A 57,671-nucleotide genomic window follows, 5' to 3' on the forward strand; every position below is an offset into this window, starting at 1 on the left:
GCGCATGACCCCACCCCCGGCCCCTCTCCCGGAGGGAGAGGGGCCGGGGGTGGGGTCATGCGCTCGCTATGACTTAAAAACCTACTTCAAATAATACTTACGCAGCAGCTGCATGGCGGCCGCTGCATCGTCTGCGCACACGCTGCAATTGGTGCCCACGCCATTCATAGGGCCTTCGTATTCCCAGGCGAAAGTTTTGGTGGTGGCGCCGTTGGCGGAGCTCACGCGCAACGTGTTGCCGCTGGGGACTAAATATAGCGTGCGGCGGTCGGGAAACTGCACCTTGAAGCCGGCCTGGCCATTAACCCGACCTAGGCCGGCATAACGCAGTGGCACATCTACCCGGTCTTCACCGTGGGCGTAGTGAATATCGGTGCGCCGGCCAGCATTGGTCCAGAAGCTGAAGTGCTCGTAGCTGGCCGTGCCGGGCTGGCCAGCACCGTAGTTGGCTACCCGGTTTTGGGCGTGGGCCGGGCAGAGGACAAGTGCTCCGAGCCCTAGGGCAGTGGCAAAGGCGTAGTAGTTCATGGAGTGAGGCCGTCCGGTAGGCGCGGGGTGGTAAGGCAAATACTACGCAAGCCAGCGGTGTAAAGCTGCGCTGCACCAACCAGATAACGGTATCAACATGAGCGTGCCGGCAGTGAACTGCGCGCCGATAAGACGTGTTTAAAAGAATCCACACGCCGGGTAGCTGGCGTATGTCATCGCCACCTGTCTTTTCTTTCGCCTCAACCCATGACCAAGCTATTGTCGGCCGCCCTAGGCCTTGGCTTACTCGCTCTTACCGCCTGCGGCTCGCAGCAGCCCGCCCAGGCGCAAACCCAAGCCCCTGCGGCCCCTTCAGCCGCGGTGCTGTCGGCCTCCACGGCGGGCTTTGCCCCCAAGAACACGGCCGGGCTGGCGCAGGCCACCTTTGCCGGGGGCTGCTTTTGGGCGCAAGAGGAAGCCTTTGAGGAGCTCAAGGGCGTAAAGCAGGTAGTAAGCGGCTACGCGGGCGGCACCGTGGCGCACCCCAGCTACGAGCAGGTGGCTGGCCAGCGCACCGGCCACGCCGAAACGGTGAATATTTACTACGACCCCAAGGTCATCAGCTACCAAACGCTGGCCAACGTGTTTTTCACGGCCAGCCACGACCCCACGCAGCTCAACCGCCAGGGCAACGACACGGGGCCCGAGTACCGCTCGGTAGCTTTTTACCGCACGCCCGAGGAGAAGAAGGTAATCGAGCAGACCATTGCCAAGGTGAATGCCTCGAAGCAGTACGATGCTAAAATCGTAACGCAGGTAGTGCCCTTCAAGCAGTTTTGGGATGCCGAAGACTACCACCAGGGCTACTACCGCCTGCACCCCGAAAACCCCTACATCGAAGCCGTATCGGCCCGCAAGGTCGAGCACGTGCGCAAGCTATTCCCGCAAGAGCTGAAGCAGGCGCTCTAGAGCTGCTTCGCTAGCAAAAGGCCCCGCCAACGGTAGTTGGCGGGGCCTTTTTTAATGTCTCGGTTTTTGGTGCTACCTAGGTAGCCTAGGCCAGCTGGGTGCGCCCGGCACTGGTCACTGCCGCCCATTGGCGGGCCGCTTGGGCATCGGCAAAATGCTGGGTATCGAAGGGCAAGTGAGCGGTAGCGCGCTGCATGATGTTGTCGACGCCCATGCGGTTGAGGCCATCCTGCGACACCACTACCGCCATACGCTGCACCCCAAGCTTGGCAAATTCCGGAAACCACACTTCATTTATCCAGTCTTGGTCGGCGGGGCGAATAGTGCGTAGCAGGACATTATTAGCAATATACCCCTTCACGCGGTACTGGCGCGCCAGGCGCAGCACCTCGAGCAGTGAGGTGCGCAATTGTTCAGAATTCACGAAGCCTTGCCACTCAGTTTCGATGGTGGCGCCGGTGGGGTCGTGGTGTAGCAATAGATAAGAAGTGCGATAAACAATAGCCATAAAATCCAACAGGCTTATTTAGTACGTAGTAAATTGAGGATTTAATTGTATGTAAATATACAGTCCAGGTTAAGGCAGCCGAGTGTTAAGCCAGGCATACTACGTCAGTTTATCTTTGAGTACCTCTTTCCTTTTCTACGTGCCGCCGCCCCGGACGTTACCTCGCATTTATGCTGGCTTCCAAATTGCCCGATATCGGGGTTAGTATCTTCTCCCAAATGACGGCGCTGGCCCAGGAAGCCGGGGCCCTGAATCTGGCGCAGGGCTTTCCGGACTACGACCCGCCGCTGGCCCTGCGCGAGGCCCTGGCCCGCCACGCCCTGGCGCCGGGTAGCCACCAGTACGCCCCCATGCCTGGCTTGCCGCGCCTGCGCGAGGCCATAGCGGCGCAGGTAGGGCGGCTGCAGGCCGACGCGCCCGCGCCCGACCCCGCTACCGAAATTACCATTACGGCCGGGGCCACCGAGGCGCTGTATGTAGTGCTAGCCGCCGTGGTGCGCCCCGGCGACGAAGTCATTATTCTGGAGCCGGCCTACGACCTCTACGGGCCGGCTGTGCGGCTGCAGGGCGGCGTGCCGCGCTACGTGCGCCTGCCCGTCCCCGACTTTCGGCCCGACTGGGACGCCGTGCGGGCGGCCCTAGGTCCGCGCACGCGGCTCATTATGATTAATACGCCACACAACCCCAGCGGGGCCGTATTTACGGCCGCCGACTGGGAGGCGCTGGCCAACCTGGTCGACGGCACCGACGTGCTGGTGCTCTCCGACGAGGTGTACGAGCACCTAGTGTTCGACGGCGTGGCGCCGCGCAGTGCCCGCCAGCACCCGGCCCTACGGGAGCGCACCTTCGTGCTGTCGTCGTTTGGTAAAACCTACCACGCCACCGGCTGGAAGGTGGGCTACTGCCTGGCTCCGCCCGCCCTCAGCACCGAGGTGCGGCGGGTGCACCAGTTCGTGACCTTTGCCGTGAGCACGCCCACCCAGCACGCCCTGGCCGATGTACTGGCCGCCGACCCTGCCGATGCGCACGCCCGCGGCTTAGCCGGGTTTTATCAAGCCAAGCGCGATGCTTTTCGGCAGCTGCTAGCGGGCACGGGCTGGCAGCTGCTGCCGGTGCCGGGTGGCTACTTTCAGCTGGCGGGTTACCGGCAGTACTCCCAGGCCGGCGACGTGGCGTTTGCCACCGAGTTGGCGCGCACGTGGGGCGTGGCGGTAGTGCCTGTGTCGGCCTTCTACCACGATGGATACGACCCTGGTTTCGTGCGATTTTGCTTTGCCAAGGAGCTGCCTACGTTGGAAGCCGCTGCTGCCCGCTTGCGCCGATAAGGCGACAGTAACGAATTTTGTAAGTAGAATAGCAAACTATCACCTAAGCATGTGCTAATTGCACTAATTAATTACTATCGCCTTTCCTGAATACTCTTTACTCGTATGACTGACTTTACTGTGTCGCTGGTGCAAACCGACCTACACTGGCACGAGCCAGCGGCCAACCGCGCCGCGCTCACCGACCAACTGGCCGCGGCCCTTGCCGGACCGGGGCTTACCGATTTGATAGTGCTGCCCGAGATGTTTACTACCGGCTTCAGCATGGCCGCGGCGGCCCAGGCCGAGCCGGCTGAAAGTGCCACGTTGGCTTGGCTGCGCGAGCAGGCCGCTCGCTACGATGCCGTAGTGACGGGCAGCGTGATGGTAGCTGAAGGTGGGCGCTACTACAACCGCCTACTGTGGGTGCGCCCCGATGGCAGCTACAGCGCCTACGACAAGCGCCACCTGTTTCGGATGGCTGGCGAGCACGAAGTATACACGGCCGGCGCGGGCCGCCTGGTAGAAGAGTGGCGCGGCTGGCGCATTCAGCCACTGGTATGCTACGACCTGCGCTTCCCGGTGTGGAGCCGCAACCCCTCTGCCGAGCCCTACGACCTGCTGCTGTACGTGGCCAACTGGCCCCACGCCCGCGTGCATGCCTGGAAGGTGCTGCTGCAAGCGCGCGCCATCGAAAACCTGACCTACGTAGCTGGCGTGAACCGTATTGGCCTCGATGGCCTAGGGGTAGAGTACAGCGGCCACACCATGCTGCTTGACCCTAGGGGAGATTACCTGGCCCAGGCCGGCTCCATGCCTACCATTCTTACCCGCCGCCTCATGCGCCACCCTCTGCACGAGGCCCGCGAGCAGCTGTCGGCCCTGAGCGATGCCGATGCCTACGAACTCAAGTAAGCGCTAAGAGAGAAGGCCAGGATGCACTCCGCATCCTGGCCTTCTCTCTTAGCGCTAGTATAGCTATTTCACTAGCAGCTTGCGAGTGGCTGCCGCCCCATCGCTGGCCGTGACTTGCACCACGTACATGCCGGGCGCGAGGCCGCCTAGGTCGAGGGTGCGGGTGCGCCGCGGTGTGGCATCTTGGCGCACCAAGCGGCCCGTGAGGTCGAATAGGCGCAGGCTGGTGAGCTGGGCCGTTTCAACGGTTACGGCGTCGGTAGGGCTGGCGGGGTTAGGGTATACCCCTAGGGCCACGGCCGGGGCGGCGGGCGGCTCGGCGGCCAGCGGAGTCTCGCGCCCCGTGACGTAGCTCACAATGCCGCCCGTTTCGGTGCCGATGTACAGCTCGGGCGTGCCATCCTGGTTGAGGTCGGCGGCGGCGGGGGCGTAGTGCAGCAGCGTGCCGTGGCCAAGCTGCGCGGCGTAGTAGCGGCTGGTGAGCTTATTATAAAACAAGTCGGTACGCTCCGTGAAGGCCGCGCCCTGGTTGCGGAAGTCGCTGTAGAAGCGCACCGTGCCCGCCCCGCTTACCGTGAGCAGGTCGGGGCGGCCGTCGCCGTCGAAGTCGGCCACGGTTGGGGCCAGGTTGATGAGGCGGGCGCCATTATTGCGCAGCTGGCCGTAGTCATTATTAGCCAGCGCAAACAGACTGTTGGTGGCCACGCCCGCGCCCTGGTTGCGGTAATAGCGCAGGCTGGAGCCGGGCTCGCTGGTGTCGTTGGTGCCGAGCAGCAGGTCTACGTAGCCGTCGCCATCCACATCAAAAAAGCACGGCGTATCGCCCGCGTAGGTGGCGATGGCGCCGGTGCCACCCGTGCCCTGGGGCCGGAAATAGTCGTCGGCCGCGGCGTTAAAAACGGCCGCTTGCCCTGCCCCGGCCTGGTTGAGCCGGAAGTGCAGCCGGTTGCTGCTGCCCGCGTACACCGAGTACACTAGGTCGAGGGCCCCGTCGCGGTTGAGGTCTACCAAGGCCGGGCGCAGGCTCTCGAAACGGCTGGCCGGTGTGAGCGCGGCCGTGGCCGCCAGCCCTAAGTAATCGTCGGTAACGAGCCGGAACACGGGGCGGCGGGCCGTGCCTACGTTGCGATAGTAATAGATACTGCTGCGGTAGTAGCCGTTCACCTGGTCACCCTGCGAGCCTACCAGCATGTCGGTAAGCCCGTCGCCGTCGAGGTCGCCGAAGGCTGGGGCCGCGCCCTCGCTCACATCGAGCATATCATTTTGCAAAAAGCCATCGCTCACCTGGCTATAGGTGGGCAGGGCGCCCGCCCCGCCGCCGCTCGTGAGGCGGTACTGGCGCACGGTGCGGCGCATGCTCACGCGGTCGTCTTGGTTGGTAATCTGGTTGGGTGCTACCACTAGGTCGGGCGCGCCATCTAGGTCAGCATCAAAGATGTAGGGCGCTGGATATACCGAAGTAGCCAAGGGTGTGGCCAAGGGAAAAGCGCTGCTGATGCCTGCCAGCGTGAAGGTGGCGTCCGTGCTGCTGCTGCCCGTATTGAGCAGCCGCGATAGCTGCGGGCAGTTGTCGCGGCCATCGAGCAGGTCGAGCACGCCGTCGCCGTTGAGGTCTGCGAGCAGCACGTTGTGGCCCATGCTGTGCATGATTTTGGTGGTGCCGTCGCCCGGTATGGGGCCCATTACGCGCCGGGCCTGGCACTGGGCTACCCCATTGGGCTGGTACATAGCGCAGTCGGGGCACGCCGAAAGCTTGCCCCAGTAGTTCGTAGCCTGCCGAAACGAACTTAGGTCGGTGCACGGCCCGGTGCCCGTGTTCAGGTACAGCTCTAGGTTGGTTGAAGCTGCAAAATCGTAGGTGAGGATATCGAGCCGGCCGTCGCCGTTCACGTCCTGCACCGCCGGCACGTTGTAGTAGCCCGAATTGATGTTGACGTTAAGCGTGCTGGAGAGGGCAAAGCCTAGCTCGGCGTTGGCCAGCACAAACTGTGGGCTGCCGCTGGCCGAGCCTTCGTTGTGAAACACCCGGATGTTACCGCCCTCCACGTAGGTAAAAATATCGGGCCGGCCATCGCAGTCATAATCGCGCAGTGCCACCCAGCTGGCTAGGTCATTCGGAAAGGCATTCTCGTACACCGGAGCGTACTGCCAGCGCCGCCCGCCGCCCGCCGCCACGTTCAGAAAGGTATAGCTGCGCGACGCCTCGCGGTCAAAGACGTACAGGTCGAGTTGGCCATCGCCGTTCAGGTCTATGTTGCTGAATTGTGGAGCGTTGAGGCCGCCCGCCCAGGCGTGGGGCAGCGTATCGGTGCCCTGCACTAGCCGAGCTACACTGCCAAACTCGAAGCCAAACCGGGCACCCGTCGTTTGCGCTTGGGCTGACTGCCCGCCCAGTGATAAAGCCCAGCTAATGAGCAGCAAAAGTAGAGAGCGAGCCATAAGCAGAGGAAGGAAGCAGCGAATGAAGTGACAACCACTGGCTAACAGCTACAAGTTGCGCTTTAGCCTGCGCAAAACCAGAAAATGTAAAATCTTTTTTTGGGATTCAGTCCAGAATTTGGACTTTGTGAAAAATCTGGACTTTCTTTGTGCTAATAATAATCATATTATAATTTATGAAAAGACTATTATTTGCTGTAATAATTATAATTTCAGGTAGTAAATCCCGTGCACAGGGCACGGTCAATTACGTCACAGAAATAGTTACTGACTACGGCAAGTTTTGGCGTAGTGGCACTGGTACCACCGGCAATGCACCTCTTAGCGCTACCAAGCCCGACAACTCGCACAATCTGATAGCTTTTTCGCTGGATGGCGTGCGCTACGCTACCGGTGTCAACGACGAGCTGTTGAAGGCCAACGAGCTGACGTACAAGCCAGGGCGATACCAAGCCTTGTCGGTAGATGGGCTTACATCTTCGACCGTCATCAACTCCAACACTAAAGTCGGCCTGGGGCAGCTCTACGACAAGGTGCACAACGGGCCGAGCTCGCCACCGCCCACCGGCGGCTACGAGCGCTACCTCAGCGACGGCGTGCAGGGCCTCGACCTAGGTACCGGAGTGGCCAACCTGCCGGCGGGCACGCTCACCTTTGCCGTCAGCTCGGTGGCCCAAGCGGCCATCGGCGATGGGGTGCCTGATGTGCTCGTGACCCAGTTTGCCTCGCCCGATACGGGGGGTGATAAATACCAGTTCTTGGATGCCAGCGGCAAAGCGGTGGGCACCGCCGTCACGGTGGTATTCGTGAACGTGCCGGTGGTAGGAAATTGGATGGCTGATTTTTATGAGGCTTCGCAAAGCCCCATGACCCTGGGCACAGGCTTCACCAACACGGGTCGCGACCTACGCCTGTGGGCGGCCGATTTTTCTTCGTTCGGCATTACGGCCAGCGACTATAGCCGCATCAAGAGCTTTCAGATAACGCTGAACGGCAGCAGCGACCAGGCGTTTGTGGCCTATAATACGGCGGCGCTCAGCATTCAGCCCCTGCCCGTAACGCTCACCGCCTTTGCGGGCGCCGCCCAGGGGTCGGCCGTGCACCTAACCTGGCAAACCGCCAGCGAGCGCGATGCCGACGCCTTCGTGGTAGAAGCCAGCGCCGACGGTAGCACCTTTGTGCCGGTGGGCCGGGTGGCGGCGGCCGGTACCACGGCCCAGGCCCAGCGCTACGCCTTTGGCTACCAACCGCCGCAGCCGGGCCTAGGGTATTACCGCCTGCGCCAGCTCGACCACGATGGTACCGGCTATTACTCGCCGGTGGTGGCTGTGCGCACCGGAGCGGCGGCCGTAGCAGTATTCCCAAACGTGTTCGATGAAGCCCTGACGGTACGGTTGCCGGCGGCCGGCAGCACGACCCTGGCGCTGCTGGCGCCCGATGGCCGCTTGCTTTATCAGCAGCACCTAGGTGCGTCGCCCGCGCAAGACCTAGCACTACCCAGCCCGGCCGCGCTGCCGCCTGGCCTCTACCTGCTGCGCGTGGTGCTGGATGGCCGGGCCAGCCTGCACCGCGTGGTGAAGCAGTAGCGGCTAAATATCACCTGGGGCCCCACCTTTGTGGCCGTAATGACGACGATGCCCACGCCCCTCTACGCCCAGTACCTCGCCGCCCAGGGCCAGGTCAGCACCGACTCGCGCCAGCCCCAGCCGGGCACGCTCTTCTTCGCCCTCAATGGCCCCAGCTTTCGCGGGGCCGCCTTTGCGGCCGGCGCGCTGGCCAAAGGCGCCCGCCACGCCGTGGTAGACGACGAACAACTGGCCACCCAGGACCCGGCGCACTACACCTACGCCGCCGACCCGTTGGTTGCCCTGCAAGCCCTGGCCCAGGAGCACCGCCGCCAGTTTCGGGGCCCGGTGCTGGCTATCACAGGCTCAAACGGCAAAACCACTACCAAGGAATTGCTGACGGTAGTTCTAGCGCAGAAATATAACGTGCTGGCTACCACTGGCAATTTCAATAACCACATTGGCGTGCCCCTCACGCTGCTGCGCCTCCGGCCGCAGGAGCACGACATTGCCGTGATTGAGATGGGGGCCAACCACCAGGGCGAAATTGCGGACTACTGCCAGTGGGCCGAGCCTACGCACGGCCTCATCACCAACATCGGCAAGGCCCACCTCGAGGGTTTTGGGGGCGAGGCTGGCATCGCAAAAGGCAAGGGCGAGCTGTTTGACTACCTGGCGGCGCACGGCGGCACTGCTTTCGTAAACACCCTCGATGCCAAGCTGCCGGGGCTGGCCGGGGCAGTACCGCACCGTGCCACCTATTCCCAGCCCGGCGACGCCTACCCCGCTACGCTGCTGGCCGCCGACCCGGCGCTACGCCTGCGCCTGTGGGACGGCACCGAGGTAGCTGCCCACCTCACCGGGGAGTACAACTTTCCGAATATGGCGGCGGCAGCAGCTGTAGGCGCCTATTTTGAGGTGCCCTCTGCCCAGGTAGCCGCCGCCCTGGCTGCCTACAACCCCCAGAACAACCGCTCGCAGCTCGTGCGCACCGACCGCGGCAACGACCTGATACTCGACGCTTATAATGCCAACCCCAGCAGCATGGCCGCCGCCCTGCGCAGCTTTGCGCAGCGCCCCGTGGCCGCTGGCCAGGGGCGCTTGGCTATCCTAGGCGATATGTTCGAGCTAGGCGATACCAGCGCTGCCGAGCACCGCGCCCTTGGCCAGCTGCTGGCCGACCTAGGGCTGCACCACGCAGTGCTCATCGGCCCCCTGATGCAGGCCGCCGCTGAGGCGCACCCAGCTGCTTACTACTTCGCCGACAAAGGTGCCGCCGCCGAGTGGCTGGCCCACCAAACCATCGCCGGCCAGCTTATCCTGCTGAAAGGCTCGCGTGGCATGGGTCTGGAAAGCTTGCTGCCTCTGCTTTAGACCTAGGCAAATAGTAAGGAGGCACTGAGCAAGAAAGCCATTTCGCTTGCTCAGTGCCTCCTTACTATTTGCTTATTGACCTAAAATGGTCTTGCCAATTCAGCCAGCGTGGGCAGAATGGCGTCTTTGGGCGAAACGAGTGCCTCGCCCTCAAAGCCCCAGTCGATACCTAGGGCGGGGTCGTTCCAGAGCAGGCCGCCCTCGGCGCCGGGGGCGTAATAGTCCGAGCACTTGTAGAGAAACAGCGTGTTGTCTTCCAGCGCCACAAAGCCGTGGGCAAACCCGATAGGTACGTAAAGCACATTGCCGAGCTCGGCGGTGAGTAGCACCTTGGCGTGCTGGCCGTAGGTGGGCGAGTCGCGGCGTAGGTCTACTACCACGTCGAGGGCGCGGCCCTGGGCCACGCGTACCAGCTTGGCCTGCGCGTGGGGCGGCTTCTGAAAGTGCAGGCCCCGTAGCGTACCGGCCTTGGAGCTACTCTGATTGTCTTGCACCCAGTCGAGGTGCGGCAGGCCCAGGCCTTCCATAGTACGCGCGCTAAAGCTTTCGAAAAACGCGCCGCGCGGGTCGCCAAATATGCGAGGCCGGAACTCAAGCAGGCCAGGTAGAGAATGCGTAATAACTTCCATAGAGAGACTAAAAATAAAGGTGTTAGTGCATTTTGATAGGAGACTGCCGGCTAGCCTCGGCCACGGCGGTCAGGTACTCGCGCAGCACAAGCTGCTCGTCAAATTTCTCTTCAGCGAGCTGGCGGCTGGCGGCGCCCATGGCTGCCAGGCGCTCGGGCGCCAGCTGGGCCACGAGTAGTAGCTTGGCAGCTAGGTCATCGGCCGAGCGCACTTGGCAAAGGTAGCCGTTGCGGCCGTGCTCCACGGTCTCGCGGCAGCCGGGTACATCGGTGGTTACAAGAGGTTTGCCGCAGGCCGCGGCTTCGAGCAGGGTTTTGGGGGTGCCTTCGCGGTAGGAAGGCAGCACCACGCAGTCGGCGCGGTGCAGGTGCTCGGCCACGTTGTCGGAGGTACCTAGGTGCTCGACGTGGCCCTCGGCCAGCCACTGCTCGAACGTGGCGCGGGGCACGCCCACGCCGCCGGCCTCATCGAGGCCGCCCAGCAATTGCACCCGCACCTGGTCGGGCCCTAGGGTCGTGCGTAGCTGCCGCGCCGCCTCGAAGTACTCCACGATGCCTTTTTCGTAGAGCACCCGCGCCACCATAAGGAAGGTGAAGGGCGCATTGGCAGCTTTGTCGGCGCTGGGCTGGGGACGGAAGCGCGCCAAATCGACGCCTGAGCCGGGCACCAGGCCCGTGCGCTCGGGCCTGATGAGGCCGTAGCGAATGAAGAGCTCGCGGTCGTCGTTGTTCTGAAAAAATACTTTGTGTGGAAACCGAAAGGCCAGTCGGTACAGCCCGCGGGCCACTTTGCTTACCAGGTTCTCGATGAGAAAAACGGTGCCTAAGCCACTTACATTGTTGATGCTGGCCACGCCCGCCAGCTTGGCTGCCAGCGTGCCGTAAATGTTGGGCTTGATGGTGAAGTGTAGCACCACATCGGGCCGCTCACGCTTGTAAATAGTTAAAAAACGACGCGTTAGCTGGGCATCTTTGAGTGGATTGGTGCCCTTGTTTTCCATCAGGATGGGTACGTAGCGGCAGCCCAACTCACTTTCCAGGCGTGCCGAGTAGGCATCGGGCGGGGCAATGGCCAGCACCTCGTGGCCAGCGGCTTGCAGGGCCTTAACGAGGCCCCGGCGGAAATTCCAGATGTTCCAGGAAGTATTAATAACTACAGCAACGCGCACAGGTCTAGGATAACGTAAACAATAGAATAGCGCGGCAAAGGTCGGGCGCGAAAGCGACGCGGGCGCTACGTAGCCTGCTCAGGGGGTTACTTTCGGCGCAGTTTTCGCGTTAGGGAATTGCTATGCATAGGTATAAAAACATGGGCCTCGCGCTTGGATTGCTCGCTGTGAGCGCCAGCGCCCAGGCTGCCCCGCCCACGCCGGGCCAATTAATTTTTCAAAAAAACTGCCAGCGCTGCCACGGCAAAGACGGCCGCCTAGGGCTTAATGGTGCTCACGACCTCACCAAAAGTAACCTCAATACTATGGGTCGCACCTATCTGGTAACGAATGGTATGGGGAAAATGCCAAGCTTTAGTAAGACCTTAAGCCCAACCCAAATTGCGCAGGTGGTAGCCTACTCGCTGACGCTAAAGTAGCCGCTGCAGCTTGCAACTGCCGCCGGGCCGCAGGTATCTGGTAGTAGGAGTGTGCTGATTATCAAGAATTTTTGATTAAATCGCATTATTCTGCTATTCCTAGATACTTGCTCGTATGAAACACACTTTCCTACTGGGGGCGTTGTTGGCCCTAGGTCTGCCCGCCCGGCCATTGCTGGCCCAAACCGCTACTGCTCTGCCCGCGGGCGTCACGCAAGTGACGTCGGTGGAGGGCATCACCGAATACAAGCTGCCCAACGGTCTGCGGGTGCTGCTCTTCCCCGACCAGTCGAAGGCCACGGCTACCGTCAACATCACCTATCTGGTAGGCTCGCGGCACGAGGGCTACGGCGAAAGTGGTATGGCCCACCTGCTAGAGCACATGGTGTTTAAGGGCTCGACCAAGCATCCCAACATTCCGCAGGAGCTGACCGAGCATGGCGCCAACCCCAATGGCACAACTTGGCTCGACCGCACCAACTACTTCGAAACCTTCACCTCGACCGACGAGAACCTGAAGTGGGCCTTGGACCTAGAAGCTGACCGTATGGTCAATTCTTTCATTGCCAAGAAGGACCTCGACAGTGAGTTTAGCGTGGTGCGCAACGAGTTTGAGAGCGGCGAAAACTCACCTAGCAGCGTGCTCATGGAACGCGTGCTGAGTAGCGCTTACCTATGGCACAACTACGGCAAATCGACCATCGGCTCGAAGGAAGATATTGAGCGCGTGCCGATTGATAACCTCAAGGCCTTTTACCAAAAGTACTACCAGCCCGACAACGCCGTGCTGCTGGTGGCCGGCAAGTTTGACCCCGCCAAGACGCTGGCGCTCATCAAACAGGACTTCGGGCCCATTGCCAAGCCCACTCGCGTGCTGGCCCCCACCTACACCACCGAGCCCACCCAAGATGGCGAGCGCTCGGTGACCCTACGCCGGCCTGGCGACACCCAAGGCCTGGCCGTAGCCTACCACGTGGTAGCCGGCGCCCACCCCGACTACGCTGCCACCGATGTGCTGGTGGACGTACTCACCAATCAGCCTTCGGGCCGCCTGTATAAGGCACTGGTAGAAAATAAAAAAGCGGCCAGCACCTGGGGCTTTACCCCCACGCTGCACGACCCTGGCTTTGCGTATTTCTACGCCGATGTGCGCCAGGGCCGCTCGCTCGACTCGGCCCGCACGGCTATGCTGGGTGCCCTCGACGCGGTGGCCCGCACCCAGCCACCCACGGCCGAGGAAGTAGCCCGCGCCAAAACCAAGCTGCTCAAGGATATTGAGCTGCTATTTCAGAAAAGCGATGACCTAGGGCTGACCTTGAGCGAGTACATCGCCACCGGCGACTGGCGCCTCGTGTACCTCTACCGCGACAACCTGCGCAAGGTAACGGCCGCCGACGTGCAGCGCGTGGCCGCCGCCTATCTCAAACCTAGCAACCGCACCGTGGGCCTTTTCGAGCCTGACAACCGGCCCGACCGCACCACCGTGCCCGCCGCCCCCGACGTGGCCGCGCTGGTGAAAAACTATAAAGGCGAGCCCGCCATCGCGGCCGGTGAAGCCTTCGACGCGTCACCCGCCAATATCAACACCCGCACCAAGCTAGGCCAGGAGAAGAACGGCCTCAAGTACGCGCTGCTGCAAAAGCAGACACGCGGCAACTCGGTAAACGCGGAGCTGAAGCTGCGCTATGGCACTGAGGCCTCGCTCACGGGCAAGCCGGGCGTGGCTCAGCTCACGGCCGCCATGCTCCAGCGCGGCACCAAAATGCGCACCTACGCCCAGATTCGGGATGCTTTCGACAAGGCGCAGGCGCAGGTGTACTTCTACGGCGGCGGCCAAACGGCCACAGCGGGTATTCAGACTGATAAGGCGCACCTGAACAGCGTGATGGACATCGTGCTTGACTGCCTGCGTAACCCCTCCTTCCCGGCCGATGAGTTTGAGAAGCTTAAGCAGGCGCGCCTCGCCGACCTAGAGTCGCAGAAGCAAGAGCCCCAGGCGCTGGCCTACAACCTCGCCAGTCGCCTAAGCTCGCCTTACCCCAAGGGCCACCCGATGGAAACGCTATCCTATGACGATGAGATTGCCGCCATCAAGGCCATTAAAATCGAAGATGTGCGCGCCTTCTACAAGCAGTTTTACGGCGCCCAAAACGCCACGCTGGCCGTAGTGGGCAGCTTCGACGAGCCGGCCCTGCGCCAGCGTCTCGACAAGCAGTTGGGTACCTGGAAGGCCAGCAGCCCCTACGCGCGCATTCCGCAGCGCGTGTTCTCCGGCACCGCCCAAAGCCAGGCCCTGCAAACCAACGACAAGGCCAACGCCATGTTCGTGGCCATGATGAAATACCCGCTGCGCGACGACTCGCCCGACTACGCGGCCCTGTATATGGCCAACTACATCCTAGGTGATGGTTTCTTGAATTCGCGCCTCGCTACGCGCATCCGCCAAAAAGAGGGTGTGAGCTATGGGGTGGGCTCCTACATGTATGCCGATGACAACGACGAGGTGGGCGGTTTTGGGTCGTATGCCATCTACAACCCCGACAACTCGGCCCGCCTCGAACAAGCCTACAAGGAAGAAGTCGAGCGCCTACTCAAAGACGGCGTCACGGCCGATGAGCTGAAGGCCGCCAAATCGGCCGCGCTGCAAAACTTCCAGGTGCAGCGCTCGCAAGACCGCAACCTGGCCAGCACCTGGGCGCAGTACCTCACCAAGGCCGAGGGCCGCACCTTCACCTACGACGCCGAGCTCGACCGCCGCATCGCGGCCCTCACGCCCGAGCAGGTAAACGCTGCGGCTAAGAAGTACCTCGACTACTCTAAGCTGACCATCGTGAAGGCCGGCGACTTTGCCCGCAGCGCCAAGCCGAAGGCGACGGCGCCGTAGGGATAGAGCGGCTAAAGTCCGGGTCATGCTCATCTGGCGGCCACGCGATATACTTCACTGCGTGGCCGCCAGATGCGTATGACAGCATGATAAGATGACCTCGCGGCCCCTAGAAATGCGATTGGAAGTTGCTTATGATAGCGCCGAGCGCCTTCACTCCAGCCTAGGCCACCAAGCTCCTGGGTTACTGCGAAACCCATCTTCAATCCACCACATTAGGCGGATGCTCTAATCCATTCTTTGAGCGAGGTAAAGGGCTCGGTTGCAATTTCGTTAGCCAATTGAACTTGCGCTTCGGAATCAGGGCCCATGTACGTGTAGGTCTCAATGTATCCTAGCAACTGCGCCACGGCTTCCGCGCCCTCAAAGAAATTGGCAAATACCTTGGCCGGAACTTGGTAAAACGTATAGTCTGTCCCGTTGGCCTTGAAAGCCTCCACCACATCATGGAAGCTATTTACTTCGGTCGCCAGAGACAAGTAAGCGCCATTGCCCACCTTCTCGGGGTGTAAAAACGCGCCGGCTACCACCTTACCCAAATCGTGTATGTCGGCCATGTGCAGCACCTTCTTGGTGGGGTCAATGGGCAAGGTCCAGCCGATGGAACCATCTTGCTGCTGCTGTGGGGCGGTGTGGCCGTGGAAGTTTTGGAAGTAAAACGGCGGCTGCACGAAGGTATACTGTGCAAAGCCGGCCTTTTTCACCACCTCATCAACGGCAGCTTTCCCCGTAAACTGAGGCACGGTAAACTGCCCGTTGCTGATTTTCTCCACGTTTGGCAGCGTGGACCAAATGAAATGCTGCACCTGGGCATTTTTGGCGGCTTCAACGGCCAGTGTGCCTTGTGCCAGCTCGTCGGCGCCTTCCCAAAAGTTGGTGACCACAAATACCCCGTGTGCCCCCCGGAAGGCGTTGGTCATGGAGGCCAGGTCCATCAAGTCCCCCTGCGCTACTTCGTGCGCCTTGCCCTGATAGGTCTTGGGGTTTCGGGTAACTGCCCGAACGGTGAAAGAACCCTCCTTCACTAGCGCATCTACTACTCCCTTTCCTTGCAGGCCAGTCGCGCCCACTACGGCAATTAGTCTCTTTTCCACCTTGGCTGTTTTTTAAAGATTTCCAGTGCCACAAAGGTGGAGGAGCTGACCTGCGGCAGCCCATAAGGTAGTTTAAGAAAGCGACTTAAGGTAGATTAAGAGCCAATCATCTTTTTGCGGATGGTACTCAGAAATTCGGGCGTCACCCCCAGGTAGGAGGCAATCTGCACGTTGGATAGCCGTTGCAGAAACTGTGGGTATCTTTTCAAAAAGTCAAGGTAACGCTCTTCGGCGGTGGAGCTGATATTCTGCAAAATTCTTCGATGTGCGTTAACCAGGGCGTTTTCCGTAAGGGCCCGGAAAATCCGGTTAAACGTGAGGTTGTCATCAAAGAACTTGACCTGGTCTTCCTTTCTTAATTGAAGAATGGTTGAATTTTCCAGCGCTTCTATGTACAGGCTACTCGGCTCTGCCGCGTAGAAACTGGCAATGTCTGTTATCCACCAGTTCTCAATGGCAAACTGCAGGTTATGCTCTTTGCCTTTGTCGTCTACCAGGTACATTCTAAAGCAGCCCGCCACTACGAACGTGTGATGCTTGCAGACGTCCCCTTTCTGCAGGATAAAATGCCTTCGTTTTACCTTTCGCTCCTGGAAAGCTTCTGCTACGAGAGACTTTTCTGCTTCCGTTAAGGAAAGAACACGTTCGAAATAGGCTAGTAGAGCTGTTGTCGTCATTTGCCAAATTTGCTACAACTAGAAGCTAACAGAAGTCTGAGGCGGCCCGGTCAAGCGAGAGAGAGCAGAGTATTATATTTAAGTTTTTGAAGATGAGAATCTTGCGGGTTTGGTGGGCGAGTGTCTAGTGCTGTCGCTCGTGGCTACCCTAGTCGAACGGAAGTGGCCCGTCGTATTGACGGTGCTTATCGGGTTTGCCTATGGAGCGGAAACTATTATCTCATCCTCTCCTGCCTAATTAGACCACCTCAAGCTAAGAAATGGACGTAATGGGCGTAGATACAGGTCAAAAATAAGTCAGTACATTACCGGAGTCAGGTCGTGGAAACGCGTATTTATACAACGATTCTCCCATATTTAGTGTTAACTATCTAGCGCACCCATTCCGCGCTTTTACGCTATGTCTAATTCCAACTCGCCCGGCGGCAACCGTAGCGGCACCCGTCACTGGGGGGCTTCCGATAGCACCCCCGCCCGCCGCGACGCCAAAACGCCTAAACACTTACTTAAAATAAAGACCCACGCCACGGCCAAAGAGCGCGAAACCGCTGTGCTCGTGAGCGTGCCCCCGCGTCGCCAAAACGACGCGCAAACGACCGAATACCTGGACGAACTAGCTTTTCTGATTGAAACGGCCGGTGCCGAAGCCACCAAACGCTTCGTGCAGAAGCTCGAAAAGCCCGACATCCGCACTTACGTGGGTGAGGGCAAGCTAGCCGAGATAAAAGCCTACGTGCAGCACGAAAACAGCAGCATGGTCGTCTTCGACGATGACCTGTCGCCCTCGCAGCTGCGCAACCTAGAGGCCGAGCTGAAAGTGAAAATTGTGGACAGGTCGCTGCTCATTCTCGACATTTTTGCGCTGCGGGCCAAGTCGGCCACGTCGCGCACGCAAGTCGAGCTGGCGCAGTATCAATACCTGTTGCCCCGCCTCACCGGCCTCTGGACCCACTTGGACAAGCAGCGCGGTGGTGTGGGCATGAAGGGCCCAGGTGAAACGGAAATCGAGACCGACCGACGCATCGTGCGCGACCGCATTGCCTTCCTCAAGGAGAAGCTCGAAGACCTCGACAAGCAAGCTGTGACGCAGCGTAAAACGCGTACGCAAACCATTCGGGTAGCGCTGGTGGGCTATACTAACGTAGGCAAGAGCACGATAATGAACCTACTCGGCAAGGCCGAAGTATTTGCCGAAAACAAGCTTTTCGCCACCGTCGATGCCACGACCCGCAAGGTGGTGCTCGACAACCACGTGCCCTTCCTTCTCTCCGATACGGTAGGGTTTATCCGCAAGCTGCCCACCAAGCTTATCGAGAGCTTCAAGAGCACGCTCGACGAGATTCGGGAGGCCGACTTGCTCATTCACGTGGTCGATATTTCGCACCCAGCTTTTGAGGAGCACATCGAAGTAGTAAATGAAACACTCCGCGAAATCGGCGCTTCTGATAAGCCTTCGCTGCTGGTGTTCAATAAAATAGACCAGTACAAGGCTGATACCGACCCGATACCGAACTTCGGCGACGATGACCCCGACCAGGAGTTCCCGACCGACTTCGAGGAAGCCGCCCCGCGCCCGCCGCTCGAGCAGCTGCAAGAGACCTACATGGCGCGCTTGCACGACCCGGTAGTGTTCATCTCGGCGCAGCAAAAGGAGAACGTGGACGCCCTGCGCGAACTGCTGGGCCGCAAGGTAGCCGAGCTCTACCAAGTGCGGTACCCATACAGCAACCAGCAGTATGGCCAGTACGACGCCGTAACGGAGTAAGCTAGCCTAGGAAAAAGAAAAGCGGCCGGGACACATGTTCCGGTCGCTTTTCTTTTTCCTAGGTTGACCTTTGCGCCATGCACACCCTCGACCAGCTGCGCGCCGGGCAGCTAGCGGGCGCCACGCGCCTCGACCTCTCGGCCGGCCTTACCGAGTTTCCGCGCGAAATATTCGACCTAGCCGACTCGCTCGAAATCCTCAACCTCTCTGGTAATGCCCTCTCGGCGCTGCCCGCCGACCTACCCTGCCTGCACAAGCTACGCGTGCTGTTTTGCTCCGACAATCAGTTTACGGCCGTGCCCGAGGTGCTGGGCCAGTGCCCACTGCTGAGCATGATAGGCTTCAAAGCCAATCAGATACATGCACTGCCCGCGGCCGCGCTGCCGCTCCAGCTGCGCTGGCTCATCCTCACCGACAACCAGCTTACCGAGCTGCCGTCCGAAATTGGCAACTGCCCGCAGTTAGAGAAGCTGATGCTAGCCGGCAACCGGCTCACCACGTTGCCCGCCGCGCTGGCCCGCTGCACCAACCTAGGGCTGCTGCGCATTGCGGCCAACCAGCTTACCGAGCTGCCGGCCTGGCTGCTCACCATGCCCCGGCTGAGCTGGCTGGCCTACGCGGGCAACCCCTTTGCGGCGGCCGCTGAAGCCGCCGCCGTGGCGCGCCATCCCATTGCTAGCATTCCGTGGGGGCAGCTGCGCGTCGAGCAGCAGCTGGGCGAGGGCGCGTCGGGCGTTATATACCGGGCGGGGTGGCACCGCGGCGCGGCCGTGCCCACCGAGGTGGCCGTCAAGCTATTCAAAGGTGCCGTCACTAGCGATGGCCTGCCGCAAAGTGAAATGGCCGCCTGCATCAGCGCCGGCGCGCACCCCAATCTGATTGCCGTAAAAGGTAAAATCGCCGAGCACCCGGCCGGGGCCGAAGGCTTAGTGCTTGAGCTTATTGACTCCGCTTTTTGCAACCTAGGGGGGCCGCCTAGCTTGGCATCTTGCACCCGCGACGTGTACGCGCCCGGCACTGTGTATAGCCTGCGCGCCGCACTGCGCATCGCCCTAGGTATCGCTGCCGCGGCCGCGCACCTGCACGCGCAGGGCATTATGCACGGCGACTTGTATGCTCACAATATCTTGTATACCGAAGCCGGCGAAGCGCTGCTGGGCGACTTTGGCGCCGCCTGCTTCTTCGACCCCGCCGACGTAGGCCAGGCCCAAGCCCTGCAGCAATTAGAAGCACGTGCCTTTGCGTGCCTGCTCGATGATTTGCTGACGCACTGCCCCGAAGCCGCCGCCCTGCCGGCCGTGCACCAAGCTTGGCAACAATTGCAGCACCGCTGCGCTCAGCCTGAGGTAGCGGCCCGGCCGCTATTTGCGGAGGTAGTGCAAGAGTTAACCCGCTGGGCAGAAAGGCTAGCGTGACCGCGCCAATGATAGTGTTGCGAATACTAAGAAAACCGACCTGCTAGGGTCGGGTTTTTTATGCGAGATAGGCAGCAATTAGTTGCCGATTTTAGGAGATTTTCTGAAGGGTTTTTGAAGAGTTGGTTCTTGTAAAAAGTAAAAAATGAGTTTAACGCAAGTGAACTGATAATAAGGGGGAAGGAGCTGAGCGAACGTAGAATCGGAGTCGTGGTAAAGTCAATTTTTTTCGATAGGTTTGGCTTATTGCCTCTCTCTTTTCCCAAACCTGTTTACCACATGAAAAAACTCGTTTACTCACTCTTATCGGGGCTTGCTATGATGGGCCTGGCTGGGCCTGCCGCCCAGGCGCAGCAGATGCCGGCGCAGCGGCAGTGCGCTACCATGGAAGTGCTGGCCGCCCAGCTAGCCGCTGACCCCAGCTACGGCGCCCGCCTGCAAGCTATCGACCAGCAGGCCAGCGTGTATGCCAAGCAGAAAGCGGCCAACCCCGCGCAGCGCACCTCGTCGAGCATCATTGTCACCATTCCGGTGGTGGTGCACGTGCTCTACAACACGGCCGCCCAGAACATCAGCGATGCTCAGGTGCAGTCGCAGCTCGATGTGCTCAACGCCGATTTTCACCGTCAAAACGCTGACTTGAGCAAGGTTCCAGCCGCCTTCACCAGCCTCATTGGCGACGCGGGCGTGCAATTTGTGCTGGCCAAGCGCGACCCCAGCGGCAATGCCACCACCGGCATCGTACGCAAGAGCACCACCGCCACCAGCTTTGACAGCAGCGACAAAATGAAATACAGCAGCAGCGGCGGCGACAATGCCTGGCCCGCTGCCTCGTACCTCAACCTATGGTGCTGCAACCTAGGCGGTGGCTTACTAGGTTACGCGCAGTTTCCGGGCGGCGCGGCGGCCACCGATGGCGTGGTTATCTTATACTCGGCCTTCGGCAGCGGCGGCTCGGCGGTGGCCCCCTACAATCTAGGGCGCACCGCCACCCACGAAGTAGGACACTGGCTAAACCTGCGCCACATTTGGGGTGATGCCCGCTGCGGCAACGACCAAGTGAGCGATACGCCCACCCAGCAAACCAGCAACTACGGCTGCCCCACTTTCCCGCACGTGACGTGCTCGAATGGCAGCAGCGGCGACATGTTCATGAACTACATGGACTACACCGACGACGGCTGCATGCAGATGTTTTCGAGCGGCCAGGGCGACCGCATGGACGCCCTCTTTGCCACCGGCGGCTCGCGCGCCTCGCTACTCAGCTCGCAGGGCGGGGCAGCACCGGGCACCACAACGCCTACGCCCACTCCCACACCTACTACGCCCACGTATTGCGCCAGCCAGGGCAACGCCGCCAGCCAGTACATCGACTACGTGAAGCTGGGCAACATTAGCCGCACCAGCGGCAACGATGGCGGCTACTACGACGGTACCGCCCTGAGCACCAGCGTAGCCACGGGCTCGAGCCAGACCATCAGCTTCTCGGCGGGCTTTGCCAACAAAGCCGCTACCGTGTACTTCGACGTGTATGCCGACTGGAACCAGAACGGCACCTTTACTGATGAGGGCGAAGCCCTGGTAGTGGCAGCCGGTAGCTCTAGCAAAACCACGCGCACTGCCACCTTCGCGGTGCCCGCTAGCGCTACCCCCGGCGCCACCCGCCTGCGCGTAGTAATGAGCACGAGTAGCGCCACCACCAGCTGCGGCACCTACAGCGCCGGCGAAACCGAGGACTACGCCCTTACCGTGACCGGTGGCGCCACCGCCCGCCTAGGTGCCCCCGCCGACCGCTACACCATCTATCCCAACCCGGCCACCGACGTACTGACGATAGAGCGCCCCGCCTCGGCCGATGCCAGCCTGCCGCTGCGCGTGCACGTGTATGACCTGCGCGGCGCCGAAGTAGCCGACCTACCGCTGACCAACGACCAGCTGCGCGTGAGCACCCTGCACCAGGGCGTGTACCTGCTCACCGTGAGCGACGGCACCACCACCTCGCACCAGCGCTTTGTAAAGCAGTAAGCCACTCGCCCGCATAGGCATTAAAAAAGGCCTGCCGCTTGCGGTAGGCCTTTTTATTTGTCGTATATTTCTGTTTTTCAATGTCTTGAAAACGTTTGTCCTTGCGAGCAACGCGAAGCAATCGCACCTGAACAGCGGCGCTCAACAAGTGCGATTGCTTCGCGTTGCTCGCAAGGACAAACGTTTTTGAAGCGCTGAATAAGCTACCTAGGGCGCTGTTGTCGGCAGCTTGGCAGCCAAGGTCTTGCCTAGGTCTTCGCCCCGCACGTTTTTGGCGACGATGCGGCCATCGGGGCCCACCAAGAAGTTTTGGGGTACACTCTGGATGCCGTAGAGCACGGCTACCTCATTCTTCCAAAATTTGAGGTCCGAAACGTGGGTCCAGGTCAGGTGGTCGTTCTCGATGGCTTTCAGCCACGCGTCGCGGCCATTTTCGCGGTCGAGCGACACGCCCAGCACCGTGAAGTTGCGGGTTTTATACTGGTTGTAGTTGGCTACCACGTTGGGATTTTCGGCGCGGCAAGGGCCGCACCAACTGGCCCAAAAGTCTACCAACACATACTTGCCCCGGAAGTCGGAAAGCTTCACCGGCTTGCCATTTACATCATTTTGGGTGAATTCGGGGGCCAGTGAACCTACCGCCGTGAGCTTGGCCGCGGCCAGTCTGGCTGCAAAATCCTGGCCCGGCGCGCTGCTGCGCAAGGCTGGCGCTAGGGCCATAAACAGCGGTTCGGCCGTGGTGGGGTCAATGGCAGGGCCCGCGTAGCGATTGAGCGCTGTTAGGCTTACCATGCTCTGCGGCGTGGCGTTGATGAAGCGCGCCAGCACCAGCTTCTGAGCGTCCTGAATAGTTTCGTACTGCTTTTCGATAGATTCATTGAAGGCCTTATCCTGGCGCTGCTCGGGGGTGGCCTTCTGGTAGCCATCCATGAGCTTGGCTACTTGGTCATCAGTAGGTTTCAGGGCGGCCGTTAGCCGGGCATTGTCGGCGTTGAGCGCGGTGCCTAGGGCGGTGGCGTGGGGCAGCGAGTCGCGACTGCTCACCTTTACTGTACCCGGCTCTAGGTACACGAGCAGCGGCTGGGGCATACGCTGGCCCCGCTTGGGGTGCCGGAAGGTCTGTAGCTGCTTGGGCGCGAAAGCATATAGCCCGGCCAGGGTGCCCGCCGGTGCCTTACCCCGAAACGTGAACTTGCCCCCCTTAATCTGCGCCGAGTCGGGCTTGCCGTTGGGTGTGTCGTAGAATAGGTAAGCCATGCCCGTGGCTGGGCTGCCAAGCTGGCCTTGCACCGTGTAGGGCGCCAACTGCTGCGGGCTGGCCGCCATAGCATAGGGCGCTGGCGGGGGTGGCGGTGCCTGGCCCCAAGCCAGGGCGGGGCCGAGCAGGGCTAGCGCGGCGCCGGTCGAACGTAAGTAGGTTTTCATGCTAACAATGTACAGCCTAGGTGCTTAATTTTTGGCGGGCTGGTTTACTCGCCGTTGCCTAGCTTCGTGCCATGAAAACCCTGTACCTGATGCGCCACGCCAAGTCGAGCTGGAGCTTTGACGAGCTAAGTGACCGCGAGCGCCCCCTCAACGACCGGGGCCGCGACGATGCCCCCCGCATCGGCCAGGCCCTGGCCAAGCGTCAGATTAAGCCTGCTCTCTTCGTGAGCTCGCCAGCCGTGCGCGCCCTTAGCACGGCCGTGCTCGTGGCCCGCGAGGTCGACTACCCGCACGATAAAATTCAGGTAGAGCCGTGTCTGTATGAGGCTGACCTCGACACGGTAGTGGCCGTTATCCGGGAGCTGCCCGACGACGCTAATTCGGCGCTGCTCACTGGCCATAACCCCACCTTCACCGACGTGGCTAATTACCTTTCGCCCTCGCCCCTGAGCGGCGAAATGCCCACGGCCGGCCTCATGTGCCTGCGCTTTATGGTCGACCACTGGGCCGAAATAGGGCCCGCCAATGCCGAATTTTACTTCTACGAATATCCAAAAAACGTAAGCTAGGGTGGCCCCTAGGTGTGAATTTTAAGTTAGGAGTGGGGGCGGGCCGCCAGGTTGTCTGTTGCTAGGCCCAAAAATTGCGTACAAGGCATGCCGGCGTAGTGAGGAGCTAATTCGGCCTGGTGCATTCTATTCTCTCCTAACTTCTGATGCCTTTGAAAACCCTGCCCCGCGACCTGAGCTGGCTGCGTTTCAACGCCCGCGTGCTGCAAGAAGCCCAGTGTGCTGAGGTGCCGCTGCTTGAGCGCCTCAAGTTTCTGGCAATCTTCTCCAGCAACCTAGACGAGTTTTTTAAGGTGCGGGTAGCCACCCTGCGGCGCCTCGTCAAGCTCAAAAAGAAAACGCGCACCCAGCTACAAGCCAAACCCAAGCGCGTGCTGGCAGAGGTGCTCGAGGAAGTGCACCGCCAGCAGCAGGAGTTTGGGCGCACCTTCCGCGAGCAGGTGCTGCCGGCCCTGGGCGAGGCGGGCATCCAGATGCTGAGCGCGGAGGACCTGACCGAGGAGCAGCAAGTCTGGGTGCAGCAGTACTTCGAAAAAAACGTGCGCGACCTGCTTTCGCCGGTGGTGCTCGACGAAACGCTGCACCAGCTTTTTTTGAAGGACCAGGCCGTGTACCTCACCTTCTACCTCACCAAGCCGCAGGCTAAAGCCAAGAAAGGCAATGCCGAGCGCGTGGTGCTGATGGAGCTGCCTACTAAGCGCCACGGCAGCCGCTTTGTGCCGCTGCCCGGCGGCGCCGGCACCCCGGAGGCACCGCACCAAGTGCTGTTTCTGGACGACGTGGTGCGGGTGGCGGCACCCAGCTTGTTTCCGGCTTACAAATCGGTGCAAGTCAATGCCATTAAGCTCAGCCGCGACGCCGAAATTGACATTGCCGAAGAGGTGTCGGGCGACCTGCTGGCCAAGATTCGCAGTAGCCTCGCCAAGCGCGCTACCGGCTACCCCGCCCGCCTGCTCTACGACCCCGAAACGCCCAAGGAGGTGCTGCGCGCCATCAAGCAAAAGACCGGCATCGAGGACGAAGAGTTGGTAGAGGGCAGCCGCTACCACAACTTCCGCGACTTCTTTGGCTTCCCCAACTTCGGGCGTACCGACCTGCTGAACCCCGAGTGGCCCGAGCTGCCGCACCCCACGCTGCCCCGCACCGGCCCGCTGCTGCCCGTCATTGCGAAGCGCGACCACCTGCTGCACGTGCCCTACCAGTCGTTCGACGCCGTGCCGCGTCTGCTGCGCGAGGCCGCTGCTGACCCCAGCGTGAGCAGCATCGCCATCACGCTCTACCGGGTGGCACCCAAGAGCGCAGTAGCCAAGGCCCTGCTCAAAGCCGTAAAAAACGGCAAGCAGGTAACGGCCGTGGTGGAGCTGAAGGCGCGCTTTGATGAGGAAAGCAATATGCACTGGGCCGAGAAATTGCAGCGCGCTGGGGCACACGTCATTTTCACACCGCCCGAGCTTAAGTGCCATGCCAAGCTGCTGCTCATCAATCGCCTCGAGGGTACCGACGGCACGCTGCACCGCTACGCTTACCTCAGCTCCGGCAACTTTAACGAGGCCACGGCTGGCCTCTACGCCGACCACGCCTTGTTCACGGCCAATGCCGAAATCGTGGCCGAAGTAGACCAAGTATTCCGCTACTTCCAAACCGGCGAAGAACCTACCAATCTGAAGCATCTGTTGGTGGCGCCCTTCACGCTGCGCAAGCAACTGCTCAAGCTCATCGCCGCCGAAGCCGCTAACGCCCGCAAGGGCAAGCCTGCTTACATCTTGTTGAAAGTAAATTCGCTGGAAGACCCCGGTATGATAGCTGCGCTCTATGAGGCCAGCCAGGCCGGCGTGCGCATCGAGCTGCTCATCCGGGGCATTGGCGGCCTGGTGCCCGGCGAGCCGGGCCTGAGCGAAAATATCATGCAGCGCGGCCTCATCGACCGCTACCTCGAGCACGCCCGCATCTACGTGTTTGCCAATGGCGGCACCGAGAAGGTCTACCTCTCGTCGGCCGATTGGATGACCCGCAACCTCGACCGCCGTGTGGAAGTAGCCTTCCCGGTACCTGATGAGGCGCTACGCGCCGAAATCCGCCACCTGCTCGACCTAGAGCGCGCCGACAACGTGAAAGCCCGTGACTTCGACAACAACCTGCTGCTATCGGCTGAAGGGGCGCCGCCCGTGCGCACTCAAGAAGCGCAGTACCAGTACCTGAAAAAGCTAGCAGGCAGGCGAAGGGCGAAGAAGTAAACAGAGGTTGTCATTCTATCAAACTACCCCACCTCGCCTGTCATGCTGAGCTTGCGAAGCATGACAGGCGAGGTGGGGTAGTTTGTTATTCAAGATGCATTACCGCCGCACGCCGGCTTTCCCCAGTAGCTTGCGGGGCGGCACGGCAAATAGCTCTAGGCTGATGTATGGCGCGCCGCCGAGCTTGGTGCGGATGATGCGCTCGCGGTCGGTATTGGTGCGGTCGAAGGCATCGAAGGCATGGTTGTAACGGTAGCCGCCCTCGGCCCCCAGCCACAGGAAGGACAATAGCTCGCGCTCCCAGCGCAGGCGGAATTTTACTTCGGTTTCGCGGAGCTCTAGGCTGCGCAACGGCTGTTTGCCCGGACCTAGGGGCAACTCCTGGCGCAGGGCTACAATGTAGTTGAAGCCATCGACGGAATAGCCAGCGTAGAACAGCGAGCGCTCGGAAGCATTGTAGCGCACCGACACGCGGGCCGGAAACAGCGCCTCAATGCCCCAGCGGTCGTTGAAGGTGCGGTTGTAAATGATGGCCGGGTACAAGCTCAGGCGCCCAAACGTGTAGCCGTACTGAAAGCCCACGCCCCACGAAAAGCGCGGGCTGCGCTTCCAGCCGTAAAAGGCTTCGAGTGAGCCCCGGAAGTAGTTGGTGTTGCCAATGTCGGTGCTCGAGGTGTAGTCGCCCGATAGCTCGCCCTTGACCCGCGCGAGGTACCAGTGCACCGCATCGACGGGCCGGATAACGGCCAGCTGCACGCCGGTGCTCTTCAGGCCCTTGTTCTCGATGTTGTCGAACAGGCCGTAGTTGGTGGGCTGCTCTCGAAATTTAAACTCTTCCCGGTCGTAGTTCAGGCCCACGATGACCTTGAGGTGGGGCCGGTTCCAGGCCGGGATATAGCCCTTAAAAATGAGCTTGCCATTGCGCCGGGCGTCGGTGTTGTAGTCATTCACGCCCGCCACCTGGCTCGACGCGGCCACGCTAAACGGCGTAGTGCGCTCGTAGTGCAGGATGATGCCCTTGCTGGGGCCCATGCCCAGCACCGAGGGATTGGCAAACTGCTGTTTGTCGGTGAGGTCGCCCGAGCCGCGGGCCGAGTCGATGGCCGTAGGGGCGGGCGCCGGAAAAATGCGCGGCACGTCTTGGGCGTGGGCCGCGGCGGCCAGGGCCAGCAGGCCGGGCAGCAGGTAGTTCTTTGTGCAGAGAGAGGTAGTGTGTAGCGACATAAGCAGGCCGAAGCCCCGCCAAACGCGGGAATCGGCCTGCTTACGTGAATACTGAATGAATGGCTGCGCTAAGCTGGTGCGCGGGCGTTGCAGTCCGCTCGGTGACTACATCCTGGGGGCGGACTACAACACCTGCGCAACGGGGCCCTAGGTGGTCTGGGGCATCTCTTCGGGCTTGGAGAGCAACCCGGCCAGCAGGCCAAACAGGCCGGCCGCAATGAAAGTGTTGCGCGCTTTGCGGTCTTTGGCAAAGCCAAACAGCCAGGGCGCACTCAGGCCCGCCAGGCCGCCTACCACATCAAGCACCAGGTGCGCTTTGTAGGGCAGTACCTTCACTACGCCCCACTCGGCGCGGGTAACCAGCGAGGAAGCCAGGATGGTGCTGCTGAGCACGTAGCACAGCGTAGTTGCCGTTCTATTTTCGCTGAAGCCGACCATGTAGGGCGCGCTTGCCACGAGCGGAATGTAAGCGTAGTCGGTGAAGCCGTGCTGCACACGGGTGATGGGCTGGTTCATAGCAAGGGTAAAAAGGGGGTTAGGAAAAGGATTTCGGTAGGGATATACCTAGAGCTGTAACGGTCGCCCGCCCGAAAGGGTATAGCCGAGCCTACTTCCTAAGCTCTACAAAAAAGCCCCTCAGTGCATACTGAGGGGCTTTGTAGACCTATAGCAAACTAGCACGGGTGGCTAGGCAGGGTTGTTGGCATCGTCGATTTTGCCACCGTCATTGGCGGCGCTGGGGGCCGCGTTGCCGGTACCGTAGTCGGTCTTTTCGTCGGTGGTGTTTTTCGTTTGGTTCTTGTGCTCTTGGTCCGAGCCGCCGCCAGTGTTCTTCGAATCGGCGTTGGGCTCGTCGCCGCGGTGGCTGCTGCCTTTCGCATCGCGGGCGGGCTGGGCACCGCTACCACCGTGGGTACCCTCGCTAGTGCCGGTGGTGCCATCGGTGGTGAGGGGGGCACTGCCTTGCTGCTGGGCGCCTACGCCATTAGCGTTTTCGGGGCGGGAGGCGTTGGTGCCGTCGTTAGCAACGTCGGCTTGGGTGCGGCTATGTTCGTTCTGGCTCATAAAGAGGTGGGGAGAAAGTGAGTAAAAGACTATACGCGCCCTAGGGTGGGTAGTTGGGCTTAGCGGCTTGCTAAGAGGAAACGCTCATTTGCTATGCGCAAGCCAGTACGCGCTCTTGGTAAAAAAGAAGCCCCGACTGCTGCGGCAGCCGGGGCTTCTAGTTCTTAACCAGTTAGCGGTTTAAAACAAGAAGTCGAAACCTAGGAAAATCAGCTTTTCTTCGCCTACCGAGTAGGTAACGTTAATCACGGCCTGGTCGAGGACATTGACGAACGCACCGCCGCCAAAACCAGTGTGGAAGGCCGAGATACCGGTGCGCGTGTCATTGGTCGAATACACGCGGCCTGCATCGGCGAGGCCCATGATGCCGAAGGTGCCGGGGAAGAGGTAGGCGTTGAACTTGAACAAGTGCAGGCGCGCTTCAAAGTTGCCGTACAGCGCATCGCGGCCCGCGAAGCGGGTGCGGCGGTAGCCGCGCAGGTTGGTGGTGCCGCCCAGCGTATTAGCTTGGTAAAAGCGGTAGTCGCCGATGTTGTGCATCCAGCCGATGCGGCCGGCGTAGGTGAGGCGGAAGGGGAAGTTGGGCGTGAGGTAGGCCTTGAGCTCAGTAGCAAAGCGGCCGTAGGTGAGGCCAGTGCCGTTAAGCTGGAAGTTATACTGAAACTCGTTGTGCCACTGAATGCCGATACGCGGGTCCTTAGGTGTTGACTGGGCGCCGAAGTCCACGTACATCAGGGCGCCTAGGTAGGTATTAGCCTGGAAATCGGAGGCCCGGACGCCGAAGCGGCGGTTCTCGAAATTGGCCCCAATGCTGTCGCGGATAATCGAGCCCACTTGGTCTTTCTCAACCCGGAAGCGCTCGAACTGCGGCCCAATGCCGATTTTGCCGAACGAGAATAGCTTGCGCTCGAGCGTGGGCGCCACGTAGAAGCGGTCGAAGCGCACGCGGTAGGCGCTGTTGATAGAGCGGTTGGAGGCCTGTGCGTCGTCGTTGTCCTCGCTGCTGTAGTTCTGGGTGTTGTTGCCAATGCCGAAGAAGTTGTAGAGCAGCTGCGGGCCGTAGTACTGGGCGGCCACGCGCAGGTTAGCCTTGCCCCCAAACACGCTGATGAACTCACCTAGGTAGCGTAGATTGTACGCCTCGCGGGCCGGCGCAAAGTTGGCCGTGAGCGACTGCTGCGAGCTGTATGGGTCGCGGCGGAAGGCGTAGCGCCGGTGCGTCACGCCGCCCCCGATGAGCAGGCCATCGTCGATGTTATACCCAAAAAATAGCGCTGGCCCGGTGTAGTTGAGGCGGTAGTCCTTGAGGTCGAAGCGGTGTGGGTGGTCGTAGCGGCTCACATCCACGCCCGGCTCGAGGCGCAGGCGGGCCTCGCCGCGCCGGTTCTGAATCACGTTGCCGGTGTCGGCGTCATAAATCTGGGTGCGGTGGCGCATGCCGGCCACCCGCGAGTCGTCGATGATGGTATCGTGGCCTGTGCCGCCGATGATGCGAATTTTGTGACCTAGGCGCTGGTCGCCGGTGAGGTCATACACGTCGCGCCCGCTGATGCCATAGAGGCGAATTTCGTCGGTTACTTTATCAAACGTGCGGTCGTAGAGCACCTTGGTCAGCTCGCCCTTTTTGCTGATTTTCTGCATTACCACGCGGGTCTTGTGGTCGGGCAGGCGCGTTACCGTAAACTTCTCATTCTTCTGCGAGCCGCGCACCTCCACGATGTCACTCATCAGGTTGGAGTACTTGCGGGCCACATCGGGCAGCAGGTCGCGGCGGCTCTTGAGCTTGGCCACAATCTCGGCGCCGTGCAGGCTGTAAATCTCCTTGGGCCAGCGCTCGGCGAAGGCTTTCTCAATGACGGCATCAGTGAGCTGGGCCTTCATAATCTCGGCCTGCTTCACCCACTCCTCGCGGCTCACGCCGCTCAGATACAAGCGGTCGTTGGAGAGGCCGGTTTGGTTGAGGCCTTTGTAGTCGCCGTAGTCGTAGCCGAAATTCTGGAAGTTGCGCACCGCAAACTTCTTCGAAATCAGCGAGGGCAGCACGCCATCGCCCTTGAAGAAGGCAATGTCGCGGTCTTCGGGCACGGCCGTAAAAATCTTGTCGCCGTCCTTGGTTTTGCGCTGGGCCCAGCGCCACTGGTCTTCGTGGCGGTCCCAGTCGCCTATCCACATATCGAAGAGGCGCGAGCGGGCGAAGGCCGGCTGGTCTACTTTGTTGTCGTTGTCTTGCAGCAGCTCTTCGAGCATCTTCTCGGTGCTCACCAGCTTCTTGGCATACCCTAGGGAGGCGTCGTTGTCCTGGCTGCCCTTGGCATCTTCTTCGAGGGCGGCGGGCGTGTTGGCGAAGCGCTGCTGGTACTGCCCTAGGGCCGGGTCGTTGGGAACGTAGACGTAGTTGGGGTTAGTGTGCAAGATGCCGGCGGCTGTGGCCAGCGGGGGCAGCACAAAAGAGGCGTAGGGGTGCTGTGCCGATATCTGGTCTTGCAGCACGGCCAGCGCCAGCCCGGTGCGGAAGCCCTCGGGCAGCACGGCGGTGGGGTCTTTGTCGATGCCGCGCACCGTGAAGTAGTAGCCGTCTTCGTTGCGCACCTTCAGCGAGGCCGTTTGCTTGCCGCCGCCCATCTTATAAGGAATCAGCCCGCCTTGAGCGGTCTTGATGTCGAGCACCGGAAACTTCACCGGCGTGGCCCATTCGGCGCGGTAGTGGTCGCCGAGCAGCCAGTTGTGAAAACGCCCGTGCTCGGCGTAGGTGGGGTTCACGGCCACCGTCACGGTGCTGTCTTTGTAGTCGGGGCGCTTGACATCGGCTGCCACTACGGGGGCGCCGTCGGGCCGGCCGCTGGCCTTAGCCGCGGCGGCTTCTAGGTCGTCTTTGCTCTGGTTGCCCTTGTGGGTGCGGCCGGTGCCGGCCGGGGCGCTGGTGCCCTGCACTTTGCCAGCGTCGGGCTTTAGCGTATTCACAGGGCCGCCGGGGCCATTGGTGCTGGCCGTGGCGCCGCCGCGCCCTAGGTCAGCGTACACCTGCTGGCGGTACACGATGCGCGCAGTCTTGCCCTGGTCGGCATCGTTGGGCACCACAAACTCGACCCATACTTGACCATCCTCGTAGTAATTGAGGCGGGCAAAGCCTTTTTCTTTGTCCGAAAACAGCGCATCGCCCTGCACGCCGGGCTTCACGTGCTGGGTTTTGCAGCCCGAGCCACTCGTGATGAAGTGACCCGTACCTACGTCGATGTACTGTAGGTTATGCTCGTGCCCGTTGGCGTAAATAACGTTGGGGTACTTGGCAAAAATGTCGAGCAGGTTCTTCTTATATGCCTGGTAGGCTGGGTGCGGGATATCCTGCGAAATGCCGCCGTACTTGCGCGCCAGCGGGTATATCGACCCGATGATGGGCAGCGGCAGAAAAGCGTATTTCTGCACGATGCTAAGCGGAAACACGTGGTCGGCAAACGTGAAGTAGCCCCCATGAATGCCATCCGAAAACAGCGGGTGGTGCGTCACAATGAGGATGTGCTTGTCCTTGTTGCGCTTGATAACCTCCTCCAGCTGTGCGTATACTTCCTCGGCGTTGTTGGCGCCGCAGAGGTCGCCGTAGGGCCGAAACTCCTGGGGCGTGATAAACCACTGTGAGTTGATGGCAATCATCACCAAGTCATCGCGCAGCGGTATTTCGTAGGGGCCGGGGCAGCCATCGCGGGGCACCAAAAAGTCGCCGGTGTAGGCAAAAGCCGTCGAGTCCTGGGCCAAGTAATGCTCGGCGTAGGCCTGCTCGCGGTTGACCTGGGCTAGGCCGTTCTGGGTGCCCTGTATCCAGTCGTGGTTGCCGGGCACCATATATTTCTCACCCTTGTAGCCCCGCAGGATATCAAGCTGCGTGTTCAGGCGCCCCTCGGCAATCTTGCGGTCGTAGGCGCCCTCGGGCGGCATGCCCTGGTTGTAGATGTTGTCGCCTAGGTACACCACCGAACTGTTGGCGCCCATATGCATCATCTGCTGGCGCATGAAGTTGAGTGAAGGCTCACCTCCCTTTTCGGCCGGAATGGGGCTGCCTACGTCGCCAATCAAAAACACCGAGTACCGGATGCGGCTCGAATCGGGCGGCACGTTTTTCTGCCATCCCACGGCCTTGTCGCGGTAGTTGGGCTTGGGGTTGACGGGGTTAAAATCCGACTCGCCAGCCTCGCCTAGCTCCTCGAGCTGGGCATGGGCGGCAAAGGGAAGAGCGGCTAGTAAACTGAGAAATAGCGTTAAGCGAAAAAGTAGCGGCATATGTAAAGCAGAAAAGAGGCGGAGCACCGGCCAGAAACAAGCTAAGTACCGGTTGAGTTGACCGGTATATACGTGAAATCTTGCCCGTGTAGGTGGCTCCCTACGCAAAGGGCAGGTATACGGTTGAGCTATCTTAACCCCTAGGCCGCCCTTCGCGTTGAAAGCCCCACGGGTAGGCCACGTTACAGGCCCGCCCTGTGTTGTTTCTTGCATATCTATGGCTACTACTACCCTCCCCGCCACCGACGCTGAGGTACCGGCCGGCGCGCCTGCGCTGCCCGCCGCCGCGGCCCCGCAGCCCCCCAAGCCGCCCAAGTCGGAGCCCTCGGCGCTGGTGCAGCAGGCCCGGGCCGCCGTGGAGCCGCTGCTCAAAAACGACCTCGACCCGCGCCTCACCTACCATAGCCTGGCCCATACTGCCTACGTGGTGAAGCAGGCCCATGCCCTGGCCGACGCCGCCAAGCTGCCCCCAGCCGACACGGAGCTGCTGCTCGTGGCCGCCTGGTTTCACGATACGGGCTACCTCGACACCTACGACGGCCACGAGTACAAGAGCATGGCCCGCGCCGAGGCCTGGCTGCGCGAAAAGCAAGTAGACCCCGCGCGCATTGAAGTAATCAAAAACCTCATTCGGGCTACCCACCGCAACGAGGAAGCTACTACCGAGCTCGAAAAGATAATGGTAGACGCTGACATGAGCAACCTGGCGGCCGAGGACTTCCGCTCGCGGGCCGAGCTCATTCGCACCGAGTGGGAGCTGTGCCTGGGCAAGTCGTACACCAACCCCGAGTGGGCCGAGCTGCAGCTCGACTTCATGCTGGGCCACAAGTACCAGTCGGAAGCCGGCAAGGACCGCTACAAGAAAGCGCTGAAGACCAACATCGAAGACCAGCGCGACTACCTCAAGAAAACCGAAAAAAAGGCCAAAAAAAAGGAGAAGAAGGCCACTGACACCTTCGCCGAGCCCAAGCGGGGTATCGAAACGATGTTCCGCACCATGTACTCCAACCACATGAAGCTAAGCGATATGGCCGATAAAAAGGCCAGTATGATGATACAGCTCAACGCGGTTATCCTGTCGGTTATTATCACCTACTTCGGGGCCAAGTCGTCGTCGCTGGCCACTACGGGCGGCACCAGCTTCATTCGCAATCCTATTCTGGCCGTGCCTATGGGTATTCTGCTGTGCACGGCGCTGGGCTCGGTTATTTCGGCTATTCTTTCAGCGCAGCCCGACGTTACGAGCTTTAAGTGGCTCAAGCGCAACCCTGAAATTGCGACCAATCGGCGCGTCAACCTGTTGTTTTTCGGGCAGTTTACCAAGCTCAGCCTGCAGCGCTTTCAGGAGGGTATGCGCGAGCTCATGCGTCAGAAAGACACTCTCTATAACAACATGGTGACCGACGTGTACTACCTAGGCGAGGTGCTCGACCGCAAGTACAGACTGCTGCGCGTGAGCTACTCTATCTTCATGGTAGGTCTGATTCTCACCGCTTTGTCGTTTGCCATTGTGTTGGCGTATAAGATGTAAATAACCTGCCAACTAGACCTAGGGCTTGCTAGCTCTTACCTTTGCGTACCGGCTGCGTAGTTCAAGGGATAGAATAGGCGTTTCCTAAACGCTTGATAGCAGTTCGAATCTGCTCGTGGCTACGTAATTACGTTAGTAAAGCAGGCGCTTTGCTGGCAAATAAAAAAGCTCTGGTACGTAGTACCAGAGCTTTTTTATTTGCTAAGTCTTGCCGAGTATCACAGGCGGAACTGCGCCCCTACTTTTATGCCAAAGTTGTTGGCATTGTGCAGGTTGCGATAAGTGAGGCGGTGAATAAAATCCACCCGAATAAACTTGAAAATATTCTCGACCCCGTAGCCCGCCTCTACATAGGGGGTGTCGGAGCGCAGCGAATACAGTCGCACCAGCGGGTGGCCCTGCTTGTCGAAGGGAGGCAGCAGGTTTTGATTGGCGGCAGTGAGGCCGCCGTAGAGCGCATTGGCAGTAGCTACCAGGCGCCAGTTGAAACGGCGGATGCCGGGAATGGAATTCAGAATAATCCCTTCAAAATGGTGGTCGAGGCGCAGCGATACCGAGCGGTCCGTCACGAACTCGAAGTAGTTCATCAGGTTAAAGGCATTGATGTTAAAGAACGGCGTTTCGTTACCTAGGGGCGTTTTTAGAATGATGTAGGGTACCGTGTTGGGAATATAGCTGCCCTCGGTGCGGTAATTGAGCCGGCCAAAGTGGCCCAGCGATACACTGTGCGTAATCAGCAGGTTGTACTTCTGGTAGAAAGGGTGGTTGCTGTCGTCGAACAGGTTACGAGCCCCTAGGGTGTAGCGGAACGTGAAGACAGGCAGCCGCTTGAGGCCGATGGCCCGGCGGCGGTTTTCGGCCTGCACCAGGTTTTCGTCGGGAGCGTAGCGCGATTCTAGCACCAACTCCGAGAGGTTGAGGTCGCGGCTCAGCGACGCGTTAGCGCCACGCTCGGGCGAGTCGTAATACGAAAAGGGGTGCAGCGGCTTGATGCCTTGGTAGCGAGCGGTTATGGTCTGGGTAAAGCCATGAAACAAGTCACGCTGCACGCTGCCCGAGGCCAGGTTGCGCAAGATGGCGCGCCCCTCCGTGAAGCGGCCCCAGCGTGTGGCGGCCACAAACAGGTTGTTGTCAGGCAAAAAGTCGTTGTCGAGCAGCGCCACTTGCTCTACATCGTGGCGGTACTCGCCGGTGAATACGGTCCAATGCCGGCGCTCCGCAATGTAGGTTTCCTTGAAGCCGTACTTGAGGCGGCCATCTTTGGTGCCATACGCCAGGTACACCTGCGCCACGCTGTTGCGGCTGAACATGGGCGTGGTGCGGAAGCCCACCCGGAAGCGGCTGCCCTCGAAGTTGTTGTGCGAGTAGGTGTTAATAATGGGCCCCAGCTCAATCAGGCTCTTGTCGGTGCCCACCCGCTTATAGCCGTTAATGAAGAGGTCGACCCAGTCGAGGGTGCTGCGCACTGAGGGCAGCTCGCGGGCCGAGTCAAGCACGGCAAATACTTGCCGCTCGCTCAGGCTCAGGGTATCGGGGCGGTTTTTATCGAAGTAGCCCTCGGTGGCACCGGCCGGCAGCATGCCGCTCACCAAGTTGCTGGTGCCTGGGTCGGGGCCCGGCTCCAGAATGGTCGACACGATGGGCACATCGTAGAAGCCCGATTCCTCGTGCGGCTGGTTGCGCACAAAATTTGAGTTCACGGTAGTGAAGCGCACGCGCAGGGCAGCTTGCTTTTCGTAGGGACGCACGCCCAGCACCAGGCGCGTGCGGGCCGCCAGGCCCGGCCCCTGGTCGGGCGGGGTCAGGTCCTGAAAAATGCGCAGGTCGCTGACGAAGTTGAGATTAGAATGCTCGCTGGCCACTAGGTCTACCCGGCGCAGGGCATACTTCTCGGCTGTAATCCAGATGGTGCCTTTAAACGCGAGGTCGTGGTCGCGCTTGGGCGCCACGGCTATCTTGTAGCACCAGTCCTTGTCCACGAACACCGAGTCTTGCAGGTCGTAGTCGTAGGTGAGGCGGCCGCCATCGGCAATAGGCGAGATAAAATCCTTACCTAGGATGTTTTGCCAGTTCGGGTAGAAGTCAAAATTCTGAAAGTTAGAGCCTAGCATCTGGCTCAGCACCGAGCCTTCGCGAGGGCCAGCCCCGCGCATCTGCTTGTGCAAGATGTCCTCGCGGCGGCGCAGGGGGCTGAATTTTTGGTACACCTTAGAACCCACTTCCGAGGCAAATAGCGGCAGTGGCGCATCGGGGTCAGCAGCGGCGGCGGCGCCCCGGCGCACGGCCAGCGACCGGATATCCTTGACCACCTTGCGGTTGGCTAGGGCCTTCGGAATGTCGGCCATGCTCACCTCGATGCGGTTGTACGAGTCAAACTCGGCGGCCGAGAGGGCGCTGCGCTCGTTTTCCTTGCGGTGCCGCTGTACCTCGCGCAAGATGCGGAAAGCGGGGTTCTCGCCGGGGCGCACCACTACTTCTCCTAGGGCCACGCCGCCGCCTTTGCGCAGGCGAAACAGGAGGGTTTGCTGGGGTAAGTTGCTTAGCCGTTTGCGCTGCGGCAAAAAGCCGAGCGCCGACGCCGCAAGCGAGTCGGGCGAGCCCGTGAGCGAAATCTTGAATTTACCTTCTAGGTCGGCCGTGATGCCTGCTGTTGTCTTGGGTACAAAAATGGAGGCAAACGGTATCGGCTCGCCCGACTGCGCTTCCACTACCTGGCCCGTCACCAGTATGCGTTGGGCCGCCGCCGGCAGCACCCCAAGCAGCAGGGCAACCAGCAACAGCGGAACGGTTAATTTCATAGAAATATGTAATAGCAGCAGGGTAAAGTCAAAGGGTAACGCCTGCAAGTTACGCAATCGCTAGTCGGCTGCAAGTAGTTCCGGCGGCTCTTATTTAAGTACGGCCTTAAAGTATGTGAACTAGCTATTTTACACGCCGGTAGGTAGCTTATTAAAAGCGTAATGGTGTTCCTAGGGTAGTAACTCTCGCAAAAAACAGGCGCCCCCGCCAAAGAGCAGCTACTCTTTAGCGGGGGCGCCTAGGTTATGGTTACACTACAAGCGGCTATACTTCAACCTTGAGGGTAGCAGGGCGCTCGGTTACTTCAAAGAGCTCGCCGTGGGGCACAATGGTTATCTGGCCGTACTCTTCAAGCAACTGCTTGTAGGCCTCGGCCACGGGCCGGGGCTTGCGGTCGAGGTCAAAAAGGCCGCAGGCATTCACGGTGCCATTTTTCTGCGCTAGGCCCTTGTCCCAGTCTATCTGGTCAATGAGCGAGTACCACGTGAAGCCTAGCACGGGCACACCTTCCTTACGCAGGCGCAGGATGTTGACCCACTGCTTCCAGAGCCATACAGGAGCCTCCTTAGCGTCGAAGACGTTGGTTTCGGTGTGCATTACCGGCTTCTTGTAGCGCTGGTAATAGTCGTGGGTAATGGTAGCCCAGCCCAGCACGTCGATGCTGGTGCAGATTTCGCCGTTGGGCAGCATTATCTTCTCGTTGCGGCCGTAGTAGTCGTTGCCCATAATCTGGTAGCCTGGCGGCTCACCTGCCATAAACCAGTCGTACTCTTGGCGGGTCATGCCATTGTCGTACAGGTAATTCACTACTTCGCCCTCGGGGTGGTGGGCATACAGCAAGTCGAGCGAGGTAAAGCGAAGCAGGTTTTCGAGTTGCACGGCGGGCGTGCGCTCGGCGTGCAGCTCATGGATAAACTCGGCTGACTCGCTCTGCACAATCACGCAGTCGGGGCGGTGCTTGGCAATCTGCTGCGTGCCCATAATGCTGGCCGCCGTGCAGTGCTTGAGGGCAGTAACAAAGCCTTTGTCTGATTTCAGCTGCTCGTTCCAGACGCCATCCTTAGCACTAGACCGGGCCGTGACGTAAATCTCATTCACGGGGGTGTAGTAGCGCACCCAGGGGTAACGCTTGGCCACCTGCTCGCAGTAGTCGGCAAACTGCACCGGCAGGTCGGGGTTCTGGAAATTTTCCAGCCAGTCGGGCACCCCAAAGTGCATGAGGTCTAGCACGGGCGTGATGCCCAGACGCTGCATCTCGGCCATGGCCAGGTCAGCAAATTCCCAGTCGTATTTGCCGGGCGCCGTCTGGATGTTGTAGTAGGGCAGGCCGTAGCGCAGCACCTTCAGGCCCATCTCCTTCACCAGCCCTAGGTCTTCCTTATAGCGGTTGTAGTGGTCGCACTCGGCCAGCATATCGCGCCGGGTTTTGCCGTGGTCGATGGTGGGGTAGCTACACTCGATGCCGGTGGCAAACATGAAGTTATTGGGCAGCCCGGTGGGCAAGCCTTTGCCGTTGTGCCCGCGTGCGCCCCCAAATTGGTCGCCTTCGTAGTTACCGTCGCCGAATTTTTTCTTTATCTCCGTGAGAAAGGATTTCATAGTACAGCCAGTAGCTAATAGCTGCTAGCTGTTAGCCCATTTAGGTTAGTAGTAAAAACTTATGCTTGTGAGGAGGCTAACAGCTAGCAGCTAACAGCCCGCCGCTTATTTGAGGCGCTCCAAAAACTTGTCGGCCGTGCGCAGGCTCAGCGCCATGATGGTGAGGGCCGGGTTCACGCTGAGGGCGCTGGGGAACGTGGAGTTGTCGGAGATGTAGAGATTGGGCACGTCGAATACCCGGCCGTCGCGGTCTACCACGGCGTCGTCGCCGCTGCGGCCCATGCGGGCCGTACCAATGACGTGGGCGTAGCGGTCAAACGACCAGATGTCGGTGGCGCCGGCCGCCGCCCAGATATCGCGCATTATTTTCTCGGCGTGGGCCGTCATGCGTACTTCGTTCTCCTGGGCCGTGAAGTGCAGGCGGGGCTTGGGCAACTGGCGGGTGTCGAGCTCGTCGCTCAGCTCTAGGTAGTTGTCGGTGTGCGGCAGGCAGTCGCCCAAAATGTTGATGCCCGCTATGTGATTAAACTGGCGCATGTAGTCGCGTAGGGCTTGGCCCCAGAGCTTGCGCCCGCGCGCCACTTGGCTCGCAAACGTAACCGGCATTACACCAATGCTTTGCAGCAGGTAGCCGCCCACAAAGTCAGCATCCTTGGGCCGGTGCGTGTCTTGCGAGATGAGGCCGCCCGGAATGCCCTTGGTCGGCCGCACTTCGTCGGAGAAGGTGCCCCATACTTGGATACCGGTGTGGGCCATCAGGTTGCGGCCCACCTGGCCGCTGGTCAGCCCTAGGTTGTTGAGCAGCAGCAAGCGGGGCGTTTCTACCGCACCACCGCACAAGAAGAGATGGCGGCAGGCTTGGCGGTGTTGCTGGCCATTTTGAGTGTATATCACGGCCGTAACTAGGCCCTGGCTATTGCGCTCAATCTCGGTCACGAAGCTATTGGGTCGAATATCAGCCCCGTACTTCACCGCCAGCGGAATGTAAGTGACATCCATGCTGGCTTTGGCCCCGTTGGAGCAGCCCGCCTGGCAAAAGCCCCGGTTGGTGCAGGCCTGCCGCCAGCCCACGCCCTCCTGAAAGTACGGCCCCGACAAGGCCGCATTGGCGGCCGGCGCGGTGCGAATGCCCATCTTCTCGGCGCCGCGCACCATGAGCTGGGCAGCGCTATTAAGGGGCAAAGGCGGCAGGGCGTAGCCCTTGGGCCGCGCCGGGCCCCATGGAAAGGGAGTAGGGCCCGAAATACCCAGAAACTGCTCTAACTCTTCGAAATAAGGGGCTAGGTCGGCGTATTCGAGCGGCCAGTCCTCGCCTTGGCCAAAGTCGCGCTTTAGCGAGAGGTCGTCGGGCAGCGGGCGGGGCGTGTAGGCGGTGTAGTGCAGCGTCGAGCCGCCCACGCCGGTGCCCGAGTTGTTGCGGCCCATCGCCAGCGGGTTGTGGCCCGCCGCTAGCCGCTCATCGTTCCAGAACAGGAAGTCCTGCGCCTTTTCGTCGGTGGCGAAGTCTTTTTCGGGGTTGTGCCAGGGGCCAGCCTCTAGGGCTACCACCTTCAACCCAGCCTGCGCCAAGCGGGCCAGCAGCGGCGCACCACCCGCCCCTAGGCCGATAACGACGCAGTCTACTTCCTCCTGCTTGGTGGGGGTGGGCTGCGGGCTTTCTTGCGGCACGTCGGCGGTCTGGTTTTCGGCTAGTATTTCGCGCAGCAGCGGGTCCTGCACCTGGGGCTCGAGAGGAGTGAGCACGCCCTCTTCGGCAATTTCTTCGTCGGGCATAAGAGTAGATAGGGTGCGGGGGTAGCCCCGCCCGATAAGGGTAGATGGCGTCTTGAAGCGAAAGGGTAGTGGGCTGGGTAGCGCCAAAGCGGGCGGCCTACTGCTCGCGGGGCTCTTTTTCGTTGAGGCCGATTTTAGTCCAGGCCGGCAGGTCGGCGTAGCCCACGTAGCCAATCTCATCCTGGGCCCATGGGTGCGAGTAGTAGTTCTCGGTAAGCTCGGCCAGCATTTCCTCAAAAAAGCGGTCGGCGCGCAGCGTCTGCCATACCTCGCCGGGCGGGTTGCCGCTGGCCAGGGCCTCGATAACGGCGTCTTGCTGAGTGGGGGCCAGCTGCTCAAAATTGGCCTGAAACAGGGCTTGGGCAATTTGCTCGATGCCTCCCAGCCCTAGGCGGTAGGTTTCGCGGTCGGGCGGCAGGGCGTCGTAGCGCCAGCCATCCGACTTGCCCTGGGCCAGGCGCTCATCCACAGCCGAGGCCAACGGGATGGGTACCGGCCGCTCGGGCTGCGGAAATAGCCGGGCCGCCACGGCCACTAGTAGCTGATAGGCCGCCGGGGCCAGCAGCTGAGGTTGGTAGGTAGTGGCAGATTCGGTGGCGGCTAGGCGCTCGGTGAGGGCAGCGCGGGTAGCTGCCGATACGTGCTCGGTCGGCAGCAGGTCCAGAGAGGTCATAGCGACGGTTAAAAAATAAGCGAGCCGCAGGCTGTTTAGCGTCTTGAAACACAGCCTGCGGCCCACTGCCGCTAAAAACGTACAAACTCCACCGTAGGTTACTCGTCGCTGCTGAGCTTGCCGCCCGTGACGTGCACCAGCGCGCCGGTCATAAAGGAGCCATCTTGCGAGGCCAGCAGCACGTAGGCCGGGGCTAGCTCCTCAGGCTGGCCGGGGCGCTTGAGGGCTACCTCGTGGCCAAACTTTTCGATTTCGTCCATCGGCATCGTGCCCACGATGTTGGGCGTCCAGACCGGGCCCGGCACTACGGCATTTACCCGAATGTTTTTCTCGCCTAGGTACAGCGCCAGCGACTTGGTGAGGGCATGAATGCTGGCCTTGGTGCAGGCGTAGTCAATCAGAATTGGAATGCCTACAATGCCCACGATGCTGCCGGTGTTGATGATGCAGTCGCCGCTTTGCAAGTGCGGAATCACGGCCTGTGCCATCCACATATACCCAAGGATATTGGTATCGAAAGTGCGCCGAATTTGGGCTTCGGGAATGTCCTCAAACTTTTCTTGCGATGCCTGGAAGGCCGCATTATTGACCAGAATATTCAAGCCGCCCAGTTCTTGGCGCACCAGGCGCACCGCCTGAAACGCCTGCTCACGGTCGCGCACATCGAGCTGCAGCACCTGGCATTTGCGGTCCTCTTGCTCTACCAAGCGTTTGGTTTCGGCGGCATCTTCTTGGTTTTCATTGAAGAGGATAGCCACGTCGGCGCCTTCTTTGGCAAAGGCTACAGCCACGGCCCGGCCGATACCTGAGTCGGCACCCGTAATGAGGGCCACCTTGCCTTCGAGCTTACCAGCGGCGCGGTAAGCCGCCAGGTCCGACTGCGGCTGCAGTTTCATATCGGCCTGCTTGGCCGGGTAGGGCAGCTTTTGGGCGTGCTGCTTCATTTCATCGGCCATGGGCCGCTTGGGTGGGGTAGGAGCAGAGGAAGATTTCTTGGTAGCCATAAAACAGGGGCAAAGGGGTATGGCTCTGCTTACGCAAAAACGCCACCTAGGGCTGGTAGCAGTTCCTCACTACTATAGTAAGCGCCGGGCAAATAAGCTGCACTATTATTTGCATTGATTTTAAAAGTTATAAAAATTATAATGCGTTTATAATGTGAATTATGTGTACGCAGAAATGCGATTTTGCCCTGCCGAGCTTGCCCCTAAGAGGTCTGCTAGACGGCGGCAAGCTAGTACCTTGCGGAGTATTACACTTTCCATCTTTTAACTTCCTTATAGAGTGCTACTTTATGCAGAAATTATTACTCTGGCTGCTCTTTTTTAGCGGTTGGTTTGCCGGGGCAGCCGAGGCCCGCTCGTGGGCCGAAGAGCCCACCCGGCTAAGTGGCCAGTGGCAAGGGCCGCTCAAGGTGCCCGGCGGCTCGCTTACCCTCATGATAACGATAGTACCCCTCAGCAACGGCACCTACTACGCGGCGCTCGATGTGCCGCAGCAGCGCATCAGTCGCATGCCCGTAGAGGTCGAGCTCAAAGGCGACAACCTTACGCTGCGCGTCGAGCAGGCGGGTAGCCACTTTGAGGGCAAAGTGCTGGCCGGTGGGGCCCAACTCAGCGGCACCTGGCAGCAGCCAGGCCTCAAAACCGACCTGGTGCTGGAGCGCGGCATCACGCCCGCTGCTGCCCAGGCCGCCAAAAAGCTACGCCTGACGCCGCCCTACCGCGAGTCGGAAGTAACGTTTATGAACCCCACGGGTAAGTTTAAGCTCAGTGGCACGCTCACCATCCCGAGCGGCGAAGGGCCGTTTGCGGCCGTGGCGCTGCTCTCCGACTCGGGCCCGCAGGAGCGCGACTGCGACCTGCAAGGCTACCACTTGTTTGGCATCTTGGCCGACTACCTCACCCGCCGCGGCATAGCCGTGCTGCGCTTCGACGACCGCGGCGTGGGGCGCTCGGGCGGCGACTACTCGCGCGCCACCACCGCCGACCTCGTAACCGATGCGCAGGCAGCGCTGGCTTTCCTGCGCAAAACTCCCCTCATCGCGCCCCAACAAGTGGGCCTGATGGGGCACGGCGAAGGCGCCAACGTAGCACTGTTGGCCGCGGCGGCGCCCCAGGGCGGGCCGGCGTTTGTGGCCTCGCTGGCTGGCTACGGGCAGCCGGGCCGCGATGTGCTGCGCCGCCAGCAAGGTGAGATTATGCGCCTTATCGGCACCGACGGCGCCCAAATAAAAGCCGCCCAGGCGCTCTATGACCAACTGGTAGATGCCGTGCGCCAAACCCCCAACAACACGGCCGCACGGGCCAAGGTCATCACGCTGCTGCGCAGCAGCAACACCGCCCTCAGCGAGCCCATGGCCCGCGCCCGCGCGGTGGAGTTGACTTCGCCGTGGTCGCGCTATTTTCTAGATTTCAACCCCGCTACTCGCCTGCCCCAAGTTCAGTGCCCGGTGCTGCTGCTCAATGGCACGGCTGACTTGCAAGTGGTTGCTGGGCGCCACCTAGGTGCGCTGCAAAAGGGCCTGCACCAAGGCCCCGCCTCTGTAGAGGCGCACCGGCTCTCGGGGGTCAACCACTGGTTTCAGCCCGACCAGGCCGACTGGCCCATCGTGGCCGGCGAGCGCCAGGCGGCTTTCTCGCCCGAGGGGCTAGAGTACCTGCGCGTGTGGCTGCTCGAGCGCGCCAAGCTGGCCAAGGCGCCCCTGCCGGTAACGGTGCAGCGCCCAGCGCCCCAAGCCAAGCCCGCCGCCCGTGTGCGCCCCGCACCGCGGGCGGCGTCGAAACGTAGCACAGCCAAAGCGTAAGCTGTCTAGCGTCTGCGTAGGCCAGGATGCTGACGCATAAGGAAGGGCAAGTTAATAGTCATCTATTCTGACTGTTAACTTGCCCTTCTTTATTCATGATTTCTTGTTTACCAGGGTAGTTGCTCCTCATTGTGGAAGTAGCCACCCGTGGGGCCATCGGCGGGCAGCAAGGCCAGGCGCACGGCCGTGCGAGCGCCTTCGCGCACATCGAGCGGGGCGCCAGCGCCGCCTAGGTCGGTCTTGACCCAGCCCGGATGCGCCGCGTTGACTTTAATAGGTGAATCGGCCAAGTGCAGGGCCAGCACCACGGTCAGCATATTCAGCGCCGCCTTCGAGGACGTGTAGCCCGGCGTGGCCCAGCTACCGCCTTGCCCCGCGCTAATGGTAGCCAACGACCCTAGGATGCTGCTTTGGTTGACAATGCGCCCCGCCGGAGCCTGGCGCAGCAGCGGCAGCAGAGCCTGCGTAATAGCATAGGGCCCAATCACATTGGCCTCGTAGGTTTGCCGCAACGAGTCGGGGCTGGTTTCCAGGCCGTTGTCGAGCTGCACCCCAGCATTATTTACCAAGATGTCGAGCCGGCCGAAGGTGCTCTGAAAGAAAGCGGGCAGCGCTGCAATGTCGGCGGCGTTAGTCACGTCCAGCTCTACGGCCTGGGCGTCGAGGCCCTGGGCGCGCAGCTCGGCGGCCGGTGCCTCGGCCTTGCCCTGCCGGGCCCCGAGCACTACGGCCACGCCTTGCTGCCCTAGCTGACGGGCTATTTCAAGGCCCAGTCCTTTGTTGGCCCCCGTGATGAGGGCTACCTTTTGCGAATACTTTTCCATGACAAGCTAAAGCTGCTGGTGCCACAGAAAGTTGTCGCCTAGGTTCGGCCACAGCCCAAGATGGTGCCTAGGCGCTTAATAGTCAAGCCCACAGTTGAAGCAGTGGTGCGTTTGGCCTTGCGCAAAGTAGTGCCGTAGGCGCGCGAGCAGCGTAGCCAGCCAGGAGGCGGCGCCCACTGGCTCGGCCGGCGCCTCCTGGCTGGCTACATCGTGCGAGCCGCAACGTGGGCAAGTTGCGGCGTGCTTGGCTGGTTCGGCAAGGCCGCCGGGCACGGCCTCCATCACGGGTAGCTCGCGCAGCACTTCGGTGGCCTGGGCCGCATCGCGCTGGTACACGTGCAGGCGCACCCCGCCCGCCACCGGGCTATACATGCGGTTGAGCGACACCAGGTTCTCATTCGTCAAAAAGCACGGGATGCCCGCCGCCTCTAATTTGGTACGCGCCAAATGAGCCGCCACGGGCTCATAGTACGAGTCGAGCACAATGATATTCTCCTGCCGCGAGGAGCCAGAGCCAGTAGACATAAGGATAGCTGTAAGCAGCTAGCTGAGAAAGGGTAAGCAGGCCGCCCGGCGCTATTGCTAGTAGCCTGGGCGGCCTAGATTCTCAAAACAACACCTAGGGCTTTTTAGTGGCAGTGCGCAGGTCTTTGGCGGTGCGGCCAGCGCGCAGAGCCGTAAACTCGGCTTGCCAGGCCCGAATGCGGATTTCCTCACGGGCGGGTAGGTCGAGGCGCACGCGGGCCAGCTGCGCATTTAGGCGCTGGTAAGCGGCCTGCGCGTAGTCCCAGTCGCGCAGTTGCCAGGTGGCACGCCGCGCCCGCGTAGCCCGCAGCAACTGCCCATAGGCCCCGCCGATAGTAGCCGGCGTAAGCGTATTTATTTTGGTGGCGTAGCTACCCAGCAGCTCTTGGTCTACGCGCTTTTGGCGGCTGGCATCGAGCGGCACGGCCCGCCGAGCGTGGTTAGACGAGTCGAAGCGCGCCACCTGCCGGCCCACCCGCCGCAGCGTGCGCCCCGAGGCTCGCGCCGCAGTATCTAGCTTAATTAGCTCCTGGCGCACGGCAGCCTGGCGCTCGCGCGGGGTCGAGTCGCAGCCGGCCAGCCCTAGCAGCGCCAGGGCTACCAAGCATAGCCGACCGGTAAATGAGAGGTGATTCATACCGCCAACATACGGCCTGGCGTCCGGTTAGCGCTTTTTGATGTTGAAATTGAAAGGCAACTCATACTCCACGGCTACCGCACGCGAGCCCATGCGGGCCGGCACCCAGGTTTGCGGAATGGCGCGGGCCACGCGCATGGCCTCCTCATCGCATGCGCGGCCCACGCGCTGCGTAAGGCGATAGCTCAGCACCCGCCCTAGGGTATCAATCTGGATGGTCACGGTCACTTTGCCTTGCAGCAGGCGCTCCTGGGCTTCCTGCGGATACTCAAGCTGTGCCATGTGGTAGTTCAGCACCCCGGCGCCGCCCACAAACATGGGGGGCTGGTCGGGCTGCACGTAGCGCCACTCGCCCGGCTTTATTTCCGTGAAGTAGGTAGCGTAGGGCACCTCCCGAAACGAAAGCAGCTTCTTCTTATCGTGGTCGTAGCGCTGCACTACCACCTGCTCCCCGGTGGTGGTGTAACCGTAGTATTCCCACACGCCTACTTTCTGGCCTTTTTCTGTTGTCCCCTTCTGGTATTTGGCTAGCTGAGGCGCCTGCCCCCACGCTGGCCTGCCGGCTAATAACCCTACTAATAGTCCGCTAGCTAGTAAAGTACAGCTTCTTATCATACGGAATACAATTAATTATAAACTAAATCATTAAACCTCGACTATTCAACGGCTAAGATAGGAACTGCGCTTATATATCAAAATGAAGTTCTCTTGTTTTTAGTCAATTTTCATAAAAAAACCGTTGGCCTGGGGAGGACAACGGTTTTTTTGTAATGTGGCGAGTTAACCACTAGGGCATCAGTACTTTATTCACTACGTGAATAACGCCGTTGCTTTGCATCACATCGGCAATCGTAACGGTCGAAATGCCTCCTTTTTCGTCTTTCAACTCTATAGTTTTGGGGCCTTTCATCATGGCCGTCAGCGTGCCACCGCTTACCGTTTTCAGCTCGGCTTTGCCGCCGCCTGCCTTAATGGCTTTCATCAGGTCGGCGGCAGTCATGCGGCCGGCTACTACGTGATAGGTCAGGATTTTGGTGAGCGTTTCCTTATTCTCGGGTTTCACCAGCGACTCTACCGTGCCAGCGGGCAAGGCAGCAAATGCCTCATTAGTAGGTGCAAACACGGTGAAGGGGCCCGGGCCCTGCAGCGTCTCTACCAGGCCGGCGGCCTTCACTGCAGCAACAAGCGTAGTGTGGTCTTTCGAATTAACGGCGTTCTCGACAATGTTCTTGGTCGGGTACATCGGGGCACCGCCCACCATTACCGTTTTAGCTTTTTGGGCCGAGGCCGATTGGATGGTGCCAGCACCGAGCAGAGCCACTAGGGCCAGCGAAGCAAACGAAAGTTTCATGAAACTATGAAAAATAAAAGTTGAGGTAAGTGTGCAGGCACCTACGGTTATGCTTCTTCAAGTGGATTTTCCCAGTATGAAATTTTCTTAAAAAAAACCATGGTGCCCCTGCTCGCAACGCAGAAAGCGCGGGTACACTTTCCAGATATAAGGCAGCGCGCTGCGTCACCTTGCAATAAAGCCACCCTAGGTGTGCCTTAGGCACCGCGATGGCGAATGAGCAGGAACGCGTATTGAAGGAAAAATGCCGAGCCCTAGGCTGCTTGGTAGGCTGCTTGGCCACTAGCCGGCAACTCAATTAGGCATCGAGTAGCGGGATGAATAAAATTTTTAGCCTTGAAAATGAAGCAAAAAGCCTTCGAGAGTAAATCTTTTTTAGCCCATTACTTGCATTGAACGGCCTTTTGCCTACCTTTGTATCACCATTCGCCACCACGGTAGCGAAAACCTCAAGCGAGAGTAGCTCAGTTGGTAGAGCGCGACCTTGCCAAGGTCGAGGTCGCGAGTTCGAACCTCGTCTCCCGCTCCATAAAGAAGACGTTGCTAACCGGCAGCGTCTTTTTTGTTTGATGACTATCCGGTTGCCTTTTTGGTGCCCGTAATCATCTGAGCCAGAGTGGTGTAATGGTAGCCACGAGGGACTTAAAATCCCTTGTCTTCACGGACGTACGGGTTCGAGTCCCGTCTCTGGTACCCTGAGAGCGAAAAGCCCTCATTATTCTACAGAAAACCCCTTCTATACAGGAATAGAAGGGGTTTTTTATTGTGAGCCAGCATGGGAGAGACGTGGCAGTTGCCTCGAAATCGCAAGGCAAAGTATAGAAGCCTAGGTCTTTTATGGCCCTAGGTGTTGGAGTGATGTAGTGGTGCGCTCAAGGCCCAGGGACTAAGCCAGGGTAATCGGTAATTAGGCCATCTACTTGTAGCTGAAGTAGCTGCTGCGCCTCGGTGGCGGTGTTTACCGTCCAGGGGATAATCTGCATGCGCTGCTGGTGGCAGGCTTGCACCAGGTCTGGCGTCACGAGCTTGTAGTGCGGGCTATAGATGCTGGGCCGGAAGCTTAGGCGCTGCAAATTCTTGTCTAGGCCGTCCTGGTTTTCGACCAGTAGCGCGGTGCGCAGCCGGCGCTGCACAACATTGAGCGTTCGCGGGTCGAACGACTGAATGATGACCCGGTGTTGGATGCCCTTTGCCTTGACGACCGCCAGTAGCAGGCGCACAAACTCCTCCGGCGCGGGGTGGTTGGTGCCGTCACCCGCCGGGGTGGTTTTGGTTTCAATGTTGTAATAGGGTGCGGGCCGGTGCGTGCGCTTGGCGTAGGCTTCGGCCGAGTCGATAACCTCGGCCAGGAGAGGCTTGTACGTCAATAATTTTTGCTGCTGCGGAAACTTGGGGTTGCCGTGGCTACCCACGTCGTAGCGCCGAATCTCGGCGTAGGGCAGGCTATACAGGCGCAACGCTTTGCCTTCTTCTTTGGTCAGGGGCTGGCCATCGGGGCGGTACACGAAATCGGCATTCAGGTACGGGTCGTGCGAGAGCAGCACCTGTTTGTCCTGGCTGATGGCAGCGTCCATTTCCAGCGTGGTCACGCCTAGGTCGAGCGCGCGGCGCATGGCCGGGATGGTGTTCTCGGGCATCAGCCCGCGGCTGCCTCGGTGCCCTTGCAGGTCGAGCGGGCGCTGCTGGGCCTGGGCCGTCGAGACAGTAAGTACGAGGAAGGCGAGGTATTTCACAGTAGGGGAAAGTAGCTTGGACTTTGTAGCCCGAACGCGAGCGCAGCGAGCATCTGCGCTAGGGTAAATTCTCTCAGAACTAAATCAACGCGGATGCTCGTTGCACTCGCGCTCGGACTACAAAGTCCAAGCTACGGCTGAATTACACGGCTACCGTTTCGGTATACACCTGCCCAAAGCGGTCGGTGACTTCGATACGGATTTCTTTGGCAGCGGCCGAGGGTGTGGCGAAAAATAAGTGGTCGGTCATAGTCGGGTCAACCCACTTGTGCTTGGCGGGCAGCTGGTCGCCGGCTTGTAGCTGCACAGCCAGCGGGTCGAGGCCGGTTTGCTGGCGCATCTCGCCCTGGCGTATGCCGTTCTCAAACCAAGTCACCTTCCACTGCGGGTCCCAGTTCCAGACGTTGGCCACTACGTCGGCGGGGTGGGCGGGCGCGCTCCCCTTGGGGTAGGTGCGGAACTGGTGCTGGCGGTCGTGGCCTACCGATTTGTAGTACCACTTGATGTCGGGGCCGCTCACTTCGTACACGCCGTAGCCGCTTGGCGCCCCATCGGTGCAGATGGGGCCGGTCCACCACGCGCCGCACACCGCGCCGTGGGTGTGCTCGATGGTGTTTTCGTAAAAAATCTTCTCGCACACGTGCGTGTGGCCCGACATGATATGTGCCGTGTAAGGCTTCAGAATGCGGTAGAACTCGGCCCGGTTCGACACTACACCACCTAGGGATTCTTCCTTGAGCTTGTTGCGGCGCTGGTCGCCACTGTTCACCGGGATGTGCAGCGCCACTACTACCGTCGTGCCCGGCTTCACGTGGCTTAGGTCCTGCTCTAGCCACTGTAGCTGCTGCTCGGGCAGGTAGCCGATGTACTTCTTGGGCGGGCCGATGAAGAAGACGTTATCGAGCACCACGTAGTGAATCTCGCCCCGGTTGAAAGAATAGTAAGTCGGCCCGAAATGGCTTTTGAACGTGCGCGCCGAGCCTTCGTCGGCTCGCGCTGTGAGGTCAAGGTCGTGGTTGCCGATAACCTGGAAGAACGGGATGCCACTGATTTCGACCGCCTTTTTGTAGTCTTCAAGCAGCTCGTGCTTGTCCCACACCAGGTCGCCGCAGCCGATGGCAAAAGTGTTAGCGTCGTACTGCGCGGCCAGCTTTTGGAGGTCGGGTGCCGAGCTGGTCAGCAGCTCGCGGCAGTCCTTCTTATTAATCATCTGTGGGTCGGCCCACACCACGAACGTGTGCTTGGTATCGTCACCGGCCAGCTTTTGCAGGGCAAAATCGGCAGTCATTTTCATCGTGCCCGGTTTGATGGCTTGGTAAAACCGCGCTATACCCTTCTCGTGTGGAAAAGCATAGCCCCGCGGCACCGAGATGTGCACGTACTCAGCCGTAGCGTTGCTTTCGAGCGTGTACTTGCCGGCCTTGTCGGTGAGCACGATGTTGTAGCCATCGGTCACTGCCACGCCCGCAAGGCCAGCGCCATTGTGGTGCACCTTGCCCCGGATGGTAACCGGCCCTAGGTTAAGTTTTTGACTGGGAGCTGGCGTAAGTTCAGCTTCGGCGGCGAGGGCGGCCGGGGCCAGGGGCAGGCTGAGGCCCGCGCTCACGAGGCCTAGGCTTTGAAGAAATTTTCGGCGGAACATGGAAGAATATCTAAAGGGTCATGCAGAGCGCAGCGAAGCATCTCGCGTGGCGACGTCTGTGAACGTTTGGATTTACTGCGGCGCGCGAGCTGCTTCGCTGCGCTCTGCATGACGAATGGTGTTTTCAGGCGCTAATTCTCATAAATGGCGATATCATCGAGCCCCAACCGGCCATTAAGCACGGTAGGTGGGCTGCTGGCACCTAGACCCAGCTTATTGATGCGGAAGCGCACCGGGCCGCTGATATTCATCAGAAAAGTGATGGTGCGCTGCCAGTTGCCGGCGTCGGTGATGGTGGGGCCGGTTTGCTTCCAGGTAGCGCCTTGGTCCTGCGAGTATTCCAGCTTCCACGAGCTAGCGGCGTCGGTGTAATACGCGCCGTAAAGCAGCGTGACTTTGGTAGCGCCGTTAGGCAGGTCAAATTTCATCTCTACCACGGCCGGTACGCTCAGGCCCTGCTGCAGTCGGATGCCCTGGGCGCCAATGTAGCGGTCGCGCCCCGAAGTGTTACCCAGGAGGGCTTGGTAGAGCTTCCAGTGGCCAGTACCAAACTGCACGGTGTTGTCGGGCACGGCGGCCGTGTTCATATCGTAGCTGCCCTTAATAGCTTGTGGCACTGCCTCGAAGCTCTCGGGAAAGCCCGTGTAAATAGGACCGCTGGGGTCCACGGCATCGGCGGCGGTGCGCAGCCACAGCTGCGGAGCTGGGGCTTGGCTACCATCAAGCCCGGCCACCGCAATGCCCACAAACGTGGCGCTGGCCGGCAGGCGCCGGGTGGCAAAGGCCGCGGCGCTTTCGGTGTGCAGCACGAGCTTGTTGTTTGCCCCATCAGCCAGCGTTTTATCGCCGGCGTAGGTGGTGCCCGATACGGGCAGCGGCGTGATACTGGCGCCTGTGATGCGTACCAGCGTGCCATCGTAGGCATTCATATCGGCCAGCAGCGTGCTGATGTTAATGTTGCGGGCTGTCACGGCGTTACCGCTGCTCACCTTACGCACGCGGTCGGTTGTGATGCCTTCCAGGCGCAGCGCGCCCGCGCTTTTTGCCAGGGTAGCGCCTTTGATATCAACCACTACTGAGTCGCCCACGGCTAGGGCTGGCGCGGCGCCCCCGCTAAGCGGAATAACGATGCCACGTATCACGCCGCGCCGCTTGTTTTGCACCACAATGGTATTGGGGCCGCCGGGCACGTTGCCGCCCGCCGCATCCGAAATGACGAGGCCAACTACCTGGTGCGCGCCCGAAAGTTGACTTGGCTCCAGCACTACGTTGCTGCCTTGGTAGAGCTGGCGCAAGTCTTCGAGCGACACATTGGGACTGGGCGCGCCAGCTGCGTAGTCGATGTTTTTCTCCAGGCACCCCGCGGTAGCTAGGGCCAGCAATAGCGCGGAAAGATGAGGTAGTATGCGGAGTTTCATGATAGAAATTTTTGCTTTTGAAGCGTGTCTAACTCGCCGTGCGTGAGACCCCACCCCCGGCCCCTCCCCTCCTGGAGAGGGGCCGGGGGTGGGGGACACGACCCTACAGCTGCCACCACACCTTAGTATTGATATCATCGGCGCCTTGGTCGGCTACGGCGGCTTGGTAGTTTACTTGGTTGAGGCTCTGCACATACACGGGGTAGTTGATGCGGGCGGGCATCTGGCCATTGTTGCGCACGCCGGGGCCGATGGGCAGCACCGGGTGGCCCGTGCGGCGGTACTCAAACCACTGCTGAAAGTCGGTGAAAAACAGCGCATAGTACTTCTGCAAGTGAATCTTGTCGAGCTTGGTGTCTAGGCTGCTGGTGGCTTCCCATTGCACGTCGGGGCTGCTCAAGAAGGTAGGGGGCGCGGTAAGGCCCCAGAGCGTGATGCCGTTGGTGGCGCCGGTTTCGTAGTAGGCTTTGGCGTCGCCGGTTATCCAGCCGCGCAGAGCAGCTTCGGCCAGCAGCAGCTGCACCTCAGAGTAGTTGAGGATGTTGCCGAGCAGCGGCTCGGTCATGAGAGCAGCGGGGTAGGTCGATTGGGGCGCCGGAATCTGGCCCGGCACGTAGCCACTTGGCACGCCCTTGTAGATGCCGCTCGCCAGCGTGGCCCACTTGGGCAGGCGCGGGTCGTTCCACTCGGCCAGGTTGTTGATAAAGAACTCACTCATCGAGCTTGACGACACGAAGTCGGCCGTGCGCCAGGTCTGAAAGGGCGACTGGTAGGGCGCGGTGCCCGACCAGCGCATAATGGCCGATTCTGAGTTGTTGGCGATGAGTGGGTAGTCGCCGGGGCGGGTGTTCACCATGTCGCGCAGCTTGGCCTGCGGGCTCAAGCCGCCCGGCGCAATGGCATCGGTACGGTTAGACACACGCATGAGCAGGCGTAGGTAGAGCGAGTTGCCAAACTTGCGCCACTTCAGGGCGTTGCCCTGAAACAACGGGTCGAGCTGGGCCTGGTCGGCTCCTAGGTTGGTGTTGGCCTTCAGCAGGTCGTTGGCCTCTTCTAGCTTCACAAACAGGTCGCGGTAGATGTCCTCCTGCCGGTCGAACTTGGGCTGCAAGTTGCCCGCCCGGCCCTGCAGGGCCTCCGAATAGGGCACGTCGCCGAAGGTGTCGGTAAGCAGCGAAAACGTCCAGACCTCGCAAATGCGGGCGATGGCCATGAAGGTGGGGCTCTTCACGGCCACCGCGCTGTTATACATGTCCCGGAAGTCGGTGAGCTGCGTGTACCAGCCATTCCACATGTAGTCGGCCTCAGCCGAGCGGATAACGTAGCGGTGAAACTCGTCGGTATTATCCCGCGTCACGTGCACCTGCATCAGCTCGTTGGTGATGCGCATGGCGCGGTCCATGTTGCGCTTCACCAGGTCGGTCAGGGCAGGGGCCAGCAGCGTTTCCGGAATGACGTTAGGGTTCTGGTTGGGGTTGATATTCAGCTCCTCAAAGCCCTTGGTGCACGACGAAACGGTACCTAGGGTAGCTGCGGCAAGAAAGGAGACAGCAAAGCGTTTCAGGATTTTCATGTCAGGTATAGCGTTCAGTTAAATCCCTACCGTTAGGTTAATGCCCATCGTGCGGGTGCTCGGAAACTGCCCCAGCTCAAATCCTAGGTCGATAGTCCCGTCGTTGAGGGTGCCAAACTCCGGGTCGAAGGCCGGCCAGTTGGTGAGGATGAACAAGTCGCGCCCATAGAGGCCAATGGACGCCTGCGTGAGGTGCAGCTTGCTGAGCAGAGACGGCGGCAGGGCATAGTCGAGGCGCAGCTCGCGCAGCTTGATAAAGTCGGTGCGGAAGAGATTGGCTTCCACGTTGTCGCGGCCGTAGTGAGCGGTGTAGTAAGTAGCTAGGTTTTCGGCCACCACGTCGTTGGGGCGGTAAGTGCCGTCGCCGTTATTAATCACGCCCTGGCCCACAATGCCGTTGTAGCGGCCGGGCAGCGTGAGCTTGGTTTTGCCCTGCTCGGCCAGCACGGCATTGGTCATAGAGTAGGATTTTGCCCCAAACTGGCTGTCGAACAATACATTCAGCCGGAATTGCCGGTACGTGAACTCGGTGCCCGCGCTAGCCTTCCACAGGGGCAGGGCGCTGCCTAGGTACTTCACACCATCGGCCAAAATGGGGTAGCCATTCTGGTACACAATCTGGCCATCGGGGGCGCGCTCGTAGCCGCGGCCGTAGATGGCGCCCATGCTGCCGCCCGGCCGCGCCTCTACCGAGCCCCGGCCGCCGGGGCCGCGCTGTAGCTGGTAGGTGAGTACGCTATCGGCCAGCTCTATTACTTGGTTGCGGTTGGCGGTGTAGGTGCCATACACGCGCCAGCCCAGGCCGCGGGCATTATTCAGCAGGCGCGCATTGGCAGTTATTTCGATGCCCTTGTTGCGCACCAGGCCAGCGTTGAGCACGGCCGTGTTGTAGCCCGAGGCCCGGTCCACGGGCACGCTCAAAATCTGGTTCGAGGTATTGTTGCGGTACACCGTCACGTCCAGCCCAATGCGGTTTTGCCAGAAGCGCACGTCGGCGCCCAGCTCCACGCTTTCGGTGCTGCGGGGCTTTAGGCCGGCGTTGGCAATGGAGCTCGGGTTGCTCAGGCCCGAGGCGTAGCCCGTGGCCACGGCGTAGGTGTAAGAGGTGAGGTAGGGCGACGTGCCGCCGCTGCCCACCCGCGCCCACGAAGCCCGCAGCTTGGCAAACGAAATAGCCTTTGGCAGCGGCACGATGTCCGATACTATCGTGCTCAGGCTGGCCGAGGGGTAGAGCGGAATAGCCGTGATGCCACTGGCGCTCGACAAGGTGCTCGACCAGTCCTTGCGGGCCGTCAAGTCGAGGTACACCAGTTTGTTATAAGAAATCGAACCTAGGGCGTACAAGCCGTTCAGCGCGTACTCGGCGCGGTAGGGCAGCGCAATGGGCAGGTCGCGGCTATTGGCGAAGGTGAACACGCCGGGGTAGAGCAGGCGCTCGGCCCGCAGTTCATCCTTATTGTAGCGGTTGCGCAGGCGGCTGCCACCCACCGACAGGCTCGTTTCCAGCTTGTTAAACTGGTGGGCGTACTGAAGTAGAAAGTCGTGGTTAATCTCCTGCGAGAATACGTTTTGCGTCCGAAACATGCCCTCCTTGTACTTCTCTGTGTCCTTGGGGCGCTGCTGCGAGCGGGCCTCATAGGAATAGTCCAGCGTCGAGCGCAGCATTAGGTTAAAGCCCTTGGCAAAGGCGTAGTTAATCTGCACGTTGCCTGTCAGCTGGTGGCGGTTGGCCTTGTTGAGCATCTCATTGGCAATGAGATAGGGGTTGTCTATCAGGCTGCTGAAGGGGTAGCGCTGCGTAATCCCTGTCGCGCCGGGCAGCCAGTAGTCTTTCAGCCAATCTAGGCTGTTGTTGGGCACCTGTAAGATGGCCCAGTACATGATAGTCTGGTTGTTATAGCCCGTCGAAGGCAGGTTGTCGCTGAAGCGGTTGGTGTAGTTGACCTTCGTCGATACTCGCAGCTTATCCGTGATTTTTTGGCTGGCCGACAGCGCGATGGTATTGCGGTCGTAGCCCGTGTTCGGGATAATCCACTGGTTCTGCAAGTTGGTGAGCGACAGGCGCACGGCCGTGCGGTCGGTGCCGCCATCCAGCACCAGCGTGTTGGTGAACGTGCGGCCAGTTTGGAAAAAGCCCTTGCGGTTGTCGGGGTAGGCCACCCAGGGCGTGCGCTCGGTGCCGCCCGTGTTGGTGGCTACGTCGTACTGAAAAAAGGACTGCCCCTCGAACCTAGGGCCCCAGGCCGAGCTAGTACTGCGGGTGCTGACCCCATCAGCCGTGGCGCCAAACGAATAGTAGTTTTCGCCCGCCGTGCCCTGGCCGTACTCATACTGATAATCAGGCCAGCGCGAAATCTGGTCAAAGGCCGAGTTTGAGTTGAACGTGACGCCGATACCTTTCTTGGCCTTGCCCGATTTGGTGGTAATAATCACGGCTCCGTTGCCGCCGCGAGCGCCGTAGAGGGCGGTGGCCGCCGGCCCCTTCAGCACCGTCACCGACTCGATGTCCTCGGGGTTAATATCATTGAGGCTGGTGCCAAAGTCCACCGGCGACTCGCTTTGCAAGTAAGCCGAGCTGCCGGTGCCGGTGGCACGGTTGCTGCCGCCTAGCACCACGCCATCCACCACGATGAGGGCGTCGTTGTCGCCGGCCAGCGAGTTTTCGCCCCGCAGAATAATGCGGTTCGAACCTGCCGGTCCGCCGCCCGACTTCACTAGGTTCAGGCCCGCTACTTTGCCCGCCAGCGCATCGGTCCAGTTGTTCGATTTGGCTTCGGTTAGCTGCTCGTTGCTGACGGTGGGGGCCGAGTAGCCCAGCTCCCGGTCCCCACGCTTGATGCCCAGCTGGGTCACCACCACTTCGCCCAGGCTGGTGGCGTCTTCCTGCAACACCACGTCGTAGATGGTTTTGTCGCCCACCGTCAGCTGCTCGGCCGCATAGCCGATAAAGCTAAATACCAGGGTGTTGCCCGGCTCCACATGCAGCTGGTAGCTGCCATCGTTGCCGCTGGTAGTGCCAGCGCTGCTGTCTTTTATACGAATGGAAACACCGGGTAGGCCCTCCCCCTTGGCGTCTACCACGCGGCCCCGCACCAGCACCGGGTCGGCGGCGCTAGTGGCGGCCGTGCTGCGCTCCACGGCCTTCACCACAATGCGCTTTTCCTGCACCGTAAACTGCACGCCGGCCTGCGCCGCCACTAGCGCCAGCACGGTTTTGAGGTTGCTGTGCGGCGCCTCTACCGTGATGCGGCGGCTGAGGCGGCTGGCCTGGTCTACCACCAGAAACCGGTAGCCCGTCTGCTGCTCGATGCTGGCTAGCACCTCGGCCAGCGGCTGCTGCCGCACCGAGAGGGCGCAGGGCGTGGCGGCCGGCTCTTGGGCCAGCACCTGCCCAGGGGCGGCGAGGGCGGCCGGGGCCGGGCTCAGCGCCAGCAGCCCTAGGCAAGCGAGCGCACTTCGCCAGGCCCGCGCTTGGCGGGGAGGTATCGATTTCTTCATGAGGTTGCTCGTGAGCTGGTTATGAACTAAAAAGCACTATTTAAGGGCCGCTTCGGCCGCTGCTCGTCTCAGGTAAATCACTTGGCCCTCACGGTGGTAGGCGAGGCCCCCAGCCTGCCGCAGCGCCTCAAGCACGCGCGGCAAAGGCTCATTGTCGAAGGTGGCCCAGAGGCGCACCTCGGCCGTGGCCGTGTCAGCAAATACCAGCTTCACGCCGTAGTGGCGCTCTAGCTGGGTGGCCACATCGGCCAGTTTCTCATTCTTGAAAACCAGTTGGTTGCGGCGCCACGCCAACACCTGGTGCCGGTCGAAGGCCTGCCGGTAGATGCGACCAGTAGCTACTTCGGTGCGCAGCTGCTGGCCGGGTGTGAGCAAGTAGTTGCCTTGCTTATCAAGCACTTCTACTTTGCCCTCGACCAGCGACACGGCCAGCTGGCGGGCCCCTGGCACGGCACTCACGTTAAACTTGGTGCCAAGCACCTGCGTTACCCAGGCCCCACTGTGCACCCGAAACGGTCGCCTAGGGTCTTTGCTCACCTCAAAAAAGGCTTCGCCCTCCAGGTACACCTCGCGCGAGGTGGCCGCAAACTGCGCCGGGTAGCGCAGCTGGCTTTGCGGGGCCAGCGTCACCACCGAGCCATCGGCCAGGTGCAGGCGCTGGGGCTGGCCGGCTGCCGCACGGTACACGCGGTAGGCCAGCGCCGGTGCCGGCCGGCTATAGAAATAGGCGCCACCTAGGGCGCTCAGCAGCAGCATTATGGCCGCTGCTAGCTGGTAGGTCCGCGCCAGCAGCAGCTGCCAGCGGCGCACGGGCACGGCAGCCGGTACGGCTACTTGGGTAGGCTGTGCCAGCCGGGCTTTTAGCCGACCTAGGGCCGCCGC

42 protein-coding genes and 3 tRNA genes (1 of these 45 running past the window's edge) are annotated in these 57,671 nt (G+C 60.5%); 17 read left to right on the forward strand and 28 right to left on the reverse strand.

The window, feature by feature from the left end:
• Nucleotides 1–81: 81 nt before the first annotated feature.
• Nucleotides 82–528: a hypothetical protein gene (locus JAO77_RS06700; RefSeq protein WP_198989572.1), complete on the reverse strand. Its 447-nt coding sequence runs from the start codon at nt 526–528 to the stop codon at nt 82–84.
• A 207-nt stretch (nt 529–735) separates the two neighbouring features.
• Between JAO77_RS06700 and msrA the strand changes: the two genes are divergently transcribed.
• A complete protein-coding gene (gene msrA, locus JAO77_RS06705; RefSeq protein WP_198989573.1) occupies nt 736–1,437 on the forward strand; it encodes a peptide-methionine (S)-S-oxide reductase MsrA in 702 nt (233 codons plus the stop codon).
• A gap of 85 nt (nt 1,438–1,522) precedes the next feature.
• Here the strand turns inward: msrA and JAO77_RS06710 are convergent, their stop codons facing one another.
• Nucleotides 1,523–1,945, reverse strand: coding sequence for an STAS/SEC14 domain-containing protein (locus JAO77_RS06710; protein ID WP_198989574.1), 423 nt, complete (start codon nt 1,943–1,945; stop codon nt 1,523–1,525).
• Nucleotides 1,946–2,115: 170 nt separating this feature from the next.
• On the opposite strand from JAO77_RS06710, the gene JAO77_RS06715 reads away from it, so the two are divergent.
• Together JAO77_RS06715 and JAO77_RS06720 are read left to right on the forward strand one after the other, a co-directional pair.
• Nucleotides 2,116–3,270, forward strand: a complete 1,155-nt coding sequence (locus tag JAO77_RS06715; RefSeq protein ID WP_198989575.1) for a methionine aminotransferase — start codon at nt 2,116–2,118, stop codon at nt 3,268–3,270.
• Between the two features lie 105 nt (nt 3,271–3,375).
• Nucleotides 3,376–4,164, forward strand: coding sequence for an amidohydrolase (locus JAO77_RS06720; protein WP_198989576.1), 789 nt, complete (start codon nt 3,376–3,378; stop codon nt 4,162–4,164).
• A gap of 63 nt (nt 4,165–4,227) precedes the next feature.
• On the opposite strand, the gene JAO77_RS06725 is transcribed toward JAO77_RS06720, so the two are convergent.
• Entirely contained in the window at nt 4,228–6,603 is a 2,376-nt protein-coding gene (locus JAO77_RS06725; protein ID WP_198989577.1) for a T9SS type A sorting domain-containing protein, read from the reverse strand.
• Between the two features lie 176 nt (nt 6,604–6,779).
• On the opposite strand from JAO77_RS06725, the gene JAO77_RS06730 reads away from it, so the two are divergent.
• Complete coding sequence (locus JAO77_RS06730; protein ID WP_198989578.1) at nt 6,780–8,189, forward strand: T9SS type A sorting domain-containing protein; 1,410 nt, start codon at nt 6,780–6,782, stop codon at nt 8,187–8,189.
• A 48-nt stretch (nt 8,190–8,237) separates the two neighbouring features.
• A complete protein-coding gene (locus tag JAO77_RS06735) occupies nt 8,238–9,542 on the forward strand; it encodes a UDP-N-acetylmuramoyl-tripeptide--D-alanyl-D-alanine ligase (protein ID WP_370549817.1) in 1,305 nt (434 codons plus the stop codon).
• An 80-nt stretch (nt 9,543–9,622) separates the two neighbouring features.
• Here the strand turns inward: JAO77_RS06735 and rfbC are convergent, their stop codons facing one another.
• Both rfbC and JAO77_RS24500 read right to left on the reverse strand, forming a co-directional pair.
• Nucleotides 9,623–10,171, reverse strand: a complete 549-nt coding sequence (gene rfbC / locus JAO77_RS06740) for a dTDP-4-dehydrorhamnose 3,5-epimerase (RefSeq protein ID WP_198989580.1) — start codon at nt 10,169–10,171, stop codon at nt 9,623–9,625.
• A 22-nt stretch (nt 10,172–10,193) separates the two neighbouring features.
• Entirely contained in the window at nt 10,194–11,339 is a 1,146-nt protein-coding gene (locus tag JAO77_RS24500; RefSeq protein ID WP_198989581.1) for a glycosyltransferase family 4 protein, read from the reverse strand.
• Nucleotides 11,340–11,479: 140 nt separating this feature from the next.
• On the opposite strand from JAO77_RS24500, the gene JAO77_RS06750 reads away from it, so the two are divergent.
• Nucleotides 11,480–11,758 (forward strand): c-type cytochrome, encoded by a 279-nt coding sequence (locus tag JAO77_RS06750; RefSeq protein WP_198989582.1) that lies wholly within the window; start codon nt 11,480–11,482, stop codon nt 11,756–11,758.
• A 115-nt stretch (nt 11,759–11,873) separates the two neighbouring features.
• Nucleotides 11,874–14,642, forward strand: coding sequence for a M16 family metallopeptidase (locus JAO77_RS06755; RefSeq protein WP_198989583.1), 2,769 nt, complete (start codon nt 11,874–11,876; stop codon nt 14,640–14,642).
• A 215-nt stretch (nt 14,643–14,857) separates the two neighbouring features.
• Here JAO77_RS06755 and JAO77_RS06760 read toward each other — a convergent pair whose 3' ends face one another.
• Together JAO77_RS06760 and JAO77_RS06765 are read right to left on the reverse strand one after the other, a co-directional pair.
• A complete protein-coding gene (locus JAO77_RS06760) occupies nt 14,858–15,736 on the reverse strand; it encodes an NmrA/HSCARG family protein (RefSeq protein ID WP_198989584.1) in 879 nt (292 codons plus the stop codon).
• Nucleotides 15,737–15,831: 95 nt separating this feature from the next.
• The gene (locus JAO77_RS06765; RefSeq protein ID WP_198989585.1) at nt 15,832–16,413 is read right to left on the reverse strand and encodes a Crp/Fnr family transcriptional regulator; all 582 of its coding nucleotides are present in this window, start codon (nt 16,411–16,413) and stop codon (nt 15,832–15,834) included.
• Nucleotides 16,414–16,813: 400 nt separating this feature from the next.
• Between JAO77_RS06765 and hflX the strand changes: the two genes are divergently transcribed.
• The 3 genes from hflX (at nt 16,814) to JAO77_RS06780 (ending at nt 21,618) form a co-directional block, all read left to right on the forward strand.
• On the forward strand, nt 16,814–18,178 hold the full coding sequence (gene hflX / locus JAO77_RS06770; protein WP_198989586.1) for a GTPase HflX: 1,365 nt from the start codon (nt 16,814–16,816) through the stop codon (nt 18,176–18,178).
• A gap of 77 nt (nt 18,179–18,255) precedes the next feature.
• Entirely contained in the window at nt 18,256–19,593 is a 1,338-nt protein-coding gene (locus tag JAO77_RS06775) for a leucine-rich repeat-containing protein kinase family protein (protein ID WP_198989587.1), read from the forward strand.
• A gap of 279 nt (nt 19,594–19,872) precedes the next feature.
• The gene (locus JAO77_RS06780) at nt 19,873–21,618 is read left to right on the forward strand and encodes a GEVED domain-containing protein (RefSeq protein ID WP_198989588.1); all 1,746 of its coding nucleotides are present in this window, start codon (nt 19,873–19,875) and stop codon (nt 21,616–21,618) included.
• Nucleotides 21,619–21,825: 207 nt separating this feature from the next.
• Here the strand turns inward: JAO77_RS06780 and JAO77_RS24360 are convergent, their stop codons facing one another.
• The gene (locus JAO77_RS24360; RefSeq protein WP_198989589.1) at nt 21,826–23,043 is read right to left on the reverse strand and encodes a TlpA disulfide reductase family protein; all 1,218 of its coding nucleotides are present in this window, start codon (nt 23,041–23,043) and stop codon (nt 21,826–21,828) included.
• Nucleotides 23,044–23,114: 71 nt separating this feature from the next.
• Here JAO77_RS24360 and JAO77_RS06790 point away from each other — a divergent pair, with 71 nt between their 5' ends.
• Both JAO77_RS06790 and ppk1 read left to right on the forward strand, forming a co-directional pair.
• Nucleotides 23,115–23,612, forward strand: a complete 498-nt coding sequence (locus JAO77_RS06790; protein ID WP_198989590.1) for a SixA phosphatase family protein — start codon at nt 23,115–23,117, stop codon at nt 23,610–23,612.
• A gap of 146 nt (nt 23,613–23,758) precedes the next feature.
• A complete protein-coding gene (ppk1, locus tag JAO77_RS06795; protein WP_198989591.1) occupies nt 23,759–25,846 on the forward strand; it encodes a polyphosphate kinase 1 in 2,088 nt (695 codons plus the stop codon).
• A gap of 99 nt (nt 25,847–25,945) precedes the next feature.
• On the opposite strand, the gene JAO77_RS06800 is transcribed toward ppk1, so the two are convergent.
• The 4 genes from JAO77_RS06800 to JAO77_RS24065 form a co-directional block, all read right to left on the reverse strand.
• A complete protein-coding gene (locus JAO77_RS06800) occupies nt 25,946–27,070 on the reverse strand; it encodes a DUF6268 family outer membrane beta-barrel protein (RefSeq protein ID WP_198989592.1) in 1,125 nt (374 codons plus the stop codon).
• A gap of 147 nt (nt 27,071–27,217) precedes the next feature.
• Nucleotides 27,218–27,586, reverse strand: coding sequence for an SPW repeat domain-containing protein (locus JAO77_RS06805; protein WP_198989593.1), 369 nt, complete (start codon nt 27,584–27,586; stop codon nt 27,218–27,220).
• 171 nt (nt 27,587–27,757) lie between these two features.
• Nucleotides 27,758–28,135 carry a hypothetical protein gene (locus JAO77_RS06810; protein WP_198989594.1) on the reverse strand — a complete coding sequence of 126 codons (378 nt, stop codon included), beginning with the start codon at nt 28,133–28,135 and terminating at the stop codon, nt 27,758–27,760.
• Between the two features lie 180 nt (nt 28,136–28,315).
• On the reverse strand, nt 28,316–32,407 hold the full coding sequence (locus JAO77_RS24065; protein WP_235998280.1) for a bifunctional metallophosphoesterase/BamA family protein: 4,092 nt from the start codon (nt 32,405–32,407) through the stop codon (nt 28,316–28,318).
• A 217-nt stretch (nt 32,408–32,624) separates the two neighbouring features.
• On the opposite strand from JAO77_RS24065, the gene JAO77_RS06820 reads away from it, so the two are divergent.
• Nucleotides 32,625–33,938, forward strand: a complete 1,314-nt coding sequence (locus JAO77_RS06820) for a Pycsar system effector family protein (protein WP_198989595.1) — start codon at nt 32,625–32,627, stop codon at nt 33,936–33,938.
• Between the two features lie 50 nt (nt 33,939–33,988).
• A tRNA-Arg gene (locus tag JAO77_RS06825) sits at nt 33,989–34,060 on the forward strand.
• A gap of 96 nt (nt 34,061–34,156) precedes the next feature.
• On the opposite strand, the gene JAO77_RS06830 is transcribed toward JAO77_RS06825, so the two are convergent.
• The 5 genes from JAO77_RS06830 to JAO77_RS06850 all read right to left on the reverse strand — a co-directional run bounded on the left by JAO77_RS06830 (nt 34,157) and on the right by JAO77_RS06850 (nt 41,786).
• The gene (locus tag JAO77_RS06830; protein WP_198989596.1) at nt 34,157–36,736 is read right to left on the reverse strand and encodes a DUF5686 and carboxypeptidase-like regulatory domain-containing protein; all 2,580 of its coding nucleotides are present in this window, start codon (nt 36,734–36,736) and stop codon (nt 34,157–34,159) included.
• 265 nt (nt 36,737–37,001) lie between these two features.
• Complete coding sequence (locus JAO77_RS06835; RefSeq protein WP_198989597.1) at nt 37,002–38,336, reverse strand: family 1 glycosylhydrolase; 1,335 nt, start codon at nt 38,334–38,336, stop codon at nt 37,002–37,004.
• 105 nt (nt 38,337–38,441) lie between these two features.
• The gene (locus JAO77_RS06840) at nt 38,442–40,109 is read right to left on the reverse strand and encodes a GMC family oxidoreductase (protein WP_198989598.1); all 1,668 of its coding nucleotides are present in this window, start codon (nt 40,107–40,109) and stop codon (nt 38,442–38,444) included.
• A 97-nt stretch (nt 40,110–40,206) separates the two neighbouring features.
• Nucleotides 40,207–40,782: a gluconate 2-dehydrogenase subunit 3 family protein gene (locus JAO77_RS06845; protein ID WP_198989599.1), complete on the reverse strand. Its 576-nt coding sequence runs from the start codon at nt 40,780–40,782 to the stop codon at nt 40,207–40,209.
• Between the two features lie 98 nt (nt 40,783–40,880).
• Nucleotides 40,881–41,786 carry an SDR family oxidoreductase gene (locus JAO77_RS06850; RefSeq protein ID WP_198989600.1) on the reverse strand — a complete coding sequence of 302 codons (906 nt, stop codon included), beginning with the start codon at nt 41,784–41,786 and terminating at the stop codon, nt 40,881–40,883.
• 290 nt (nt 41,787–42,076) lie between these two features.
• Between JAO77_RS06850 and JAO77_RS06855 the strand changes: the two genes are divergently transcribed.
• Nucleotides 42,077–43,588 carry an alpha/beta hydrolase family protein gene (locus JAO77_RS06855; protein WP_198989601.1) on the forward strand — a complete coding sequence of 504 codons (1,512 nt, stop codon included), beginning with the start codon at nt 42,077–42,079 and terminating at the stop codon, nt 43,586–43,588.
• Nucleotides 43,589–43,695: 107 nt separating this feature from the next.
• Here the strand turns inward: JAO77_RS06855 and JAO77_RS06860 are convergent, their stop codons facing one another.
• The 5 genes from JAO77_RS06860 to JAO77_RS06880 all read right to left on the reverse strand — a co-directional run bounded on the left by JAO77_RS06860 (nt 43,696) and on the right by JAO77_RS06880 (nt 46,925).
• Nucleotides 43,696–44,412, reverse strand: coding sequence for an SDR family oxidoreductase (locus JAO77_RS06860; RefSeq protein ID WP_198989602.1), 717 nt, complete (start codon nt 44,410–44,412; stop codon nt 43,696–43,698).
• 75 nt (nt 44,413–44,487) lie between these two features.
• A complete protein-coding gene (locus JAO77_RS06865; protein WP_198989603.1) occupies nt 44,488–44,937 on the reverse strand; it encodes a putative signal transducing protein in 450 nt (149 codons plus the stop codon).
• 94 nt (nt 44,938–45,031) lie between these two features.
• Nucleotides 45,032–45,574, reverse strand: coding sequence for a hypothetical protein (locus JAO77_RS06870; protein ID WP_198989604.1), 543 nt, complete (start codon nt 45,572–45,574; stop codon nt 45,032–45,034).
• Between the two features lie 27 nt (nt 45,575–45,601).
• A complete protein-coding gene (locus JAO77_RS24505; RefSeq protein WP_198989605.1) occupies nt 45,602–46,057 on the reverse strand; it encodes an energy transducer TonB in 456 nt (151 codons plus the stop codon).
• A 304-nt stretch (nt 46,058–46,361) separates the two neighbouring features.
• Nucleotides 46,362–46,925, reverse strand: coding sequence for a fasciclin domain-containing protein (locus tag JAO77_RS06880; protein WP_198989606.1), 564 nt, complete (start codon nt 46,923–46,925; stop codon nt 46,362–46,364).
• Between the two features lie 453 nt (nt 46,926–47,378).
• On the opposite strand from JAO77_RS06880, the gene JAO77_RS06885 reads away from it, so the two are divergent.
• Together JAO77_RS06885 and JAO77_RS06890 are read left to right on the forward strand one after the other, a co-directional pair.
• Nucleotides 47,379–47,454, forward strand: a tRNA-Gly gene (locus JAO77_RS06885).
• 81 nt (nt 47,455–47,535) lie between these two features.
• Nucleotides 47,536–47,618 (forward strand) — tRNA-Leu (locus JAO77_RS06890).
• Nucleotides 47,619–47,797: 179 nt separating this feature from the next.
• Here the strand turns inward: JAO77_RS06890 and JAO77_RS06895 are convergent.
• The 6 genes from JAO77_RS06895 to JAO77_RS06920 form a co-directional block, all read right to left on the reverse strand.
• Nucleotides 47,798–48,658 carry a glycerophosphodiester phosphodiesterase family protein gene (locus JAO77_RS06895; protein WP_198989607.1) on the reverse strand — a complete coding sequence of 287 codons (861 nt, stop codon included), beginning with the start codon at nt 48,656–48,658 and terminating at the stop codon, nt 47,798–47,800.
• A gap of 142 nt (nt 48,659–48,800) precedes the next feature.
• A complete protein-coding gene (locus JAO77_RS06900) occupies nt 48,801–50,300 on the reverse strand; it encodes a calcineurin-like phosphoesterase C-terminal domain-containing protein (RefSeq protein WP_198989608.1) in 1,500 nt (499 codons plus the stop codon).
• A gap of 131 nt (nt 50,301–50,431) precedes the next feature.
• Entirely contained in the window at nt 50,432–51,718 is a 1,287-nt protein-coding gene (locus tag JAO77_RS06905; protein ID WP_198989609.1) for a DUF5689 domain-containing protein, read from the reverse strand.
• A gap of 103 nt (nt 51,719–51,821) precedes the next feature.
• Nucleotides 51,822–53,291, reverse strand: a complete 1,470-nt coding sequence (locus JAO77_RS06910; protein ID WP_198989610.1) for a SusD/RagB family nutrient-binding outer membrane lipoprotein — start codon at nt 53,289–53,291, stop codon at nt 51,822–51,824.
• Nucleotides 53,292–53,309: 18 nt separating this feature from the next.
• Nucleotides 53,310–56,789: a SusC/RagA family TonB-linked outer membrane protein gene (locus JAO77_RS06915; RefSeq protein ID WP_198989611.1), complete on the reverse strand. Its 3,480-nt coding sequence runs from the start codon at nt 56,787–56,789 to the stop codon at nt 53,310–53,312.
• Between the two features lie 36 nt (nt 56,790–56,825).
• Nucleotides 56,826–57,671, reverse strand: partial view of a FecR family protein gene (locus tag JAO77_RS06920; RefSeq protein WP_198989612.1) — the 3' portion only. 177 nt of this gene lie beyond the right edge of the window; the window shows 846 of its 1,023 coding nt (coding positions 178–1,023); its start codon lies off the right edge, out of view — the gene reads right to left on this strand; it ends in the stop codon at nt 56,826–56,828.

The sequence above is a fragment of the Hymenobacter sp. BT559 genome, from assembly GCF_016427535.1.
Lineage (GTDB): Bacteria > Bacteroidota > Bacteroidia > Cytophagales > Hymenobacteraceae > Hymenobacter.

What these genes read in the sequence shown, in the direction of transcription:
- JAO77_RS06700 (WP_198989572.1), bottom strand. Translation starts at nt 528, where the DNA reads ATGAACTACTACGCCTTTGCCACTGCCCTAGGGCTCGGAGCACTTGTC.
- msrA (WP_198989573.1), top strand. Translation starts at nt 736, where the DNA reads ATGACCAAGCTATTGTCGGCCGCCCTAGGCCTTGGCTTACTCGCTCTT.
- JAO77_RS06710 (WP_198989574.1), bottom strand. Translation starts at nt 1,945, where the DNA reads ATGGCTATTGTTTATCGCACTTCTTATCTATTGCTACACCACGACCCC.
- JAO77_RS06715 (WP_198989575.1), top strand. Translation starts at nt 2,116, where the DNA reads ATGCTGGCTTCCAAATTGCCCGATATCGGGGTTAGTATCTTCTCCCAA.
- JAO77_RS06720 (WP_198989576.1), top strand. Translation starts at nt 3,376, where the DNA reads ATGACTGACTTTACTGTGTCGCTGGTGCAAACCGACCTACACTGGCAC.
- JAO77_RS06725 (WP_198989577.1), bottom strand. Translation starts at nt 6,603, where the DNA reads ATGGCTCGCTCTCTACTTTTGCTGCTCATTAGCTGGGCTTTATCACTG.
- JAO77_RS06730 (WP_198989578.1), top strand. Translation starts at nt 6,780, where the DNA reads ATGAAAAGACTATTATTTGCTGTAATAATTATAATTTCAGGTAGTAAA.
- JAO77_RS06735 (WP_370549817.1), top strand. Translation starts at nt 8,238, where the DNA reads ATGCCCACGCCCCTCTACGCCCAGTACCTCGCCGCCCAGGGCCAGGTC.
- rfbC (WP_198989580.1), bottom strand. Translation starts at nt 10,171, where the DNA reads ATGGAAGTTATTACGCATTCTCTACCTGGCCTGCTTGAGTTCCGGCCT.
- JAO77_RS06750 (WP_198989582.1), top strand. Translation starts at nt 11,480, where the DNA reads ATGGGCCTCGCGCTTGGATTGCTCGCTGTGAGCGCCAGCGCCCAGGCT.
- JAO77_RS06755 (WP_198989583.1), top strand. Translation starts at nt 11,874, where the DNA reads ATGAAACACACTTTCCTACTGGGGGCGTTGTTGGCCCTAGGTCTGCCC.
- JAO77_RS06765 (WP_198989585.1), bottom strand. Translation starts at nt 16,413, where the DNA reads ATGACGACAACAGCTCTACTAGCCTATTTCGAACGTGTTCTTTCCTTA.
- hflX (WP_198989586.1), top strand. Translation starts at nt 16,814, where the DNA reads ATGTCTAATTCCAACTCGCCCGGCGGCAACCGTAGCGGCACCCGTCAC.
- JAO77_RS06775 (WP_198989587.1), top strand. Translation starts at nt 18,256, where the DNA reads ATGCACACCCTCGACCAGCTGCGCGCCGGGCAGCTAGCGGGCGCCACG.
- JAO77_RS06780 (WP_198989588.1), top strand. Translation starts at nt 19,873, where the DNA reads ATGAAAAAACTCGTTTACTCACTCTTATCGGGGCTTGCTATGATGGGC.
- JAO77_RS24360 (WP_198989589.1), bottom strand. Translation starts at nt 23,043, where the DNA reads ATGAAAACCTACTTACGTTCGACCGGCGCCGCGCTAGCCCTGCTCGGC.
- JAO77_RS06790 (WP_198989590.1), top strand. Translation starts at nt 23,115, where the DNA reads ATGAAAACCCTGTACCTGATGCGCCACGCCAAGTCGAGCTGGAGCTTT.
- ppk1 (WP_198989591.1), top strand. Translation starts at nt 23,759, where the DNA reads ATGCCTTTGAAAACCCTGCCCCGCGACCTGAGCTGGCTGCGTTTCAAC.
- JAO77_RS06800 (WP_198989592.1), bottom strand. Translation starts at nt 27,070, where the DNA reads ATGTCGCTACACACTACCTCTCTCTGCACAAAGAACTACCTGCTGCCC.
- JAO77_RS06805 (WP_198989593.1), bottom strand. Translation starts at nt 27,586, where the DNA reads ATGAACCAGCCCATCACCCGTGTGCAGCACGGCTTCACCGACTACGCT.
- JAO77_RS06810 (WP_198989594.1), bottom strand. Translation starts at nt 28,135, where the DNA reads ATGAGCCAGAACGAACATAGCCGCACCCAAGCCGACGTTGCTAACGAC.
- JAO77_RS24065 (WP_235998280.1), bottom strand. Translation starts at nt 32,407, where the DNA reads ATGCCGCTACTTTTTCGCTTAACGCTATTTCTCAGTTTACTAGCCGCT.
- JAO77_RS06820 (WP_198989595.1), top strand. Translation starts at nt 32,625, where the DNA reads ATGGCTACTACTACCCTCCCCGCCACCGACGCTGAGGTACCGGCCGGC.
- JAO77_RS06830 (WP_198989596.1), bottom strand. Translation starts at nt 36,736, where the DNA reads ATGAAATTAACCGTTCCGCTGTTGCTGGTTGCCCTGCTGCTTGGGGTG.
- JAO77_RS06835 (WP_198989597.1), bottom strand. Translation starts at nt 38,336, where the DNA reads ATGAAATCCTTTCTCACGGAGATAAAGAAAAAATTCGGCGACGGTAAC.
- JAO77_RS06840 (WP_198989598.1), bottom strand. Translation starts at nt 40,109, where the DNA reads ATGCCCGACGAAGAAATTGCCGAAGAGGGCGTGCTCACTCCTCTCGAG.
- JAO77_RS06845 (WP_198989599.1), bottom strand. Translation starts at nt 40,782, where the DNA reads ATGACCTCTCTGGACCTGCTGCCGACCGAGCACGTATCGGCAGCTACC.
- JAO77_RS06850 (WP_198989600.1), bottom strand. Translation starts at nt 41,786, where the DNA reads ATGGCTACCAAGAAATCTTCCTCTGCTCCTACCCCACCCAAGCGGCCC.
- JAO77_RS06855 (WP_198989601.1), top strand. Translation starts at nt 42,077, where the DNA reads ATGCAGAAATTATTACTCTGGCTGCTCTTTTTTAGCGGTTGGTTTGCC.
- JAO77_RS06860 (WP_198989602.1), bottom strand. Translation starts at nt 44,412, where the DNA reads ATGGAAAAGTATTCGCAAAAGGTAGCCCTCATCACGGGGGCCAACAAA.
- JAO77_RS06865 (WP_198989603.1), bottom strand. Translation starts at nt 44,937, where the DNA reads ATGTCTACTGGCTCTGGCTCCTCGCGGCAGGAGAATATCATTGTGCTC.
- JAO77_RS06870 (WP_198989604.1), bottom strand. Translation starts at nt 45,574, where the DNA reads ATGAATCACCTCTCATTTACCGGTCGGCTATGCTTGGTAGCCCTGGCG.
- JAO77_RS06880 (WP_198989606.1), bottom strand. Translation starts at nt 46,925, where the DNA reads ATGAAACTTTCGTTTGCTTCGCTGGCCCTAGTGGCTCTGCTCGGTGCT.
- JAO77_RS06900 (WP_198989608.1), bottom strand. Translation starts at nt 50,300, where the DNA reads ATGTTCCGCCGAAAATTTCTTCAAAGCCTAGGCCTCGTGAGCGCGGGC.
- JAO77_RS06905 (WP_198989609.1), bottom strand. Translation starts at nt 51,718, where the DNA reads ATGAAACTCCGCATACTACCTCATCTTTCCGCGCTATTGCTGGCCCTA.
- JAO77_RS06910 (WP_198989610.1), bottom strand. Translation starts at nt 53,291, where the DNA reads ATGAAAATCCTGAAACGCTTTGCTGTCTCCTTTCTTGCCGCAGCTACC.
- JAO77_RS06915 (WP_198989611.1), bottom strand. Translation starts at nt 56,789, where the DNA reads ATGAAGAAATCGATACCTCCCCGCCAAGCGCGGGCCTGGCGAAGTGCG.